The organism is Nocardiopsis sediminis, assembly GCF_042650565.1.
GTDB classification, from domain to species: domain Bacteria; phylum Actinomycetota; class Actinomycetes; order Streptosporangiales; family Streptosporangiaceae; genus Nocardiopsis_B; species Nocardiopsis_B sediminis.
On record NZ_JBHSBH010000004.1, the window covers coordinates 433756 to 490224 of the forward strand.

The window sequence follows — 56469 nt, forward strand, 5'->3', positions numbered from 1 at the left end:
TCCGGGCGAACCCGTGTGCGGGGGTGGTCAGCCGCGGCGGCTCCGGGCGGTCGCGATCTCGATCACGGCCCGCTCCAGGGCGTAGGCGGGGTCGCGACCCGCGCCCTTGATCAGCGCGTCCGTCTCGGCGATCACCGACATCGCCCGCGCCAGCCCCTGCGGGCTCCAGCCCCGGGCCTGCTGGCGCAGGGTCTTCAGCTTCCACGGCGGGACCTTGGCGCGCTTGGCGAGGTCGGCCTCGCTGCCGCCGCGCGGCGGCTGGGCGACCACCGCCAGGCCGCGGACGGCCGAGGCCAGGGCGCTGTTGATGAGCACCGGTGCGGTGCCCACCGACAGCGACCAGCGCAGCTGCTCCAGCGCCTCGGGCAGCCGCCCCTCGACGGCGCGGTCGGCGACGGTGAACCCGGAGGCCTCGGCCTTGCCCGTGTGGTAACGGGCCACCGCGGCGGTGTCGATACGGCCGTCGGTATCGGCGATGAGCTGGGTGCAGGCCGCGGCGATCTCGCGCAGGTCGGTGCCGACGGCGTCGAGCAGCGACTGTGCGGCGTCGGGCGCGATCTGCCGGCCCGCGCGCGAGAACTCGCCCTTGACGAAGTTCAGGCGCTCCGGGCCCTTGGTGAGCTTGGCGCAGGAGACGCGGGTGGCCCCCGCCTTCACCGCGGTGTCGAGCAGCGCCTTCCCCTTGGCGCCGCCCGCGTGCACCAGCACCAGGACCACGTCGTCGGCGGGGTCCTTGATGTGGCCGGTGACCACGGCGGCGATGTCCTTCGTGAGGTCCTGGGCCGACCGCAGCACCACCACCCGGCGCTCCCCGAACAGCGAGGGGGAGGTGACCTCCACCAGCTTGGCGGCGGTGACCTGGCCGGGGACGAGGTCGTGCACGTCGACATCGGGATCGCCGGCGCGCACGGCGGCGACCAGCTCGGCCACGGCGCGGTCGACCAGCAGTTCCTCATCGCCGACGACGGCCGTGAGCGGGGTGACGGAGGTGGTGGAGCCCATGCATGCAGCATGCCACGTCCCACGGACGCACTCGCGCCGTTCCGGGGGGCCAGGGGCGTGACGGGTCTGAGGGGACCTGCCTCTGGCGGAGGTACGGCAGGGGGGATACGGTCACCCGGTGACCCCCACGATGATCCCGATCCTCGCCCTGCTGCTCGGCGGCACTTTCGTCTACATCGGTGTCCGTGAACTGCGCACCGTAACCTGGCTGCGCCGCAACGGGATCCGCGTGCCGGGCACCGTCACCGGTCGGCGGAGCGGGGGCAACACGGGCTCGACGACGGCTGCGGTGTTCGAGTTCGACACCGCCGACGGCCGGCATGTGCGGACCAGCCAGCGGGTCTCGACCAACTTCGGCATGCTCCGCGCTGGGCAGGCCGTGACCGTGGCCTACGACCCCGACAAGCCGGAGCGCGCCGAGATCATCGAGGCCAAGACGACCACTGCGGGCGCGGTCGTCGCCCTCCTCGTCGGTTCGATCTTCAGCTTGGCCGGAATCGTGGCCGGCGTCATCGTCTTCTGGGTACTGTAGGCAGAAATAGGAACGATCTGTTCCGCATTGCCTTCTGCCTTCGTCCCGCAACACCGGAGAGGCCGGTGAGCGGGAACGAAGAAGGTCGCATGCTGAGGGGGATGGCCACCGTCGGTTTCTGGGCGGATGATGTCGAGGCGGCGAAGGCGTGGTAGGCGGAGCTGCTGGGCGTCGGTCCGTATTTCGAGCGCTCCGGGCCGGACGGGCGCCCCGCCTACGCCGAGTTCCGCCTGGGGGACTTCCAAGATGAGCTCGGCCTGATCGACCGTTGCTACGCACCCGGCGGGACACCCGGTCGGGGCGGCGCGGTCGTCTACTGGCACGTCGACGACGCGCCGGCGGCCCTGGAGCGCCTGAGCCGGAAGCCCTCTCCCATGCCTGGTCAGCGGTCTTGAGGGCCGCGGCGGACCGCGGAGGGGCCGTCGGGGGTCGGGATCACGGCGATGTCGCCGTGGTGGTCGGTGCGGTGGTTGGCCGGTGTCAGGCCCGTCAGGATCTCCCACGTGCGCGGGGCGGGGTGGCCGAACGGGTTGTCGGCGCCCACCGAGGTCAGGGTCATGCGTGGGCGGGTGGCCTCGAGGAACGCCGGTTCCTGGCCCTGCGCGCCGTGGTGCGGGGTCTTGAGGACGTCGACGTCGCGGATCGCGGGGGAGCCCAGGAGCGCCCGCTGCGGCGATTCCTCGATGTCCCCTGTGAGGAGCACGCGCATCGGGGCCGCCGCGGAGCCTTCGGGCGGGGACCAGGCAGCGAGGAGCACCACGCTGGCGTCGTTGCCCTCGGCTCCCGATCGCGCGTGGGGCCACAGGACGTCGAAGGTCCACGGCGAGGTCCGGAGGCGTTGGCCTGAGGCGGCGACGTGCATGGCGGTGCCGGCGCTCTCCAGAACGCGCAGGCGCTCATGCGACCCCACCCCCGGCGGCGCCAGCGCCGCCGCGACGGCGCGCTCGGGGGCGACCCCTGGGGCGCCGCCGACATGGTCCATGTCGCCGTGCGTGAGAACCAGCAGGGAGATCTCCTCGACCCCCAGGTCGTCCAGGCAGCGGTCGACGGCGCCGGGGTCGGCGCCGGTGTCGACCAGCACGGCCCGGCCGTCGCCGGCCGACAGCGCCAGCGCGTCGCCCTGCCCGACGTCGCACGCCACCAGCGCCCATCCCGCGGGCGGCCACGCGGGGGCGACGCAGCGCACCGCCACCGCCGCGACCAGCACCGTGCCGCCGACGGCCGACAGCACGCGCCGGGCGCGGCCCCGCAGCACCAGCGCCGCCACCACGACCACCGCCAGGCCCATGGCGCCCCACACGTCGCCGCGCCACGGCAGCGCACCGTTGGGCAGCTCCGCCCCGAACCGGGCCACGGCACCGACCCAGATGACGACCGCGCCGGGAACCCACACGAGCAGGGCCGCCGCCGCGGGCCAGACCAGGGCCAGTCCCGCGACCGCGAAGCCGCCGACCCTGGCTATGGGGATCAGCGGGCCGACCGCCACGTTCGCCGGCACCGAAACCCAGCTCACCTCCTGTGACAGCAGCACCAGGACGGGGGCGCAGGCCACGTGCGCGGCCGCGGCCACGGCGACCGCTTCGGCCAGCCACCGCGGCATGCGCTCGGACCAGCGGTCGCGCCACCCGGGGGCGAGGACCATGATCCCGCCCGTCGCGAGGACCGACAGGGCGAAGCCGTAGGAGCGTGCGAGTTCGGGGTCGAACAGCAGCAGCCCGATCACCGCGGCGGCCAGAGCGGACAGGCCGGCCCTGCGCCGCCCGAGGGCGAGGGCGAGGAGCGCGATGGCGCCCATGAACGCGGCCCGGAGCACGCTCGGCTCCGCCCGTGCCACGAGGACGAACACCGCGATCATGGCGGCCCCCGCGAGCGCGGTCGCCCAAGGGGCCCATCCCGCCCAGCGCCCCAGCCCGAGCGCCACGGCACTCAGAACAGCCAAGTTAGAGCCGGAGACGGTGAGCAGGTGGGTCATGCCGGTGGCGGCGAAGTCCTCCCGGGTGGTGGCGTCCAGCCCGGAGGTGTCGCCGACCACCATGGCCGGCAGCAGGCCGCGGGCGGGAGCGGGCAGGACGGCGGCGGCCTCGCGCAGCCGGGCGCGGACGTGGCCGGCCCACGCCTGGTGCGCGGGTGGCGGGTCGATCCGCTCCGGCGGGCCGCGCGCCAGGACCAGCCCGCCGACCAGGCCACCGCCGTCTCCCGCGGGCACGAGCTTGGCCGCGACGGTGACGCCCTGGCCGGGGAGCAGACGGGCCCATTCCTCGCCGGAGGCCAGGACCACGACCGGGACCCGTGACGCCTCGCGTGCGCCGCCGGCCTCGACCCAGCTGGTGCGGGCGTCGATGACGAGTTCGGCCTGGCCCGGTGCCAGCGGCCCGGCGCGCGGCCGGGGATCGCCGGTGAGGACCGCGTGCAGAGAGACCCTGCTCCCCGTGGAGGCGAGTCCGGTGACGGGGCTGTCCTCCACCCCGGCGAGCCGCCCGCCGGTGGCGAGCGCCGCCCCGGCCCCGCAGACCAGCACCGCGACCACCGGGGCGGCCCAGGCTTCGGCGGACGGCAGGCGCAGGGCGGGAAGGAGCAGCACGGCGGCCCCGCCGACCACAGCGGCGACGAGCAGCGCGGAACGGGACTGCCCACCGAGCAGCAGACCGGCACATAGCCAGGCCGCAGCGGCCGGCCCCACCAGCCGGAGGTCGGGAACCCGGCCGGGCTCGGGATCGACGGCGTCGGTGCCGAGCTGGTTCAGCACGGCCGCCTCCATCTCGGATTCTCGCCGCGGCCGGCGGGGTGCGCCGGAGGTGCGTGAAGGACAGGCGGATAGGGGGTCATGCGGCTCAACCGACGCCGTTGACGTGGACGAGGGGGCGGAGGTCGGTGAAGCGCCTTTCGCCGATGCCGCTGACGTCGTGGAGCTGTTCGACGGTGGTGAAGCCGCCGTTGGCCGTGCGGTAGTCGATGATGCGCCCGGCCAGTGCCGGGCCGATGCCGGGGAGTTCTTCGAGCTGTTCGGGGGTGGCGGTGTTGAGGTCGATCGGGGATTCCGGGGAGCCAGCCGGTGGTGCCGCCGTGTCGGCCGGTGGGGCGGCGGTGGCGGTTTCGGCGCCGACCAGGACCTGTTCTCCGTCGGTCAGCGGACGCGCGAGGTTGAGGGTGCCGGTGTCGGCGTCGTCGCTGAGGCCGCCTGCGGCCTCGATCGCATCGGCCACGCGGGAGCCGGCGGCGAGGGTGAAGACCCCGGGACTGTCGACGTCGCCACCGACGTGCACCGTGACCTCGCCGGTTGGGGAAGAGGCCGCGCTCGAAGGGGCGGGGAGGGCGGCGGTGGGGGTCGGTTCGCCGGGGGAGTCGGCCTGGGCGGATCCGGCGCGGAGTTCGGGAGGGGGCTGGGGGTCGGGACGGGCCTGGAGGGAGAACCACACGGTGGCGATGGCGGCGACCACGCAGACCGCCACGAGCCCGTGGACGCCCGCCCGGCCGAACAGGGGCTGGTCGCGCAGGGCGGGTGGCAGCCGCTCCATGATCGCCGACAGCCGGGCGCGCGGCCCGGGGCCGGAGCCGGCCCGAGCCGGGGGATGGGGTTCGGGGGCGACCTCGATGTAGCCGCGCGGGGGAGCGTCGAGCGGGAGAGGCGGCGGCCGGTGCCTGCGACGATCGGTGGGCGGACGGTCGATTGGGGCCCGGGGCGGGCCGGACGGCTCAGGCCGCCGGTGCCGCCCCTGGCCGCCCGTCCCGGCACGTTCCCGCGGGCCATCCCGAGTGGTCCTCGGAGCCTCCAGGGCTCCGCCGCCGCGGGCTCTGCCACCGGTTCCGCCACTGGCCCCGGCTCCATCGCCGGCCTGGATACCGGCGTGTGCGCGGACGGCGTGGTCCCTCCGGCGATCGGCCGTTGCGCGGGGGCCGGGTTCTTCGGTGCCGTCGGATCGGTGTTCGGAAGGCCGGGACCGGGGCTTTCCGAAGCCCACCGGTGGCGCGCCGGGGGCGCCGGAGCCGGGAAGGGGGGAGACCGGTGAAGACCCGGAGGCGGGATCGACCAGGGGAGGTGGAGTGGGTGACGTTTCCGCCAGAGGGTTCAGCCGGGGTGGGCGGGATGGTGCGCTGGGGGCTCGGGGCGGGCGGCGGTCGGGGGAGAGGGCGTAGGGCGGGACGGGGATGTGCCCGATGAGCGGGGAGGCGGGCACAGGCCCCGTCCCGCCGTTCTCCGGGGCGGGTACAGGGTGGGGTTCGGACGTGGTGGGCCGTGGTGCCGCCCCGGCGGTGAGGGCGCGCAGTCTCCGCAAGGACGAGGGGTCGAGGGGGCGGCGATTCCGTGGCGTGGGCGACATGTGACCCACCGTAGGAACCGCGGCCGGAGGCTGCCAGTAGGGGTTTCTTCTCTGTGGATAACTTGATGCCCCACCGTCCCGCCGGAGACTCCGGCACCGCCCGCCCCGCATGCATCGGGAGGCACCTGGACGCCCGAAGAGGCCGAACGGGGTCAGAGCTCGGTTCCGTCGCCCTTGCCGATGAGGGTGCGCAGCCAGCGGGCGATGTGGTCGTGCTGTGCCGGGGCGACCGCGTGGGCGAGTTCCGGGAAGGCGCGGTTCCATGCCAGGGCGCGGTTGAGGGCCGCGAGGTCGGTGGCGAGCCGGGCCGCCGCTCGCAGGTCGCTGAGGGAATGGGCGGCGGTCCACGGTTCCAGGTAGGCGTCGCGCAGCCGGCCCAAGACCCGCGCGTCCGCGTTGAGCTCCCGGGCGGCGAACAGCAGGGGCGCGAGCAGGCTGCAAAATGCATGCGCGACGGTGGCGTCGCCCCAGTCGGCGAAGCGGTACCCGCCCTCCAGCATGAAGACGTTGCCCACGTGCAGGTCGCCGTGGTCGAGCGAGACCCCGACCGCGTTCTCGTCCAGCGCCCGGCAGCGCCGGTCGAACTCGCCGCGCCGGCGGATGAGGATGTCATGGTCGTCGCCGAGAACCCCGGCGATCCCGGGAGAGGCGAGGAAGGTGTCCAGGCGGCGCCCCAGCGTCGAGGGGCGGAGATCCGGGACGCCCAGGGCGAGCAGGTCGCGCACGTGGGCGCCGAGCACGCGCTGTGTCTCGGCGTAGGTCCCGAGCATCGCCTCCCACACGGCGAAGTCGTCCAGCGCCGCCATCTGGTCGCGCAGTGTCGCGCCCGCGTCGGGGAACAGCGACCAGCCGCGCTTGGCGTCGACGCCCAGCGGGGTCAGCACCCGCCCGGGGATCCACGAGTACAGCGCCCCGGCGAGGGCGGCCTCGAACTCCGCTCCGGGGGCGCCGGCCTTGAACCACAGGGGCCCGATGGTGGTGGCCAGCCGTGCGGTCGTCGACCACGGCCGCACCCGGACCTGGGGCGGCTCGGGCAGCAGGTAGGCGTCGTGCTCGGCGAGACGGCCGTCGATCCAGGCGATGAGTTCGTTGCGGAGGGCGGGATCGTCCCAGAGGTTCAGGCGCAGCTGCGTGAAGTTCACGGGACTACGCTAATGCGCGCCACCGAAGGCGCCACAGCGCTTTTGCGCCGTTTCACCGCTCGCGGCGGCGGCACGCCGAAGGCCGCCCCCTGCCGGGGACGGCCTTGGCCGGAGCCGGAACGCTTAGGCGGCCTGCCGCACCTTGTCGAGGCGCTTGGCGATCGCGCTCTTGCGGTTGGCGGCCTGGTTCTGGTGGATGACGCCCTTGCTCACGGCCTTGTCGAGCTGGCGCGCGGCGGCGCGCTGAAGCTGCGTGGCCTGCTCGACGTCCCCGGTCTCGGCGGCCGCGCGGAACTTGCGGATGGCCGTCTTCAGCGACGAGCGCACCGACTGGTTGCGCACGCGGGCCTTCTCGTTCTGCCGGTTGCGCTTCTTCTGCGACTTGATGTTCGCCATGCGAAAACGTGCTCCAGTTTGCTGTGATCAGTGCGTCGGTGACACGGGTCCTGCCGTCCTCCGGGGGCAGCCGTTCCGCCGGAGGGCCGGGCGCGTGCCGACGCCGGGTGTGTGAGACCGAGGGGCTCAACCGAACAACCGAACAAAGAACGCGGATGCCCGAGACACGGACTTCCATTATGCAGTCGCACGGCGACTGCTTCGACCACCCCACCGGCAGCCCTGCCGACCGCCCCTGTCCGGGACCGGCCCGCCGCCCGCTTACCGGTGCCCGGTTCACCCCTCCTGCGGCGGGCTGACCCAGCCGTCCCGGTAGGCCGCCCACTGCTCATCGGTCGCGGTGAAGTCGACGTACAGCGCGGTCCCGAAGCGCTCCCGCCGCTCGGCGGCGTCGGAGAGGCCGATCCGGATGGCCTGGGTCGCGGTCTCCGGCGTCTCGGCGTCCGGGTCGCGGGTGGCATGCTCATCGGGGTAGGCTGGCACCCCCATGAACAGCTGGACCTCCTCGGGGACCGCGTCCAGCGCCAATCGGGTCTGGCGGGCGACGAACCCGCCGTAGAGCCCCTCCATCGGCATGGCGGTGTCGTAGGACATGACCGCGACCTGGTCGACCGACTCGGCGACGCGCTTCAGGTACAGCGGGGACCAGTACTTGTCCTTGCCCGCGAACAGGCGGACCCCGAAGGAGATCCCGGCCAGCGGCTCGATCTGGGGGACGGCGGTGGACAGCAGCGCGTCCTCGCCGAGGGCATCGCGGGTCTCGCCGAGCAGGGAGACGAAGTCCTCCCCGTTGTCCGGCAGCGGCTCGAAGTTGTAGTGGATCCCGTCGAACCCGGCGTCCATCAGGTCGGCCGCGCCGTCCAGGATGCGCGCCCGGCTGTCCTCATCGGAGAGGTCCAGCTCGTCGGCCTCCACCCGCTGCCCCACCCAGGCCGACACCCGGACATCGGGCAGCTCGGCGCGGAACAGGTCGAGGAACGCGCCCGCCTCGGGGTAGAGACCGGGGTCCAGGGTGCCGTCGTAGTCCAGCGGCCCCACGTGCACGTAGACGTCGCTGATCTCGCCCGTCGTGATGCGCGGCGCCAGATCGGCCAGCTCGGCGGCCCCGTTGCGCCCGTCGACCCACCCGTGGCCCATCCACAGCGCGTTGGTCCCGTTGGACACCGCCCATTCCGCCGGCTCACCGGAGTACTGATACTGGATCAGGGCGGCGGCGCCGCCGAGCACGACGACGATCGCGGCGATGGCGGCGAACAGACGCTGGAGGAACCACTTCATCCGAAAGCCTTCCGGGGTCGCATAGCCTGAGGGGTGCCGCGCCCCCATTGTGCACGGTGGCGGCGGCGCCACGGCGACCATGGGATCATGGGGTCCACCCCTCCGCGACCGACCGCCTCCCGCCGCGGTCCGCGCGGCCCCGCCCCCGAGACGAACGTGAACGGAGCACGGTGCCACAGCCGAACCGGACCGATCCCGCGCTGATCCGGAACTTCTGCATCATCGCGCACATCGACCATGGCAAGTCGACTCTGGCCGACCGCATGCTCCAGTTGACCGGCGTCGTCGAGGACCGCCAGATGCGCGCGCAGTACCTCGACCGCATGGACATCGAGCGCGAGCGCGGCATCACCATCAAGTCGCAGGCGGTGCGGCTGCCCTTCACCGCGGTCGACGACACCGTCTATGTCCTCAACCTCATCGACACCCCCGGCCACGTCGACTTCAGCTACGAGGTGTCGCGCTCCCTCGCCGCCTGCGAGGGCGCGATCCTGCTGGTCGACGCCGCCCAGGGCATCGAGGCGCAGACGCTCGCCAACCTGTACATGGCGCTGGAGAACGACCTCACCATCATCCCGGTGCTGAACAAGATCGACCTGCCCGCGGCCCAGCCCGAGAAGTACGCCGCCGAGCTCGCGGGCATCATCGGCTGCGAGCCCTCCGATGTCCTCAAGGTCAGCGCCAAGACCGGCCAGGGCGTCGAGGAGCTGCTGAACGAGGTCGTCCGCCAGGTGCCCGCTCCGGTGGGCGACGCCGACGCCCCCGCGCGCGCCATGATCTTCGACTCCGTCTACGACACCTACCGCGGCGTGGTCACCTACGTCCGGGTGGTCGACGGCGCGCTGTCCACGCGCGAGCGCATCTCGATGATGTCCAGCGGCGCCACGCACGAGATGCTGGAGGTCGGCGTCATCTCGCCCGAGCCCACCAAGGTCGAGGGCCTGGGCGTCGGCGAGGTCGGCTACCTGATCACCGGCGTGAAGGACGTCCGCCAGTCGCGGGTCGGCGACACCATCACCTCGGCGTCCCGGGGCGCCACCGAGATGCTGTCGGGCTACCAGGACCCCAAGCCCATGGTGTTCTCCGGCCTGTACCCGATCGAGGGCACCGACTACCCGGTGCTGCGCGACGCCTTGGAGAAGCTCCAGCTCAACGACGCCGCGCTGGTCTTCGAGCCCGAAACCTCGGCCGCTCTGGGGTTCGGGTTCCGCTGCGGGTTCCTGGGCCTGCTGCACCTGGAGATCACCCGCGCCCGCCTGGAGCGCGAGTTCAACCTCGACCTGATCTCCACCGCGCCCAACGTGGTCTACCGGGTGGTCATGGAGGACCGCACCGAGCACGTGGTGACCAACCCCAGTGAGTTCCCCGAAGGCAAGATCGACGAGGTGCACGAGCCGGTCGTCAAGGCCACACTGCTGGCGCCGGCCGACTTCGTGGGGCCGATCATGGAGCTGTGCCAGGCGCGGCGCGGCTCGCTGCTGGGCATGGACTACCTGTCCGAGGACCGGGTGGAGATGCGCTACACGCTCCCGCTCGCCGAGATCGTGTTCGACTTCTTCGACCAGCTGAAGTCGCGGACCAAGGGCTATGCCTCGCTCGACTACGAGCCCACGGGCGACCAGGTGTCCGAACTGGTGAAGGTCGACATCCTGCTCCAGGGCGAGACCGTCGACGCGTTCTCGGCGATCGTGCACAAGGACAAGGCGTACGCCTATGGCGTCGAGATGACCAAGAAGCTGCGCGAGCTGATCCCGCGCCAGCAGTTCGAGGTCCCCATCCAGGCGGCCATCGGCTCGCGCGTCATCGCCCGCGAGAACATCCGCGCCATCCGCAAGGACGTGCTCTCCAAGTGCTACGGCGGCGACATCAGCCGCAAGCGCAAGCTGCTGGAGAAGCAGAAGGAGGGCAAGAAGCGGATGAAGATGGTGGGCCGGGTCGAGGTCCCCCAGGAGGCGTTCATCGCCGCGCTGTCCACCGAGGACGGCGGCGAGAAGGACGCCAAGAAGAAGTAGCGGCGGGCCGGGGCGACCCCGGCCCGCGCCGCCTCCGGTGCGTCAGCCCTTGACCGAGCCGCTGGTCAGGCCCTCCACGATGTACCTCTGGAGGAACCAGAACACCGACAGCACCGGGATCGACAGCAGCAGGGTGCCCATGGCGAACATCCCGAAGTTGGTGTTGCGCTGGTCGGCCACGAGTTGGTACAGGCCCAGCGCGACCGTCTTGGCCTCCGGATCGCGCAGGAACACGCTGGCCAGCAGGAACTCGTTGATGGTCGAGATGAACACCAGCAGCCCCACGATCGCCAGTACCGGTGTCACCAGCGGCAGCATGATCCGGAAGAACACCTGGGCGTGGGTGGCGCCGTCGACCCGGGCGGCCTCGTCGAGTTCGGCGGGCACGGTGTCGAAGAACCCCTTCATCAGCCAGGTGTTGATGCTCAGCGCACCGCCCAGGTAGACGAGCATGAGGCCCCACGGGGTGTCGAACCCGATCCGCGGCCACAGCTCGGTGACCCGGCTGAACATCAGGTAGATCGCCACGACCGCCAGGAACTGCGGGAACATCTGGATGAGCAGCAGCCCGTACAGCCCCACCCGCCGGCCGGCGAACCGGAACCGGCTGAACACGTAGGCGGCCAGGGCCGACAGGAACACGGTCGCCGCGGCGTTGGACAGCGAGATCAGCAGCGAGTTCAGGTACCACGCGGCGAACGGGGTGTCGGTGAACAGCCGGACCAGGTTGTCGGGGCCCACCGCTGCGGGTACCAGCCGGGAGCTGCTGAGCGTCCCCAGCGGGTTGAGCGCGGCCGAGACCACGAAGAGGATCGGGAACAGCGCGAAGGCGAGCACGAGCCACATGACGGCGTGGCGCCAGCCGTCCCGGCGCGCCCGCGCGAGCGCGCGGCGGGCCGGCGGGGTGGGGGTCATCGGGCGTCCACCTCTTCCAGGGACCGGCTCCGGCGCAGGCTCACCACGGAGATCAGGGTGACGATCAGGAAGATGAACACCGAGACCGCCGCCGCGAACCCGTACTGCGCCCCCGCCTTTCCGAACGCCAGCCGGTAGGTGTAGGTGATCAGCAGGTCCGTGGCGCCCGCTGTGGGGTCGTTGGGCGGGAACGGGCCCCCTTGGGTGGTGAGCCAGACCGCGTTGAAGTTGTTGAAGTTGTAGGCGAACGTCGAGATGAGGATGGGCGACATCGCCACCATCAGCAGCGGCAGGGTGACGGTGCGGAACGCCTGCCAGGCGCCGGCGCCGTCGATGCTCGCCGCGTGCACCAGCTCGCGGGGGATGGCCTGGAGCGCCCCGGTGGCCACGAGGAACATGTAGGGAAAGCCCAGCCACACGTTGACCAGCAGCACCACCGCGCGCGCCGTCCACGGGTCGCCGAACCAGTCGACGTCGGCCCCGAAGAGGCGGTTGACCAGACCGAAGTCGGCGTTGAACATGTCGCGCCACAGCAGCAGCATCGCCAGCGAGGGCATCGCGTAGGGCAGTACCACCAGCACCCGGTACAGGGTGCGGCCGCGCATCGGATGGCGGGTGTGCAGGGTGAGCGCCACCCCGAGGCCGATCGCGAAGACGAGGCCGGTGGTGCCGGCGGCGAAGCCGATGTTCCACCCCAGGATGGAGAAGAACGCCCCGCTGACCGACGGGTCGGTGAGGAAGCGCAGGAAGTTGCCGGCCCCCACGTCGACCCGCCAGCCCTGGGACAGCCGGGTGCCGTCCTCGGCGACGAAGGCGCCCCGCTCGTCGTCGGCCGTGAACACCTCGCCCGTGGCGGTGTCGGTGATGCAGTCGCAGGCGGGGTCGTGGACGCGGGTGGCCCGGCCCTCGTAGGCGGCGGACAGCCCGCCGGCCCGGATGCCCGACCCGCTGCCGCTGGGGACGGCCAGCTCCTCGACCTCCGCGCCGCGCCCGTTGACCTCGGCGGGGGTCAGGATCGTGTAGCCGGGCGCCTCGGTGATCTTGCCGGCGGCGTCGGGGGTGACCCCGTTCAGCGGCCGGAGCCCTTCGGCGGTGCCCGCGTAGGCCCGCCCCTGCGGGTCGGTGAGCAGGAAGACCAGTTCGCCGCTGCCGGCATCTCCCCGGGCGGCGACGGTCAGCGTGTACTCGGTGCCCTCCTCCGCCCGGGTGACCGAGGCCGCCTCGATGGCCGCGATCGCCTGCTCTTTGTCGCCGCGGTGGCCGTCGCCGTAGTTGGTCACCGACGTGCTCAGGGTGAACAGCACGGGCAGGATCTGGAAGGCGATGAGGAACAGGGTGCCGGGGAGCAGGTACTTCGCCGGGATCGCGCGCTTGGACAGGTAGACGCCGAAGATGAGGGCGGTGACCGCGACGACCACCGCCAGGCCGGCCCACGCGCCCTGTGCGTAGAGGGGCAGAGCGGCCCACACGCCGAGGGCCGCGGTGAGGCCGAGCAGGCCGGTCTTGGCGACCTGCCCGGCCAGGGAGCCGCCGGGCGCGAGCGAACCGCCGGGCAGGGGCGGCCGGGAGCGGGTCCCCGCGGGGGCGCCCGCGGGGCCGTGACGCTGAGGAGCCACGGTCAGCCGATCTCGCTCTGGATGTTCTCGGCGGCGGCGGTGAGGACCTCCTCGGGGTCCGCACCGCCGATGACGGCCGCCTGCGCCTTGCCGAAGGGGTCGAAGACCGCGGCCATCTCGGGCATGGCGGGCATCGGCTCGCCGTTGGCGCCGGCCTCGACGATCTTGGCGATGTCGGGGTTGTCCGCGCTCGCCTGCTCGTAGGCGGCGGTCAGCGCCGGGGGCCGGGGGTCGGCGTCGTAGAGGGCGGCGGCGAGTTCGGGGTCGGCCACGTAGCCGGCAACGAACTCCTGCGCCAGCACCGAGTTGGCGCCGCCCGAGGCGACGAAGAACGCCTGGACGCCGATGAACGGGCGCGGGTCAGCGCCGCCCTCGAACCCGGGGACGGCGGAGATGTCGTAGTCGACCCCGGAGGCCCGGACGTCGGCGAGCGACCAGGGGCCGGTGACGAAGTAGGGGGTGCGGCCCTCCTCGAAGAGGCCCGCGACGTTGTCGGCGTCGATCGAGCGCTTCAGCACGCCCGCGCCGTCCTCGCCCAGTTCCGCGATGCGCTCGAAGGCCTCGATGGATTCGGGGGTGCCGATGCCAAGGTCCGAGGGGTCGTAGCCGCCCTCGCCGTCGGCGCCGAACAGGTAGCCGCCGGCGGAGGTGAAGAACGGTTGCAAGTGGTAGGGGTCGCCGGTCTGGCTGACCTGGAGGCCCAGGACCTCGTCGGCCTCGCCGTCCTCCACCAGGGCGGTGCCGGTCTCCACGAGTTCCTCGACGGTCCCGGGGGCGTCGGGGGCGAGTTCGGTGTTGCGCAGCAGGATGAGGTTCTCCTGCGCGTAGGGGACTCCGTAGAGCCGGCCCTCGTAGGTGGCGGCCTGGAGCGAGGTCTCGCTGAAGCCGTCCGCGGTGTCCTGGGGGAGTTCGACCGGGTCGATGGCGTTGTTCTGCACCAGGTTGCCGATCCAGTCGTGGGCGCCGACGAGGATGTCGGGGCCGGACCCGGCCTCGTGGGCGGTCACGAAGTCGGACTGGAGGGTGTCGACCGGGAAGGTCTGCACGTCGACCCGGATGCCGTTGGACTCGCCGAACTCCTCGGCGAAGGGGGTCAGGGCCTCGCTTCGCTCGGTGTCGGACCAGATCACCAGGGTCCCCCCGGCCTCCGGGGCGGACTCGCCGCCGCCACCGCCGCAGGCGCTCGCGGCGAGGGTGAGGGCGGCGGTGCCGGCGACGACGCCGGCGCGGTGGATTCTCATGCATTCCCCTTCGGGCACGGGGCCGTGGGACGCCCCCCGCACGTCACGGCCCGTCGCGAATGTGCGGTGATGTGACGTTAGCAACAGAATGAAAGATTTGAAAGATTTTGCAGGAGATTCGGCGCGATTTTCGGAACCGCGGTGAAACGCGGTGGAAACGGGGGATCCGCGGCGGTGGGACGCGACGTCGCCGGCCCGTCCCGCCCGGTGAGGGGGCTGCGAACTGCGGGTACGCGAACGGCCCGGCCGCCACCGGTGGGTGGTGACCGGGCCGCCGGAGCGCCCTCAGGGCGCGGGAGCGGGGATCAGCCGCGCAGCCAGACCGCCGTGTCGGCGGGCAGCACGACCCCGTCGCCGTCGGCGGTGACCGGGCCGCTGGCGACCACCACCTCGCCGCTCAGCGGCAGCGCCACCTCGGCGCCGGACAGGTTCACCGCGCACGCGAACGCCGCCCCCCGGCGGAACGCCAGCACGCCCTCGCCCGCGTCGATCCAGGTGAGCGCCCCCTCGCCCAGCGCCGACAGCGCCCGGCGCGCCCGCAGGGCCTCCGTGTAGAGGGACAGCGGCGACCCCGGGTCGCCCTTCTGCCGCTCGCGGGTCAGCCCGGCCCACGCCCCCGGAACGGGCAGCCAGGGCACCGTGCCCTCCGGTCCGAACCCGAACGGCGGCCGCGCCCCCTCCCACGGCAGCGGGACCCGGCAGCCGTCGCGGCCCCGCTCGGTGTGCCCCGACCGCCCCCACGTGGGGTCCTGGAGCGCGTCCTCCGGCAGGTCGGTGACCTCGGGCAGGCCCAGCTCCTCGCCCTGGTACAGGTAGGCCGAGCCGGGCAGCGCCAGCATGAGCAGGGTGGCCGCCAGCCCGCGCCGCAGCCCCTCCTCGCCGCCGCCGAAGCGCGTGACGTGCCGGACGACGTCATGGTTGGACAGCACCCAGGTCGTCGGCGCGCCGACCTTCTCATTGGTGGCCAGCGACCGGTCGATGACCCGGCGCAGCTGCCCCGCGTCCCAGCCGGTCTGGAGGTACTCGAAGTTGAACGCCTGGTGGAGCTCGTCGGCGCGCAGGTAGCGCGCCACCCGGTCGGCGTCCTGCACCCACGCCTCGGCCACCAGCGCCCGCTGCCCCGGGTAGGAGTCGGCGATCCGCCGCCACCGGCGGTAGATCTCGTGCACCCCGTCCTGGTCGAAGTAGGGCAGCTGGAACTGGCCGTCGATCAGGTCGGCCTTGCGGCCCTCGGCGATGTCGGGCAGCGCGGGGTCCTTGACCATGCCGTGGGCGACGTCGATCCGGAAGCCGTCCACGCCCCGGTCCAGCCAGAAGCGCAGCACGTCGTCGAACTCGTCGTGGACCTCCTGGAGGGTCCAGTCCAGATCGGGCTGCCCGGGGTCGAACAGGTGCAGGTACCACTGGTCGGGGGTGCCGTCGGGCCGGGTCAGCCGGGTCCACGCCGGCCCGCCGAACACCGACTTCCAGTTGTTGGGCGGCAGCTCGCCATCGGGCCCGTTGCCGGGGCGGAAGATGTAGCGGGCCCGCTCGGGGGCGCCCGGCTCGGCCGCCACCGCCTCGCGGAACCACGGGTGCTCCGACGACGTGTGGTTGGGGACGATGTCGATGATGACCCGCAGGCCCAGCTCGTGGGCGGCGGCGGTGAGCGCGTCGAAGTCGGCGAGCGTGCCGAAGCGCGGATCCACGTCGCGGTAGTCGGCGACGTCGTAGCCGCCGTCGGCCAGCGGGGAGACGTAGAACGGGGTCAGCCAGACCGCGTCGACCCCCAATTGCGCGAGTTCGGGCAGCCGGGAGCGGATGCCGGGCAGATCGCCCTCGCCGTCGCCGTCGGAGTCCGCGAAGCTGCGCACGTAGACCTGGTAGATGACGGCGTCGCGCCACCATTCCCGCTGCGTGTCACCGGCCTGCGTCCCGGACTCGGGGGGAATCGGCATGGGTGTCCCTCCATATCGCCAGAGCGGTACGTGTGCTGAAACCACTTGCGAAAGATTACCTAGTTCTTACAGAGAAATAACAGGCGAATTCCACTAGAGTGCTCACATGGGTCCACGATTGGCCGACATCGCGCGGCACGCCGGTGTCAGCGAGGCGACCGTCTCCCGCGTCCTCAACTCCAAGCCCGGTGTCGGCGCCGCCACGCGCACCGCCGTGCTCACCGCGCTCGACGTCCTGGGCTACGAGCGCCCCGCGCGCCTGCGCCAGCGCTCCGCCGGGCTGGTGGGCATGGTCGTCCCCGAGCTCGACAACCCGGTGTTCCCGATGTTCGCCCAAGCCGCGGAAGGTGCACTGGCACAGCACGGCTATACCCCGGTGCTGTGCACCCAGACACCCGGCGGCATCGCCGAGGACGAGTACGTCGAACTTCTCCTGGAGCGCAACGTCTCCGGCATCATCTTCGTCTCGGGCCTGCACGCCGACACCACCGCCGACCACGACCGCTACCGCCGGCTGATCACCCGCCGCCTGCCCATCGTCCTGGTCAACGGCTTCGCCGACCGCGTCTCCGCGCCGTTCATCTCAGCCGACGACCGCGAGGCCGGGCGGCTGGCCGTCGACCACCTCGCCGCGCTGGGCCATACCCGCATCGGCTTCGCCAGCGGCCCCGACCGCTTCGTCCCGGTCCGGCGCAAGCTCGACGGCTTCCACGGCGCCATGGCCCGCCACGGGCTCCCGAGCGAGGACCTGGTGGAGCTGTCGCTGTTCGGGGTCGAAGGCGGGCACGCGGCGGCCACGCGGCTGCTCGACCGCGGCGTCACCGCCATGGTCTGCGGCTCCGACCTCATGGCCCTCGGCGCCATCCGCGCGGCACGCCAGCGCGGGCTGTCGGTGCCGCGGGACTTCTCCGTGGTCGGCTACGACGACTCCCACCTCATCGCCTTCACCGATCCCCCGCTCACCACGGTCCGCCAGCCCATCCAGGCCATGGCCCTGGCCGCGGCGCGCACCCTGTGCGACGAGATCGCCGGGCACAGCGTCTCCCACGCCGAGTACCTGTTCGACCCGGAGCTGGTGGTCCGCGGTTCCACCGGCGCGGTCCCGGTGCAGAGCGCCGGGCCGGGGCCCGTGCGCACGGTGTGAGGGAGTCGCGCTTCCGGCCGCCGGGCCGGGTGTTCTACGGTTCTGCCATGGGGGAGACCAGCGGCACCGTTCAATCGGTCAACACCGGCCGGGCCGGCGACGCGTCCTGGGCGGGGGGCAAGCGGCGCACGGCCATCGACAAGCGGCCCGCCGAAGGCCCCGTGCGCGTGGCCGCGCTCGGGCTGGCAGGCGACGAACAGGCCGACCGCGCCAACCACGGTGGACCCGACCAGGCCGTCTACGCCTTCGCCCGCGAAGACCTCGACTCCTGGTCACAGCGGCTGGGCCGCCCGCTGCGCGACGGCGCCTTCGGCGAGAACCTGACCACCGCCGGGACCGACGTCAACGGCGCGCTGATCGGCGAGATGTGGCGGATCGGATCGGCCCTGTTCGAGGCGGTCCTGCCCCGCACCCCCTGCGCGGTGTTCCAGGCGTGGCTGGCCGAGCAGGGCTGGGTCGCGCGCTTCACCCAGGAGGCCCGCACCGGTGTCTACCTGCGGGTCCTCGAGGAGGGCGAGGTCCGCGCCGGCGACCCGGTCGAGATCGTGCACCGCCCCGGCCACGGGATCACCGTCATGGCGGGGTTCCGCGCGGGCCTGGACCGCGACATCGGGCTGCTGCACCGCATCCTCGCCGTCCCGGGCCGCTCCGAGAAGTGGGCGGAGCTGGCGGCCAAGGTGGAACGCAACCTGGAACGCGAACGGGAGCCCGCAGCACGGCGCCCGTGAGCCCGCTCACCTGGGCCCCGCCTCGGGCTCACCGGGCGGGCGGCGGCCACGCGGGCGGATAGTCTCGGCACATGCCCTCAGTCGTACTCGACGGCGACCCCGTCCCCGCCGACGGCTCCCTGCCCGCCGGATCCCTCGCGGGCGCCGGGAGCCGGCCGTTCGGGTTCTACGTCCACGTGCCGTTCTGCACCACGCGCTGCGGCTACTGCGACTTCAACACCTACACCGCCGCCGAGCTGCGCTCCCGCGACGGCGGGGCGGTCGCCTCGCCCGCCACCTACGCCGACCAGGCCGCCGCCGAGGTCCGCTTCGCGCGCCGCGTGATGGGCGCCGCCGCAGCTACCGTGGGCACCGTGTTCTTCGGCGGCGGCACGCCCACCCTCCTGCCGCCCGAGGACCTCGGCCGGGTGCTCGCCGCGATCGGCGCCGAATTCGGCCTGGCGCCGGGGGCCGAGGTCACCACCGAGGCCAACCCCGAGACCGTCGACCGCGACTACCTGCTGCGGCTGCGCGACGCCGGGTTCACCCGGGTCTCCTTCGGGATGCAGAGCGCCCGCCCCGAGGTGCTGCACATCCTCGACCGCACCCACACCCCCGGCCGGCCGCAGCAGTGCGTGGCCTGGGCGCGTGAGGCCGGGTTCGACCACGTCAACCTCGACCTCATCTACGGCACGCCCGGCGAGACCGACACCGACTGGAAGGACTCGCTCGACGCCGCGATCGGCGCGGACCCCGACCACGTCTCGGCGTACTCGCTGATCGTCGAGGACGGCACCCGCCTGGCGGCGCGCGTGCGGCGCGGCGAACTCGCCGCCCCCGACGACGACGCCATGGCCGACCGCTACCTCATGGCCGACGACGCCCTCGCCGCCGCCGGGTACACGGCCTACGAGGTCTCCAACTGGGCGCGCGGCACAGCGGCCCGCAGCCGGCACAACCTGCTCTACTGGACCGGCGGCGACTGGTGGGGGGTGGGCCCCGGGGCGCACAGCCACGTGGGCGGGGTCCGGTGGTGGAACGTGAAGCACCCCGCCGCCTACGCCGCGCGCATCGCCGGCGGTGTCTCGCCCGGGCACGCACGCGAGGTCCTCGGCGACGCCGACCGCCGGTTCGAGCGGATCCTGCTGGAACTGCGCATCGCCGAGGGATGCCCGCTGGACCTGCTCGACGGCGCGGGGCGGGCCGCGGCCGAACGGGCGGTGGCCGACGGCCTGCTCGACCCCTCGGCCCACGCCCGCGGCCGGGCGGTGCTCACCCGGCGGGGCCGCCTGCTGGCCGACGCCGTGGTGCGCGACCTCACCTGAGCCGCCCTCGCTCCGCCGCCGGGGGCTCCTACTTCACGAGCGACAGGTTGAACGGGTACTTGTTCCACTCGCCCCGGTTGGCCGCCATGGCGGCCATGATGCCGAGCACCAGGCCGCCGATCCAGGCGGCGAGGAACGTCAGGTAGCCGATGATCAGGATCATCAGGACGCCCGAGACGAAGTAGGCGATCGCCAGCATGATCTGGAAGTTGAGCGCCTGCACCGCGTGGTGCCGCAGGAACGGCGACTCGTCCTTCTTGATCATGTAGAACACCAGCGGCACGAGGAAGCCGACGATCGCCCCGCCGAGGTGGATGAACAGGGCCATCTGGCGGTCGTCGGCCGACACCGGGCCGCCCTGCTGCTGGTGGGGCTGCTGGTACTGGCCGTACTGCGCCGGGGGGTAGGGCTGCTGCTGCGCGCCCTGGCCCGGGTAGCCCTGCTGCTGCTCCTGGTAGCCGGGGTAGCCCTGCTGGCCGTACTGGCCCGGCTGCGGCCCCGTGCCGTAGCCGTGGTCGCCTCCGGGCGGCGGGCCGTAGCCGCCCGGGTACTGCTGCTGGTATCCGCCCTGGCCCTCGCCGTAGGAGGGGTTCGGCGGGTGTGGGTAACTCATGGTCTCCTCGGTCTCTGGCGCCCGGGTCCGGGGCTGGGGACGCAGGCCGCACGGTAGCTGTTGGGGGGTACTCGGGGGTGAAGCGCGGGCACCGGCCCCGCCCCTGATGGGACGGACCGGCCGGCGCCCGGGTTCCGTGGAACGGTGACCGGTGCGGTCACTTCACCAGTCGGATCGACACCGGGTAGCGGTACCAGGCGCCCTTGTTCGCGCCCAGGGCGGCGAGCACCCCGAACACGATCGACAGCACCCAGATCACCGCGATGAACACGGAGCCGATCCACGACGACGTCGGGGCGAAGACGCCGAGCGCGATGTAGGCCGCCCAGGTGAGCAGGTAGGGGATCAACAGGGTGAGCTGGAAGTTCAGCGCCTCGCCCGCGTGGTGGCGGACGAACGGCGAGTGGTTCTTCTTCACCGAGTACACCACGAGCGCGGGCAGCCAGCCGAAGCAGGAGAGGATGACCCCGGACAGGTGGGCGATCATCGCCCAGGTGGGGTCGTCGGCCGCGGCCTGCCCCTGCTGGGGGAACGCCTGCGGGCCGCCGTAGGCCGGGGCGGCCGACTGCTGGGGCTGGCCGGCGTACCCGGGCTGCTGCGGTGGCGCCTGCGGCGCCCCGTACCCCGGCTGCTGCGGCGCCGGAGGGGCCTGCTGCTCCTGGCCCTGCGGGCCGTAGCCCTGGGGCGCATAGGACGGCGGGGCCTGCTGTGCGGGCGGGCCCGGCTGCGGCGGGTAGGGCTGCTGCCCGTACCCGGGCTGTTCGCCCGTGGGGTGGGCGTACCCGGGCTGACCGCCGGTCGGCTGGCCGTAGGCCGGGGGCGGCGCGGCCGGCTGCTGAGGCGGGGCGGCGTACCCCGGGTGCTGGGGCGGCCCCTGCGGGGCGCCGTAGCCCGGCTGCGGCCCGGACTGCGGGCCCTGCGGCGCGGGGCCCGGCGGCTGCTGGACCTGCCCGTAGCCCTGCTGGCCGTACTGGGCAGGGTCGTAGCCCGGCTGGGGGTACCCCTGCTGCTCGTAGCCCTGCCCCGGCTGCGCATAGGGCTGCTGCTGCGGTGCCTGCGGCGGGTAGGGCTGCTGGGCGTACCCCGGCTGCCCACCCGTGGCGGCCCCCTGCTGCCCCTGGCCGGGCTGTCCACCGCTGGGGGCGGCGTGGCCGGGCGCGGGCTGCCCTCCCGAGGGGTCCTGCGGCTGTGGTCGGTGGGGCGGGGTCTCGCTCATCATGTCCCTTGGCTGTGCCGATTGCGTGGAGCAGATTATGCCGTGCGGCGTGTCGTGCCGCCGAACGCCGTCACCGCGGGGTCAGCGCGGACGTGTCCTAGTCTCGCACCACGTAGGGCGCGGTAACGAAGTCGATCAATTCTTCGACGCGGCCCAGCAGATCCGGTTCCAGGTCGGCGAATGTCCGGACCCGGCCGAGGATCCGCTGCCACGCCTCACCCGGCTCCTCCCGCCGGCCGAGGGCGGCCAGCACCCCTTCCTTCCAGGGGGTTCCGCGCGGCACATCGGGCCAGGCGGCGATGCCGAGCACGGAGGGCTTCACCGCCTGCCAGATGTCGATGAACGGGTGGCCGGTGACCAGCACGTGCGGCGACGATACCTGCTCGGCGATCCGCGACTCCTTGGACCCCGGCACCAGGTGGTCCACCAGCACCCCCAGCCGCCGTTGCGGCCCCGGACCGAACGCGTCGACGATCTCGGGCAGGCGGTCCACCCCTTCGAGGAACTCCACGGCCACGCCCTCGACGCGCAGGTCGTGGCCCCAGATCTTCTCGACCAGCTCCGCGTCGTGGGCGCCCTCGACGTAGATGCGGCCCTCCTTGGCGACCCTGGCCCGCGCGCCGCGGACCGCGACCGACCCCGACGCGCTGCGCAGCGGCCCGGAAGGGGCCGCCGCTGCCGGGCGCACCACCGTGACCGGCCGGCCGTCGATCAGGAACGCCGCCGGCGCGAGGTCGAACACCCGGCGCCGGCCCGCGCGGTCCTCCAGGGTCACCGTGGCCTTGTCCCAGGCCACGGCCGCGCCGCAGAACCCTTCGTCGGCGGATTCCACCACCAGGCCGTGCTCCAGGGGGACCTCGGGGACCGCGCCTTTGCGTGGCCGCCGCCAGTCGCCCGCCAGGACGTCGTCGCCGTACCGTCCGCCGCGCCGCTTGCCAGATTCAGTGCCCACGGGCCGCGATGATAGTGGTGAGGCGGGGCGGGACGGGTCAGGACGAGGGCGGGGACGCCCCGCCGGCGACGATGCGGCGCCGGTTCCGGCGCCGCAGGACCGCGGTGAGAATGAGCACCGCGGCGCCGATGAGCACCCCCGCGAGCGCCGGGACGAGGGCGGTGGCGATGGTCCACAGCACGCCCGTGGAAACGCCGGTCAGGTCGTTGCCGTAACCGACCGCGTAGTGCAGGCCGGCGCCGCTGTGGCAGCGGAAGGTGTGGTCGCCCGTCGCGGTCGTGTCGACCCGGCCGGCCAGGAACCAGCCGTCGGAGTGGTGGTCGTGGGCCGGGGTGACCGTGACCGGCCCCGTGGGGCCGTCGATCGTGCAGAACGCGGCGATCTCGTCGTCGGTCGTGTAGTGGTCGGCGTAGATGAGCCAGGCGTGGGAGCCCTGGTCCGCGCGGTCGAGGTCGACGATCGCGGTCTCGTCGTCGCCGAACTGCGCGCGGAAGTGCGGCAGGGAGACCGAGTTCAGCAGCCCGATCACGAACCCCATGGCCCCGGCGACCAGCCCGAAGACCACGATCGCCGCCCCGATCCCGTACCAGGCCCGCGCCGGGCGCAGCAGCGCCGGGTCGACGGAGGGCGGTGCGGGATCGACGGCCATGGCGATCATTCTCGCACCGCACCCCGTGGACGCCCCGGAACGCGGCGCGCGGCGCGCCGGGGCGGCCGCGGACCCGAACCGCGGTCCCTGGTTCCGGCCCGCCCTTGCGCGACGGCATAGAATTAGCACTTACGACCACGGAGTGCCAGGGAGGTGAACGCGTGCTCGACGGCCGCAAACTCGCGGTCCTGCGTGCCATCGTCGAGGACTACGTGTCCACGAACGAGCCCGTGGGGTCCAAGGCCCTCGCCGACCGCCACACCCTCGGGGTGTCGCCGGCGACGATCCGCAACGACATGGTGGCGCTGGAGGAAGAGGGCTACATCACCCAGCCCCACACCAGCGCGGGCCGGGTGCCCACCGACAAGGGCTACCGGCTGTTCGTGGACCGGCTGTCCACGGTCAAGCCGCTGTCCTCGGCCGAGCGCCGCGCCATCGAGACCTTCCTCGGCGGCGCCGTGGACCTCGACGAGATCGTGGCCCGCACCGTGCGGCTGCTCGCGCAGCTCACCCGGCAGGTCGCGATCGTGCAGTACCCCTCGCTCATCCGCTCCTCCGTGCAGCACGTCGAACTCGTCCCCCTGGGCAACCGGCGCGTGATGATGGTGCTGATCACCAACACCGGGCGGGTCGAGCAGCGCGTCATCGACGGCCTCGGCGACGTCACCGAGGACTCCGTCGACAACCTGCGGCAGATGCTCAACCGCGCCCTGGGGGGCAAGTGGCTGACCGACGTCCCCACTGCCGTGGAGGACCTGCCGGCTCAGGTGCCGGCCGGCGACCGACGCATGGCGGTCTCGGTGCTGTCGGTGCTCCTGGAGAGCCTGGTGGAGCGGCACGAGGAGAAGATCGTCCTCGGCGGGACCGCGAATCTCGCGGCGGTGGATTTCTCCGCTAGCCTTCGTGACGTACTCGAAGCGCTGGAAGAAAACGTGGTCCTCATCCGTTTGCTCGGAGAGGTGGGCGACCCGTCCATGCTCACGGTACGCATCGGCGCGGAGAACTCTCACGAGGGCCTCAGATCCACCTCGATCGTGTCCGCCGGGTACGGCTTCGGCGACCAGTCGCTGGCCAAGCTCGGCGTCGTCGGTCCGACTCGAATGGATTACCCGGGAACGATGGGAGCGGTGCGCGCTGTGGCCAGGTACGTCGGAACGATTTTGGCGGGACAGTAAGTGGCGAGGGACTATTACGCGATCCTCGGGGTTCGTCGCGAGGCGACGAAGGACGAGATCAAGAAGGCCTACCGGCGGCTGGCCCGCGAACTCCACCCCGACGTCAACCCGGACCCCACCACCCAGGAGCGCTTCAAGGAAGTGACCCAGGCCTACGAGGTCCTCTCCGACGAGAACAAGCGGCGCATGTTCGACATGGGCCACGACCCCTTCGCCCCCGGTGGCGGCGGTGCGGGGGCCGGCGGCTTCGGCGGCGGCGCCGCGGGGTTCCCCTTCGACGACATCATGAACGCCTTCTTCGGGGGCGGCCAGCCGGGGGCCGGGCGCAGCCCGCGCGACCGCGTGCGCCGGGGGCGCAGCATCAAGGTGCGCATCGAGCTCGACCTCTCCGAGACCGCGTTCGGCGTGACCAAGGACGTCACCTTCCCCACGGCGGTCCTGTGCACCACCTGTCAGGGTGAGGGCACGGCCAAGGGCACCCACCGCCACACCTGCGAGATGTGCCAGGGGCGCGGCGAGGTCTCCCAGGTCACCCGCTCGTTCCTTGGGCAGGTCATGACCTCGCGCCCGTGCCCGCAGTGCGCGGGCCAGGGGAGCATCATCACCGACCCCTGCCCCGACTGCGCGGGCGAGGGCCGGGTGCGCGAGAAGGTCACCCGCAAGGTCCAGATCCCTGCGGGCGTCGAGGACGGCACGCAGATCCAGCTGGCGGGCGAGGGCGAGGTCGGCCCCAACGGCGGCCCGCGCGGCGACATCTTCCTGGAGATCGTCCAGCGCCCGCACCCGATCTTCGAGCGGCGCGGCGACGACCTCCACTGCACCATCACGGTGCCCATGACCGCGGCGGCTCTGGGCGCCTCGTTCACCTTCGAGACCCTCGACGGCACCGAGGAGATCGACCTGCGCCCCGGCACCAGCTCGGGCCATGTGATCACCCTCGGGGGGCGCGGCACCAAGCACCTCGACGGCGGCGGCCGCGGCGACCTCATGATCCAGGTCGACGTCGAGACCCCGGCCAAGCTCGACGAAGAGCAGGAGGCGCTGCTGCGCAAGTTCGCCGAGCTGCGAGGCGAGGACCACCCGCCGGGCAAGTTCAGCCCCGGCCACGGCGGCCTCTTCTCGCGCCTGCGCGACGCGTTCGGGGCCCGCTAGCCGCGGCCTGAGAGGGCGCAGCAGGCCGCGCCGGCACGGCGCACTTCAGCAGGGCCCCCGGCCGCGCGCCGCGGGGCCCCTCGCTGTCGTGGGGCCGCACCCCGCGCCGCGTGCCCGCCGCCCATCCGAGAAAGGGAACCCGTGACGCCTCCCGTCTTCCTCGCCGACGCCGGGCAGCTCGACCGCGACCGCGTGGTGCTCTCCGGCCCCGAGGGCCGGCACGCCGCCGCGGCCCGCCGCATCACGGTGGGCGAGACCGTGCACCTCGTCGACGGAGCAGGAACGCGCGCCCGGTGCGTGGTGGCCGACGTCGGCAAGGACAGCGTGGTCTGCACCGTCGAGGAGCGGTCGGCCGACCCCGAGCCCTCCCCCCGCATCACGGTCGTCCAGGCGCTGCCCAAGGGCGACCGGGGCGAGCTCTCCGTCGAGGTCATGACCGAAGCGGGGGTCGACGCCATCGTGCCGTGGGCGGCCGAGCGGTGCGTGACCCGCTGGAAGCCCGATCGCGCGGCGAAGTCGGTGGCCAAGTGGCGCGCGACCGCGCGGGAGTCCGCCAAACAGGCCCGGCGCAGCCGGATCCCCGAGGTCGCCGACCTTGCCACCACACGTGATGTGGTGGCGCTCGTGGCAGCGGCCGACCTGGGGATCGTCCTGCACGAGGGCGCTCAGGAGGAACGGCTGTCGTCGCTCCCCCTGCCCGGCGCAGGCGGCCCCGGTTTCGTCGTCGTAGTGGGGCCCGAAGGCGGGCTGTCCGACACCGAGCTGGCCGCGCTCGACGAGGCAGGCGCCGTCCGGGCGCTCCTGGGGCCGACCGTGCTGCGCACCTCCACGGCAGGGGTCGCCGCGCTCGCCGTCCTCCAGGCACGCTGCGGACGCTGGTAGCCGCCCTCGGCCGGACAGAGCGGAAGGCCTTCATCGAGCGTGCCCGGAGGGCGCCCCGCAGGCTGAGCGGGAAACACCGCCCCTACTGGACCTGCGAGGCCCCTTCCGGGACGTCGCCGGGGAGGGTGTCGGGCGGGCTCGGGGTGCCGTCGACGTCGCCGTCGTCCTCGTTGTCGCCGCCGTCGGCGGGGACCTCGGGCTCGGCGGGGTCCTCGGGGTCGCCCGCGCCGGAGTCGCCGGGCTCGGAGGGCCGGGGGCTGGGGACGCAGTCGTCGTCGGCCTCGGGTTCCTCGGGCTCGGGGGAGGGGTCCTCGGACTCGGCGGCGCTGGGGCCGGTGGCGCTGGGTTCGGGTGAGGGCGGGGGCGAACACAGCGCGGTGATGCCGGTCCCGTCCTCGTCGGACTCGGAGCCGGGCTCGGACGTGCCGCCGGGGGACGGCGGGACGGCCGTGGCGCCGCCGCCGTCGGCGCCCGCGGCGCCGGGGCCGCCGACACCGTCCTGGGCGTGGCCGTCGGCGCCACCGCCACCCCCGGCGCCGCCATCGCCCGCAGGGCTGTTCATGGACGACGGCAGCAGCTGGTCACGCACCTGCGGGGTGCCCAGCAGGACGGATCCGGCGATCAGCGCCGCCGCGCCCGCGGCCAGCGCGGGACGCAGCCACGGCAGGCCGAACCAGGCGGAGACCCGGCTGCGCCCGGTGCGGGCGCGGATCCTGCCGAGCGCCTCGGGCGACGGGTCCACGGAGTCGGCCTCGGCTTTCAGGGCCGCGCGCAGCCGCTCCTCGAAGGATGCGTCGAACGGGTCGGTCATGTCGTCTGCTCCAGAACCGAGCGAAGGGCGGCGATGCCACGCGCCGTGTGGCTCTTGACGGCGCCGCGGCTGATCCCCATCGAGTCGGCGATCTGGGCCTCGGAGAGGTCCCCGTAGTACCGGAGCACGATGGCCTCACGCTGACGGGTGGGGAGCCTGCGGATGGCTTCGATGACCGCGGCGCGCTCCAGCTCGCCCAGCGCGCCGTGCTCGGCGCTGGGGGCATCGGGCAGCGCCTTGGGGGCGTGCTTCTCGACCACCGCCCGGTGGCGCAGGACCGAACGGGCACGGTTGACCACCGACTGGCGCAGGTAGGACAGCGCCTTGTTGGGGTCGCGGAGACGGCGCCACGCGCCGTGCATGGCGACGAATGCGTCCTGGACGACCTCCTCGGCGGTGGCGTAGTCGCGGACGAGCAGGGTGGCGAGCCGGACCAGCGGCCGGTAGTGCGCGCTGTACAGCTGCGTCACGGCCTGGTCGGCGTCCCACTCGGCCGCCGCCGGTGCCGCTGCGGCGCCGGCGACCATTGTTTCAGTCACGTCCGTAGGACGCGCGCCCTTGTCGCCGGGTTTACGAAAGGGCATACCTGTTCTTCTCGCTCCAGCTCGGGGGTCCGACGCCTGACCTGATCATTCGGGGGACGGCTCTTCCGAACGCCGCCGCAAAAGGGACGGCTCGGATGATGCCACGCGAAGGAACAGAATAGCCCGCGCCGCAAGGGCTGGGCGGTCCGTTCGGGTGACGCGGCCCCCTCTGGGGGGACGGGGCATCATCACGGCGGCGCCATACGCGCCCCGCCGATCACCGTGCCGTGGCCACCGTAGAAGATCGGCGCCCGCGGCGATACCCGTACGGCCGAATCCGCGGACGAATCGGAACAGGGTCCCCGCGTTCCCCGGCAGCCGCCGGGTTCCCCGCGGTGCCTTTTCCGGCGCCCCCGGCGGAACCGCGCCCGCGGCCCGCCGACTGCGGCATCATGGGGGCGGACCGGCGGGCGACGCCCGCGTACCGCGACAGAGGAGGGGACCAGCAGGTGGCCGCCACCGATTGCCTGTTCTGCAAGATCGTCACGGGCGAGGTGCCCGCCGAGATCGTGCGCAAGGGCGAGCGCACCGTCGCCTTCCGCGACATCAACCCCCAGGCCCCGACCCACATCCTCGTCATCCCGCGCGAGCACTACGCCGACGCGGGGGAGGCCGCCCGGGCGGGTACCGGGGTCGTCGACGACATCGCCCGCGACGCCGCCGAGGTCGCCGCCGCCGAGGGGATCGCCGGCACCGGCTACCGGCTGGTGTTCAACACCGGCTCCGGCGCCGGCCAGACCGTCTTCCACGTGCACGCCCACCTGCTCGGCGGCCGCGGGCTGGAGTGGCCGCCCGGGTAGAAAACGCTTCGGGCCGCGGCAGGGGGCGTTGGTAGAATTCGAGGGAACCACAACGGTTCACCGAGATCACTGCGACCACGGTGATCACAACCGGCGCACCGCCGATCCGCGGTGCGCGCCGCGCACGACGCACGAGAGGCAGGGGCGAGACGGCCGCGAGGCCACACCATGGTCGAGTCAACACATTCCAGCACCCAGGTGAAGATCGTGGTGCCCGAAGAGCACACGATGGTCAACCTGCTCGGATCCGGCGACGAACTCCTGCGGACCGTGGAACGCTCCTTCGACAGCGACATCCACGTGCGCGGCAACGAGATCACCATCAGCGGCAGCCCCGATGAGACCGCGCTGGTCGTCCGGCTGATCGAGGAGCTGCTCGAACTCGTTCGCAGTGGCGCCGAGATCACCCCCGACGCCATCGAGCGCACCCTGGGCATGCTGCGCAACGACGCCCCCGGCGCCGAGCGCCCCGCCGACGTGCTGACGATGAACATCCTCTCGGCGCGCGGGCGCACCATCCGGCCCAAGACGCTCAACCAGAAGCGCTACGTCGACGCCATCGACAAGCACACGGTCGTGTTCGGCATCGGCCCCGCCGGAACCGGCAAGACCTACCTGGCCATGGCCAAGGCGGTCAAGGCGCTCCAGAACAAGCAGGTCAACCGGATCATCCTGACCCGTCCGGCGGTCGAGGCGGGGGAGCGCCTGGGCTTCCTGCCCGGCACCCTCTACGAGAAGATCGACCCCTACCTGCGCCCGCTCTACGACGCGCTGCACGACATGCTCGACCCCGATTCCATCCCCAAGCTGATGGCGGCCGGGACCATCGAGGTCGCGCCGCTGGCCTACATGCGCGGCCGCACCCTGAACGACTCCTTCATCATCCTCGACGAAGCGCAGAACACCTCCCCCGAGCAGATGAAGATGTTCTTGACGCGGCTGGGCTTCGGCTCCAAGATCGTGGTCACGGGCGACGTCACCCAGGTCGACCTGCCCAGCGGGCAGTCCAGCGGGCTCCGGACCATCGAGAACATCCTCCAGGGGATCGACGACATCGGGTTCTGCCGGCTGAACAGCAAGGACGTCGTCCGGCACAAGCTGGTCAGCGCCATCGTCGACGCCTACGGCCGGTACGACGACCTGACCCGGCCCAACGGCCAGGCGCACGGGCCGGGCACCCGCGGGCGCCCGTCGCACGTGCAGTCCAACGGCGCCTCCGGCGCCTGAGCCGACGCGACACACCCCGTGCGGGGCCCGGCCGCCCCGCACGGGAGCCCACAGGGCGGCCCCGCCACCGCGGGGCGCCCGGCGGGGACCGCCGCCCGAGGCGGCCCCGGCCACCATGAACAGCAGATAGGCGTCCAGAGCAATGAGTATTGACGTCGCGAACGAGTCCGGCGTCCCCGCGGACGAGACGCGCTTGTCGCGATTGGCCCGCTTCGTCCTCGACGCCATGCGGGTCCACCCCTTGGCGGAGCTGTCGGTCGTCCTGGTCGACGAAGAGCCCATGGCCGAGCTGCACGTCCGCTGGATGGACGAGCCCGGCCCCACCGACGTGCTGTCGTTCCCCATGGACGAGCTGCGGCCCGGCGGCCAGGACCGGCCCTCCGAGCCCGGCGTCCTGGGCGACGTCATCATCTGCCCGCAGGTGGCCGAGCGCCAGGCCGAGAAGGCCGGGCACAGCGCCCAGGACGAGATCGACCTGCTGTGCACGCACGGCATCCTGCACCTGCTGGGCTACGACCACGCCGAGCCCGACGAGCACAAGGAGATGTTCGGGCTACAGGGCGAGCTGCTGGCCGGGTGGCGCGCGTCGCTCGGCGAGGACGAGGCACGCCAGGCGCCCTCGGGCGAGGACGCCACCCGATGATCCCCGGCCATACCGGCCTGCCGGCCGGCGTCGCCGTCATGTCCACCGGCCCGCTGCTCGGCGCGGGGCAGGGCGGCCTGCTCCCGCTGTACTTCTGCGCGGCCGCCGTGGTCTTCGCGGCGCTCGCCGCGTTCTTCGTCGCGGCCGAGGTGGCGGTCACCCGCGCCATGGGGATGGGCGGGGAGTCCGTCCCCGACACCGAGCAGCGGGGCGCCCGCCGGCTGGCGGAGGTGGCCGTCGACCCCGCCCCGCACCTGAACCTCGTCTTCCTGCTCCGGGTGGTCTGCGAGGCCGTCGCGGCGCTGTCGCTGGCGGCCGGCGTGATCTGCTGGTTCGGCTTCGGGTGGGTGGCGCTGGCCGTCGCCGCCCTGGTGATGATCACGGTCGACTTCGTGCTCATCGGGGTCACCCCGCGCATCATCGGCCGCCAGTTCGCGCAGGGCATCGCGGTGGCCAGCGTCACCGTCCTGGCCCCGGTCACACCGGTGCTGGGCCCGGTGGCCGAGCTTCTGGTGCGGCTGGGCCGGGCGCTCACCCCCAGCGGCAAGGGCGAGCGCGAGGGCCCGTTCAGCAGCGAGGGCGAACTGCGCCGGCTGGTCGACCTCGCCGAGCGCGGGCACGTGATCGACGCCGAGGAACGCGAGATGATCCACTCGGTGTTCAAGCTCGACGACACCATGGTGCGCGAGGTGATGGTGCCGCGCACCGACATCGTGTTCGTCGACTCCGGCGCCGACATCGAGGAGTGCCTGTCGCTGGCGCTGCGCAGCGGGTTCTCCCGCATCCCGGTGACCGGTGAGGACGTCGACGACGTCGTGGGGATCCTCTACCTCAAGGACGTCATCGCCCGCATGCGCGACGAGTGGGCCGACCGCAGCGGCGGCGCCGAGGTGCGGCACGTCCCCGCACACGACATCATGCGCGCCGCCACCTACGTGCCCGACTCCAAGCCGATCGACGGCCTGCTGCGCGAGATGCAGCGGGAGCGGATCCACGTGGCGGTCGTGATCGACGAGTACGGCGGCACGGCCGGGCTGGTGACCATCGAGGACATCGTGGAGGAGATCGTCGGCGAGATCACCGACGAGTACGACGACGAGATCCCGCCGATCGAGCGCCTGGGCGAGGGCCGGGCCCGTGTCACCGCGCGGCTGCCGCTGGGCGAGCTGGCGGCGCTGTTCGAGGCCGAGCTGGACGTCGCCGACGTCGAGACCGTCGGCGGCCTGCTCGCCTACGCCCTGGGCCGCGTGCCGATCACCGGTTCCCAGGCCGTCTACGCTGGGTTGCGGCTGACCGCCGAGGACCCGGCGGGCCGCCGCAACCGGACCGCGACCGTGCTGGTCGAGAAGGTCTGATCCTCCGGCGGGGCGCCGTGCCCCGCCCGGCCCGCCGAGCGCGGTGCCGCCCCAGACCGCCAAGGAGTACCGACCCGTGACCGAGACGGCCACCGGGGGCCTCGGCCCCGAAGACGAGAAGCTGATCACGCTGGCGCGGGCCTCGCGCGCCCGCAACGGCGCGGCCGAGGGCGCCGCCGTGCGCGACGAGACCGGCCGCACCTACGTCGCCACCACGGTGTCGCTGTCCTCGCTCGCGCTCACCGCGCTCCAGGCCGCCGTCGCGGCGGCGGTCTCCAGCGGGGCGGAGGAGCTGGAGGCGGCCGCGGTCGTCACCGCCGCGGACGCGCCCGCAGTGCCCGACCTCGCGGTCGCCGCCGACCTGAAGGCGCCCCTGCTGGTGCTCGCGGGCCACGACGGCGCGCCGAAGAGCATGACCCGCCCCTGAACCGGGCGGAGCCGACGCCTCGCACACCGGGGCGTTCCCGCAAAGGGGAGCGCCCCGCCCACCCCGGAGTGGTCGCGACCACCCCGGGAGCACACGAAACTGGAACGTATGGACGACCTCGACCTGGACAAGCTGCGGGTGCCGCTGCCGCCCCTGCCCTCTGCACCGGAGGGCTTCCGCAGCGGGTTCGCCTGTTTCGTCGGCCGGCCCAACGTGGGCAAGTCGACCCTGATGAACGCCCTGGTGGGCCAGAAGGTGGCGATCACCAGCAACCGCCCCCAGACCACCCGGCGCACGGTGCGCGGCATCGTGCACCGCGAGGACGCGCAGCTGATCATCGTCGACACGCCCGGGCTGCACAAGCCGCGCACCCTGCTGGGGGAGCGGCTGGACAGCCTGGTGCGGTCGACCCTGGTCGAGGTGGACGTGATCGGGTTCTGCATCCCCGCCGACGAGCCGATCGGCCGGGGCGACACCTACATCGCCCGTGAACTGGCGGCGCAGCGCGACACCCCGGTGGTGGCACTGGTCACCAAGACCGACCTCGTCGACCGCGCGGCGGTCGGCGAGCAGCTAATGGCGGTCGACCGGCTGGGCGAGTGGGCCGACATCGTGCCGGTGTCGGCCGAGAGCGGGTTCCAGCTGGAGACGGCCACCGGCGTCCTGTGCTCGCACCTGCCCGAGGGCCCGCCGCTCTACCCCGACGGCGACCTCACCGACGAGCCCGAGGAGATGCTGGTGGCGGAGCTGATCCGCGAGGCGTCCCTCGAGGGCGTCCGCGACGAGCTGCCGCACTCCATCGCGGTCGTGGTCGAGGAGATGAAGGAGCGCGAGAACACCCGGCCCGGCCGCGAGCTGGTCGACATCTACGCCTCGCTCTACGTGGAGCGCCCCAGCCAGAAGGCCATCGTGATCGGCAGCAAGGGCGCCCGCCTGCGCGACGTCGGAACGGCGGCCCGCAAGCAGATCGAGGGCCTGCTCGGCACCCGGGTCTACCTCGACCTGCGCGTCCGCGTGGCCAAGGACTGGCAGCGCGACCCCAAGCAGCTGCGCCGCCTGGGGTTCGACCAGCAGACGTGAGCCATGAGGGCGGGCCCGGCGCCGGGTCAGCTCTGGTGGTTGAGGTCGCCGGCCAGGCTGATAGCGGCGTGCCGGACGATCGGGGCGGCCCGCTCGACGAACTCCCAGCCGACCCGGGCCTCGGGGCCGGAGATCGAGACCGCCATCATCGCGGGCCCGCCCTGCACGGGGACCGCCAGGCAGCGCACCCCGATCTCCTGCTCGCCGTCGTCGATCGCATAGCCCTGCTCGCGGATCCGCGCCATCTCCTTGGCGAAGTCCTCGGGGGAGGTGATGGTGCGGTCGGTGGCCGCGGGCATGCCGGTGCGGCGCACCATCGACAGCGCCTCCTGCTCGGGCAGCTGGGCGAGCAGCGCCTTGCCCACGCCGGCCGAGTGCGGCAGCACGCGCCGGCCGACCTCGGTGAACATGCGCATCGCGTGCGGCGAGGGCACCTGGGCGACGTAGACCACCTTGTCGCCGTCGAGCATGGCCAGGTTGGCGGTCTCGCCCAGGTCCTCGACGAGCTGGGCCAGGTGCGGGCGCGCCCACGTGCCGAGCATCCGCGACGCGCTCTCGCCCAGCCCGATCAGCCGCGGGCCCAGGGCGTAGCGCCGCGAGGGCAGCTGGCGGACGTAGCCGTTGCCCAGCAGCGTGCGGATGATGCGGTGGATCGTGGGCAGCGGCAGGCCGGAGGACTCGGCGAGCTGGCTCAGTGAGATCTCCCCGCCGGCCTCGGCCATGATCTCCAGCAGCGCGAAGGCGCGGTCGAGCGACTGCACGCCGCCGGAGCGGGGCCGGGCGCCGGGCCCGGCGTGGATGTCGCCGGTGCCTCCACCGGCCGCCGACTGTGACGATGCCAAAGGTCTCAAGCTCCCATCGCGCGGCCGGCCCGCTGGGTGTCGCGGGGGAGGCCACTGTCTCCGACCTATTCATTCTGCGATACGAAAAGCGTGCGTGGTCCCCACTTCCGCCGATCGCCGTGGACGGGGTCGCCGTCCGCCGGCGCTGCGCCCGGCGGACCGGTTGCGGGGGTGGCGCTGGTGGGTGGAGCGTCGGGGCTGGCTATTGTTGTTCCGGATTGCAGAAGTCAGTGTTCGGTATACAGAATACAGTGCCATTTCAGTCCAGTGGCGTTTTTCGGTCTTCCGGATCCCCCTTGCGTTCGCCCGGTCCGGTCGGCCGAGGAGAGGACGTGAGCAGTGGATGAGCACGACGTGACCGGCGGCACCGCGGACGTGGCCGGAACCGGCCTCGACGACCTCCATGCGGCCCTTGACAGCAGGCTCGCCGACGCCGACGCTCGGCTGCTGCGGCAGTACCCGGGCGAGCAGCCGCGCCGCCAGCCGGTGCACACGGTCTACATCCCCGCCGACCGGGTCGGCCGCGGCACCGCCGCCCAATGGGGCGAACAGGCCCTGGAGGCGCTGCGCGACGCCGCCCCCGACCCAGCGGCACTGGTCGCCGGGAGCGGCCTGGACGAGGCCGCCGTCGCGGCGTCCCTGCCGCGCGTCCTCGCCAAACTCGCCCGCGAACCGATCGAGGACCTGCGGATCGACCTGGAGGACGGCTACGGGACCCGGCCCGACACCGAGGAGGACGCCGACGTCGCCGCCGCGGCCCGCGCGGTCGCGGCCGACCTGGCCGAAGGCGGTGCCCCGCCCTACTTCGGCATCCGGATGAAGGGAATGGAGGCCGCCGGGCGCCGCCGCGGCCTGCGCAGCCTGGACCTGTTCCTGCGGACCCTGCTGGAGGCCGCCGGCGACCTGCCCGACGGCCTGCTGCTGACCCTGCCCAAGATCACCTCGGTCGACCAGGTCGAGGCCATGGCCTGGACCGCGGAGCGGCTGGAGCACCGGCTCGGGCTGGCCGAGGGGCGCCTGGGCTTCGAATTGCAGATCGAGACCCCGCAGTCGATCCTCGGCCCCGACGGCACCGCCGCCGTCGCGCGCATGATCCACGCCGGGCAGGGCCGGGTCACCGCCCTGCACTACGGCACCTACGACTACAGCGCCGCCTGCGGGGTCACCGCCGCCTACCAGAGCATGGCCCACCCGGTGGCCGACCACGCCAAGGCGGTCATGCAGCTCGCCGCCGCCGGAACGGGCGTGTGGCTCTCCGACGGCTCCACCAACGTGCTGCCCGTGGGCACACCGGAGGAGATGCACGCCGCCTGGCGGCTGCACGCCGGGCTGGTGCGCCGCTCCCTCGAACGCGCCTTCTACCAGGGCTGGGACCTGCACCCCCACCAGCTCGTCACCCGCTACCTGGCCACCTACGCCTTCTACCGCGAGGCGTTCCCGCCGGCCGCGGCCCGGCTGCGCGCCTACCTCGGCGACGGCGACGGCGGCGTGCTGGACGAGCCCGCCACCGCCCAGGCCCTCTCCGCTGCGCTGGTACGGGGGGTGCGGTGTGGCGCGCTCACCGAGGACGAGGTCGCCGACGCCATCGGCGTGCCCGCCGACGTCCTCACCGGGTTCGCCGGCCGGCGCGTCGGCTAGAGACGCCGCTCACGCCCGGGCGGGGTGGCGCGCCGGGGCCGCCCCGGCCCGTCCTTGGCGGGCGGTGCCGGACGGACACCACCGGGCACGGACGACCAGCACGAGAGGGGACCGAGGAGACCATGCCGGAACACGACTTCGACCTCGTCATCCGCGCGCACCGCGCCATACTGCCGGACGGGGAGCGGCCCGCCGTGATCGGCGTGCGCGACGGGCGGATCGCCGCGGTCGCCGGGCCGGGGGCCGCGATGAGCGCCCCGCGCACGCTGGAGGCGGCCGCCGACGAGGTGCTGCTCCCCGGCCTCGTCGACAGCCACGTGCACGTCAACGAGCCCGGCCGCACCGAGTGGGAGGGGTTCGCCACCGCCACCCGGGCGGCCGCGGCGGGCGGGGTCACCACCATCGTGGACATGCCGCTCAACAGCATCCCACCCACGACCACGGCCGCGGGGCTGGCGGCCAAGCGCGCGGCGGCGCAGGGCAGGGTCGCGGTCGACGTCGGCTTCTGGGGCGGGGCCGTCCCCGAGAACAGCGCACCGGGCGCGGACGCGGAGCTGCGGGCACTGCACGAGCAGGGCGTGTTCGGGTTCAAGTGCTTCCTGTCGCCCTCGGGGGTGGCGGAGTTCGGCCACCTCGACCCCGGAGGCCTCCGCGCCGCCGCTGCCGCGATAAGCGCGTTCGGCGGGCTGCTCATCGTGCACGCCGAGGACCCCTCGGTGCTGGACGCGGCCACGCCGGCCGGCGGGCGAGACTACGCCGCGTTCCTCGCTTCGCGCCCCGACGCGGCCGAGCACGCCGCGATCCGGCTCGTCATCGAGACCGCACGGGCGACAGGGGTGCGCGCCCACATCCTGCACCTGTCGTCGGCCACCGCCCTGCCGCTCATCGCGCAGGCCAAGGCCGACGGTGTCGCGCTGACGGCCGAGACCTGCCCCCACTACCTCACCATCGCCGCCGAGGAGGTCCCGGCCGGGGCCACGCAGTTCAAGTGCTGCCCCCCGATCCGCGGTACGGCCAACCGCGACCTGCTGTGGCGGGCACTGGCCGACGGGCTGGTCGACTGCGTCGTCAGCGACCACTCGCCCAGCACGCCCGATCTCAAGGACCTCGACACCGGCGACTTCGGCACGGCGTGGGGCGGGATCTCCGGGCTCCAGGTGGGCTTCTCCGCCGTGTGGACCGAGGCGGCGGCGCGCGGCCACGGCCTGTCCGATGTCGTGCGCTGGATGGCCCGGCGCCCGGCGGAGATCGCGGGGGTCGCCGGGAAGGGGGCGATCGCGGCCGGCAACGACGCCGACTTCGCGTTCGTGGCGCCCGACGCCGTGGTGCGCGTCGACGCCGCCGAGCTGCGGCACCGCAACCCGGTGAGCGCCTACCACGGCCGCGAGCTGCGCGGTGCCGTGCGCCGCACCCTGCTGCGGGGGGAGCCGGCCGGCACCGGCACGGCGCACGGCCGCCTGCTGGCCCGCAGCTGAGCGCGTCCCCGGGGCCGTGCGCGCGGGCGCCCCGCCGCCCCCTGCGGATCGCGCGGGGCGACGGGGCGCGGGACCGGCCCGGGGCCGGTCAGGAGCAGTACTGCTGCTCTTCGCCGATGATGCGGTAGGGGCAGTCGGCGTAGTCGATCAGGTCGAGCACGGAGTCGTGGTTGCGCTCGGTCTCGCGCCCGATGACGTCGTCGGGCGGGTAGAAGCCGCCCTCGCTCTCGCTGCCCGGGTACATCTCGTAGGTGTAGGAGAAGATGCCCTGGTCGGCCCAGAGCCAGTCGTTGATCGACCCGTCGGTGATGTAGAGGTCGCTGGACTGCTGGGGGGTGTAGCCGTTGCCGTCGGCCATGAGCCGGCCCAGTTCGGCGTGGGTGTCGTAGTCGTCCTGGGTCATGCCGGGGGCGACGTCGCCGTAGGTGTAGCCGTAGGGCCACAGGATGAGCTCGCTGTAGGTGTGGAAGTCGATCGCGGCCGTGATCTGCTGCTCGCCGTCGACCACCCGCCCGCGCACGAAGTCGGCGACCTGGTTGACCTCGGTGGCCGATTCCCCGGCCGAGCCCCGGTAGGTGATGCTCGACGGGTCGCCCGAGGAGCCGCCGCAGCAGCCCCAGTTGTAGGCCCAGTTGCGGTTGAGGTCGGTGCCGATCGCGCTGCTGCCCTCGTTGGGCTGGCGGTTCTTGCGCCAGCTGCGGTAGGAGCCGGTCTCGATGTCGTACTCGCTGCCGTCGGGGTTGACGTTGGGCAGGATCCAGATCTCGCGGCCGTCGAGCAGTTCGGTGATGCGGGCGTCGCTACCGTAGCCGTCGGTGAGGGTTTCGAGCAGGTAGACCGCCATCTCGACGGTCAGGTGCTCGCGGGCGTGCTGTGAGTGGGTGAACAGCACCTCGGGCTCGGCCTCGTCGGTCTCGACGTTGGCGCTGAGCTTGACCGCGATCAGGTCGCGGCCCTCGTGTGACGTGCCGGCGCTGGTCTTCAGGGCGAGGTCGGGGTGGTCGGCGACGACCTGGTCGACCACATCGGTGAGCTCGTCGTAGTTGTGGTAATCGGAGTCCTCGGGCGGGAAGTCCCGGACACCGGGGGTGCCCGGGGAGCCCGGGCCGGGCAGCGGGGTGACCTCGTAGCCGAGGTCCTCGACCGCGGCGGCCTGGCCGGGGTCGGCGGTGATGACGACCGTCCCGTCACCGGCCTCGTCGATGGCGGCCCCGGTCTCGGCGACCTCCGTCCGTTCCTGCGGCGTGCCGGGGCCGTCGACCTCGTACTGCTGCGGCGCTGAATCCGCGGCCGTGTCGGCTGAGGCGGCACCGGTCAGGGTGGAGGCGAGCAGCAGAGGCACTAAGGGGAGGGTGATGAACAGCCTGCGTCGGTGCACGGTGGCTCCTGTGGGGGGAGTGCGGGGTAGGGGCGCCGAACTACTGGTGTTCCAATTGGAGTGATTCACGGCGAGTGATGTCAATATGACGTTTTGACGCAGATATCTCCATGTGACTCGCCGGTAGCCCGAACCGGGCGGTGAGCGGGCCTCGGGCACACCGCTGCCACCCCCTGTCCGCATGTGGCCATAGCGGCGCCGGTCAGACGAATCCGGGGACGGATTCCCACGCGCGGCCCGCGGGCGGGGCGTCGTCGCGCTCCACGGCGGCCTCGATCTTGCCGTAGGGGCGGTCGGCGGCGAAGAACACCTCGTTGGGGTTGTCGAGGCCGAAGGGGGAGAGGTCGACCAGGAAGTGGTGCTTGTTGGGCATGGAGAACCGGATCTCGGCGATCTCCGGGCGGGCCTCCAGCACCGCGGTGCCCATGCGGTAGAGGGTCTGCTGGAGGGCGAGGCTGTGGGTCGTGGCGAAGGCCTCCAGCATGAGGGCCTTCACGGCGGCGTAGGAGGCGTCCCAGTCGGCGCCGGTGCCGATGTAGCGCCACCGGGCCTTCACGTCGGTGGCCAGGATCCGGTCGGCGGTCTCGGGCAGGGTCGTGTAGGCGGTCTTGGGGTAGCCGTGGAACTCCGACCCCGTGGACTTCAGGACGGTCAGCCCTTCGAGCCCCGAGACCACCCACTCGCGGTCGCCGTCCTTGGTGACGACGGTCGTGCGGGTCTCCGCCCCCGAACGGACGAAGGAGTGGTCGTGCGGGCCGTCGGAGGTGGCGATCCGCTCCCAGGCGTACTCGTGGATCTCCTGGCGGGCCCCGTGGATGTAGTCGTGGGCGCCGACGAAGTGGCGGGCGAGCAGCAGCGCGAAGTCCTCGATGGCGCCGATCCCGCCGTTCTCCTTGGCGAACGCATAGACCGTGTTCTTCTGGGTGTCGGTGGCCAGGCAATGGCTGTTGTCGCCGGCGGTGTGCACGGCCTCGAGGTCGCCGCGCAGCTGCGAGGTCACGCTGACGTCCTTGATCCGGTGCACCGCTGTGTCGCGGGCGACGTGGACGAGGCGCACCTCGGCCTTGCCGTACTGGTTGTCCCCGAGTCTGATGCCCACGGCGGGTCGGCTCCTTGCTGGTGTCGGGAGGGAACGCGCCGGCCCGCGGCGGCGCGGGCCGGGAAAGAAGGGAGGGGCGCGGGCCGCTAGCTGCCGCGGTAGGTGGAGTAGCCGAACGGGCTCAGCAGCAGCGGGACGTGGTGGTGCGCGTCCTCGTCGGTGAGGTCGAAGGCCACGGTGACCTCGGGGTAGAACCCGGTGCGTCCGGTGTCGGCGAAGTAGCGCCCGGTGTCGAAGACGAGCCGGTGCACGCCCGCGGAGAGCCGGTCGGGGCCGAGATCGGTGATCCTGCCGTCGGCGTCGGTGATCCCCGACGCGATGGGCGACCAGCGGGTGCGCGTCGCGTCGGCGGCCTCCAGCACCACCTGGACCCCTGCCGCGGGGCGGCCCAGGGCGGTGTCGAGGACGTGCGTGGTCACGTGGCTCATGGGGTGCCCAGGACCTTCCCGATGCGCAGCAGGGCGATCTTGCGGAGCTCGTCGGCGACCACGCGCGCCTCCTCGGCGGGGTCGTTGCCCATCCGCGCGCGCAGGCCGTCGAGGAGTTCGGTGCCGGAGAGCCCGCTGGCGCAGACGAGGTAGATGCGGCCGAACCGGCGCTCGTAGGCCGCCTGGCCGGCGGCGAACGCCTCGCGGACGGCCGCCTCGCCGTCGGCGAACCCGGACTGCTCGCTGCGCGACCAGGCGGCTTCGGCGTCCTTGCCCGGTGCCCGCTCGCCGATGCGCGGGTGGCGGGCCAGCGCGGCGTCGGCCTCGTCATCGGTGATCGTGCGGGCGTGGGCGTCGGCGGCGGCGACCAGGGCGGCACGGTCGGCGAAGGGGCGCGCGCTCAGCAGCGCCTCCACCCACCGGCCGATGTCCAGGCACTGGGCCAGCTCCGCCCGGAAGCGGTCGTCCGGGAGCTCGTTGACGCGCCGCACACCGGGGTCCGCGACCTCCGCCGGGGCGGTGCTGTCGGCCATGATCGGGCTCCCGTCCGTCCGGCGGCGGCCCGGGGCCGCCCGCGGCGGGGCCGCCGGTGCCGCGTCCTGCGGTACCGCACCGGGTCCCCGTATGTCCGTCATGTTTCGTATCGCAGAAATATCGTTCTGCATATCGGACTCTAATCCTGGCCGAGGTGCCGTTGTCAACCGTCCCCGCGGGTGATCGCGGAGACGTCTGCGATCAGGGGTGACTTCGGGGTGGCCGAGGGGGCAGGGGGGAGCGGGCGGCGGAGGGGAGGTTGACAGGGCGGCGCGGGGGACGCAAACTCAGCATATTCCTTAAAGTGAAAAGTATATTCCAACATACGAAATAGTAACTCGGAGGCGAGAGATGAGCCACGCGCTGCGCCCCACGGTCAACTGCTCCCTGTTGTTCACCGAACTCCCCCTGCACGCGCGCCCCGCCGCCGCACGCGCCGCCGGGTTCGAGGCCGTCGAGTTCTGGTGGCCCTTCGCCGACCCCGTCCCCGGCGACGCCGAGACCGAGGCCTTCATCACCGCCATCGACGACGCCGGGGTCCGCCTCACCGGCCTCAACTTCTTCGCCGGCGAGCTCCCCGGCCCCGACCGGGGCGTCCTCTCCCACCCCGCCCGCGTCCAAGAGTTCCGCGACAACATCGACGCCGTCGCCGGCATCGCCCGGCGCACCGGCTGCACCGGGTTCAACGCCCTCTACGGCCGGCGCCAGGACGGCACCGACCCCGCCGAGCAGGACCGGGTCGCACTGGAGAACACCGTGGCCGCCGCCCGCGCCCTCGCCCCGCTGGGCGGAACCGTCCTCATCGAGCCCATCAGCGGCGCCGACGACTACCCCCTGAAGACCGCCGCCGACGCGCTCGCCTTCGTCGCGCGCGCCCGCGCCGCCGGCGCCGCCAACGTGGCCCTCCTCGCCGACCTCTACCACCTCGCCGTCAACGGCGACGACGTCGCCGCCGTGGTGCGCGACCACGCCGCCCAATTCGGCCACATCCAGATCGCCGACGCACCCGGCCGCGGCGAACCCGGGACCGGCGCCCTGCCCATCGGCGCCCTGCTCGCCGCCGCCCGCGACGGCGGCTACACCGGCCACATCGGCCTGGAGTACGCGCCGACCGTGCCCAGCGCCGACAGCTTCGGCTGGCTCAAGACCACCTGAATCACCGAAGGGAAGAAGGGAAACCACATGTCCCAGGCGCGCACCATCGCCTTCATCGGGCTCGGCATCATGGGCCTGCCCATGGCCGCCAACCTGGTCACCGCCGGCCACCGGGTCACCGGCTACGACCTCAACCCCCAGTCCGCCGAGAAGCTCGCCGCCAACGGCGGCCGGGCCGCCGGCTCCATCGCCGAAGCCGTCGACGGCGCCGACACCGTCATCACGATGGTCCCCGACTCCCCCGACGTCGAAGCGGCACTCCTCGGCCCCGACGGCGTGTTCGCCCACGCCGCGCCCGGCGCCCTCGTCATCGACATGAGCACCATCCGGCCCGACGTCGCCCGGGCGGTGGCCGCCGACGGCACCCGGCAGGGCTTCCGGGTCCTCGACGCCCCGGTCAGCGGCGGCGAGGCCGGCGCCATCGAGGCCAAGCTGTCCATCATGGTCGGCGGCGACGCCGAGGTGTTCGCCGACGCCAAGCCCGTGTTCGACGTCCTGGGCACCACCCCGGTCCACGTCGGGCCCTCGGGCGCCGGGCAGACGGTCAAGGCCGCCAACCAGCTCATCGTCGCCGGCAACATCCAGCTCGTCGCCGAGGCCCTGGTCTTCCTGGAGGCGCACGGGGTCGACACCGAGGCGGGGCTGAAGGTCCTCAACGGCGGCCTCGCCGGCAGCACCGTGCTCACCCGCAAGGGCGACTCCATGCGCGCCCGCGACTTCGCGCCCGGGTTCCGCATCGCCCTGCACGACAAGGACATGAAGATCGTGACCACCGCCGCCCGCGAGGCCGGGGTCGCGATCCCGCTCGGCGCCCTGGTGGCGCAGTTCGTGGGGGCGCTCAAGGCCCAGGGCCACGGCGGCCTGGACCACTCGGCGCTGCTGAAGATCGTCCTGGAGCTCTCGGAGTCCGCGGACTGACCGCCGCGATCCACCGAAGACGGGAACCCGCCGGCGGGAGTGGCCGGCCGGCCTCGCGGCTGGCGTGTGCTCCGCGCGAGGTCCGGTGGCCCGGGTGTTGGCCGCACCCAGGTTCCCGCTGGCGGACCCGCAACCCCCCTAGCACTGAAGGGTTCATTCGAATGGTACAGATGCCCGCGATGAACGCCGTCGTCGAGGTCCTCAAGTCCGAAGGCGTCGACACCGCCTTCGGCTGCCCCGGCGCCGCCATCCTGCCCCTCTACAAGGCCCTCGAACAGGTCGGGGGGATCGAGCACCTCACCGTGCGCCACGAGGAGGGCGCCACCCACATGGCCGACGGCTGGGCCCGCACCACCGGCAACGTCGGCGTCGCCATCGGCACCTCGGGCCCGGCCGGCACCAACATGATCACCGGCCTCTACACCGCGCTCGCCGACTCCGTCCCCATCGTGTGCATCACCGGCCAGGCGGTGTCCACCCGGCTGCACCAGGAGGCGTTCCAGGCGATCGACATCGTCGAGATCGCCAAGCCCGTCACCAAGTGGGCCGTGCAGCTCAAGGAGGCCGGGCAGGCCCCGTGGATCTTCCGCGAGGCGTTCCGGATCGCCCGCGAAGGGCGGCCCGGGCCGGTCCTGGTCGACCTGCCGCTCGACATCTCCCAGCAGATCATCGAGTACGACCCCGCGATCGACGCCCCGCTGCCCGTCGCCGCCGTCGAGCCGCACCTCCCGCGCGTCGACCGCGCCCTCGATCTGCTGCTGGCCGCCGAGCGGCCGCTGATCCTGGCCGGCGGCGGGGTCATCATCGCCGATGCGGCCGAGGAGCTGAAGGAGGTCGCCGAGTACCTCAGCGTCCCCGTTCAGGTCACCCTCATGGGCAAGGGGGGCTTCGACGAGGACTCCCCGCTGTACTCCGGAATGACCGGGGTGCAGACCTCCCAGCGCTACGGCAACGCCTCCTTCCTGGAGTCCGATCTCGTGCTGGCCGTCGGCGCCCGCTTCGGCGACCGCCACACCGGCGTCCTCGACGTCTACCGCGGCGAGCGCGCGTTCATCCACGTCGACATCGAACCCACCCAGATCGGCAAGGTCTTCGAACCCGACCTCGGCGTGGTCTCCGACGCCCGCCTGTTCCTGCGCGCCCTCGCCGAGCGGGCCCGCGCGCGCGGGGCGCGGCGCACCCCCGGAGCCTGGGTCGACCGTGTCAACGAGCTCAAGGCCACCCTGGGCCGCCGCGAGGACTTCGACACCGTCCCCATCAAGGCGCCCCGCGTCTACAAGGAGATCAACGAGGTCTTCGGCCCCGACACCTACTTCGTCACCGCCATCGGCCTCTACCAGATCTGGGGCGGCCAGCACCAGAAGGCCCACAAGCCCCGCCACTACCAGATCTGCGGCCAGGCCGGCCCGCTGGGCTGGGAGATCCCCGCCGCCATCGGCGTCAAAAAGGCCCTCAAGCACAGCGAGCCCGACGCCGAGGTGGTCGGCGTCGTCGGCGACTACGGCTTCCAGTACATGGTCGAGGAGCTCGCAGTGGGCGCCCAGTACGACGTGCCCATCGTCCTCATCATGATCAACAATGAGTACCTCGGCCTGATCCGCCAGGCCGAGATCCCCTTCGACATGAACTTCCAGGTCGACATCCACTACGACGAAGTCGGCACCGACAACGTCAAGATCATGGAGGCCTACGGCTGCTCCGGCCGGCGCATCGCCGATCCCGGCGAGATCCGCGACGCCCTGCACTGGGCGCGCAAGCAGGCCGTGAGCACATCGCGCCCGGTCCTGGTGGAGATCATGATCGAGCGCGAGGCCAACACGCCGCACGGCCCCGCCATCGACGCCGTCAAGGAGTTCGAGCCACTGCCCGAACCCGACCCCGTAGCCTGACCTGCGGTCCTGCCCGCCGGGCGGCGCCCGCCGCCCGGCACACCACCCACCCCGTCCGACGAGGAGATGATCCAGCACGTGAGCGGCCAGGAATTCCTGCGGTACCCCGACCTCGCCCTCCGCAGCCACGGCGGCGCCGTCGTCCACGCCAACGACGAGTCCTTCGCCGAGCGGGAGAACCTCATCAAACCCGGGCCCGCCGGCTTCGACCCGGCGGCCTTCGGGCACAAGGGCAAGGTCTACGACGGCTGGGAGACCCGGCGCCGGCGCACCCCCGGGCACGACCACGCGATCGTCCGGCTCGGCGTGCCCGGGATCGTGCGCGGCGTCGTCGTCGACACCGCCTGGTTCACCGGCAACTACCCGCCCGAGGTGTCGGTGGAGGCCACGGGGCTCGACGGCCACCCCGCGCCCGCCGACCTCGACGCCGCCGAGTGGACCGTCCTCGTCCCCCGCTCACCCGTCGCCGGCGACACCGCCAACGCCTTCGCGGTCAACGACGGCCACCGCTACACCCACCTGCGGCTGACCATGTACCCCGACGGCGGGATCGCGCGCTTCCGGGTGCACGGTGAGGCCGTCGCCGACCCGCGCCTGCTGGTCACGGGCGGCCTGGACCTGGCGGCGCTGGAGAACGGGGGCCGGGTGGCCTCGTGCAGCAACGAGTTCTACTCCTCGCCCACCAACGTCATCGCGCCCGGGCTTACCCGCTCCATGGGCGAGGGCTGGGAGAACGCCCGCCGCCGCGACGACGGCAACGACCACGTCGAGATCGCCCTCGCCGCCTCGGGCGAGGTGCGGCTGCTGGAGATCGACACCTCCTACTTCCTGTTCAACGCCCCCGGCGCCGTGCGGGTCAGCGGATGCGACACCGCCGCGGCCGACCCCGCCGACCCCGGCTCCTGGTTCACCGTGCTCGACCGCACCGATGTCCGGCCCGACACCCGGCACCGGTTCGTCGTCGACCGGCCCCGCGCGGCCACCCGGCTGCGGCTGGACGTCTACCCCGACGGCGGCATCGCCCGCTTCCGCGCCCACGGCACACTGTCGGCCGCAGGGCACACGGACCTCTGGCTGCGCTGGATCAACACCCTGCCCGAGCCCCAGGCAGTGGCCGCGCTCTCCGGCTTGGGCGCCACCGCCGACCAGGTGAAATCGCTGCTCGCCGCCCGGCCCCTGGACACCCCCGACGCCCTGCCCGCCGCCCTCGCGGCGCGGGCCCGCGCGTAGGCGCCCCCGCGGTGAACGCCGTGCGGCGGCGCCCCGGCGCCGCCGCACCCGGCTCCCGCCCAGGTCGCAGGCGGGGCCGCCGGAGGGCCGGTTTGGCGGGACAAGGCCGCCATCTGCTAACGTAACTGGCGTCATGCTGCGTGAGCTGCTCCTCCTTAGTGGCCGCGGCGGGGGTCGTTAAACGGTCGGCTCCCTCGCCGCGGGAATTCGGCGTGTACTTCGTCGGCCACACCAGTGCGAGCAACCCTCCAGAGGAGCTTCTTCCACCATGGTCCCGCAGCAGCAGCCCAGCGGCATGCCTTTCCAGCGCTACCGCCCCTTCCCGGCCATCGACCTGCCGGACCGCACCTGGCCGTCGAAGACCATCACCGCGGCGCCCCGCTGGCTCTCCACCGACCTGCGCGACGGCAACCAGGCGCTGATCGAGCCGATGGACCACGAGCGCAAGCGCGAGATGTTCGACCTGCTGGTCCGCATGGGCTACAAGGAGATCGAGGTCGGGTTCCCGGCCGCCAGCCAGACCGACTTCGACTTCGTCCGCAGCCTGATCGAGACCGGCCGCATCCCCGCCGACGTCCAGATCTCGGTCCTGACCCAGGCGCGCGAGGACCTGATCGAGCGCACCGTGCAGAGCCTGGTCGGCGCCGAGCGCGCGACCGTGCACCTGTACAACGCCACCGCCCCGGAGTTCCGCCGGGTCGTGTTCGGTGTCGACCGCGACGCCTGCAAGTCGATCGCGGTCGAGGGCACCCGCCACGTCATGCGCTTCGCCGAGAAGTACCTCGGCGACACCGCCTACTTCGGCTACGAGTACTCGCCCGAGATCTTCATCGACACCGAGCCCGACTTCGCCCTGGAGGTCTGCGAGGCAGTCATGGACGAGTGGGGGCCCGGCCCCGGCCGCGAGATCATCCTCAACCTGCCGGCCACCGTCGAGCGCGCCACCCCCAACGTCTACGCCGACCAGATCGAGTGGATGAGCCGCAACCTGACCCGGCGCGAGTTCGTCTGCGTGTCGGTCCACCCGCACAACGACCGCGGCAGCGGCATCGCGGCCGCCGAGCTGGGCGTGCTGGCCGGCGCCGACCGGGTCGAGGGGTGCCTGTTCGGCCACGGCGAGCGCACCGGCAACGTCGACCTGGTCACCCTGGGCATGAACCTCTACAGCCAGGGCGTCGACCCGCAGATCGACTTCTCCGACATCGACGAGATCCGCCGCGTGGTCGAGCACTGCACCCAGCTGCCCGTGGCCCCGCGCCACCCCTACGGCGGCGACCTCGTCTACACCGCGTTCTCCGGCTCCCACCAGGACGCCGTCAAGAAGGGGCTGGCCGCCCTGGAGCGCGACGCCGCCGAGGCCGGCGTGCCCGTCGCCGAGTACCCGTGGCGGGTGCCCTACCTGCCGATCGACCCCAAGGACGTCGGCCGCGACTACGAGGCCGTCATCCGGGTCAACAGCCAGTCCGGCAAGGGCGGGGTCTCCTACATCCTCCAGCGCGACCACGCGCTGGACCTGCCCCGGCGGCTCCAGATCGACTTCTCCCACAAGGTGCAGGCCTACACCGACGCCGAGGGCGGCGAGTTCGACGGCGAGCGCATCTGGGAGATCTTCACCGAGGCCTACCTGACCGACAACGGGCCGGTGGGCTTCCTGGCGCACCGTTCGCAGACCGACCCCGACGGCACCTACAGCATCGCCGCCGACGTGCGGGTCCACGGGGAGATCCGGGAGATCACCGGCACCGGGCAGGGGCCGCTGTCGGCGTTCTGCGACGCGCTGGCCGGCATCGACATCAAGGTCCGCGTGGTCGACTACGTCGAGCACGCGCTCAGTGAGGGCAGCGACGCCCGCGCCGCCGCCTACGTCGAAGCCGACATCGACGGCCGCACCGTGTGGGGCGTGGGCCTCAACCACAACATCACCGCGGCCTCCCTGAAGGCCGTGTGCAGCGCCGTCGACCAGGCCCACCGCGCCAAGGCCTGACCCCTTCCCGCACACCGGCGGCCGCGCGGCCGCACCGGTCCCGGCGACCCCGGGCCGTGGCCGCCGCGCGCCCCGCCGCCCGTGCCCTCAGCCCGCCGCCCCGGGAGACCCCCGGACGCGGCGCCCCCGGCGGCCGGCGCCCGGAGCATCCTCCCGGACGCCGGCCACCGGAATCGGCACGCACGGCACGATCGGGGAGCAGAGGAGAGTAGGGCGGGAACCGGGGCCGCCCAGGGCGTGGTGACCTTCTCAGGGGCCGTCAGTGGCGACCGGTGTCGATCACACAGAAGCGGTTGCCCTCGGGGTCGGCCAGCACGACGAAGTCGGCGTCGTCCGGGTAGAGATCCCAGTCGACGCGCCGGGCTCCCAGGGACACCAGCCGCTCGACCTCGGCGGCCTGGTCGGCCGCGTCCCCGGCATACAGGTCCAGATGGATTCGCGGACGGTCCTGGACCGGTGTCTCACTGAGACCGAGCGCCAGCTGCACCCCGGCCCCATCCGCCGGCACCAGCACCACCCAGTCGTCCTCCATCTCCTCGCGTGGGACATATCCCAGGGCCTGCATCCAGAACGCCGCCGCACGCGGCACGTCCGAGACACCCAGGACAACGGAACCGACTCTCAGCATGCGTCGATTCTGGCCGACCCCGGCACACCGGCACACCGGCGACACCCGCCTACGCCCCTGGCAACACCGCGGACATCGCCCGACACGTCACCAGCGGCCGCCGGGATGTCCGATCCACGCCTTTTCGTGGGGTGAGCGGCCGGATCCCGGCGTCGGGCCGAGTGCCCATCATTCACGACCGAAGTTCTGCGCCCATCGGGCGTCGGACTCGCCCACGCCGATGGCGGTGTTGTCGCAGTTGAGGATGTTGGCGCGGTGGCCGGGGCTGTTCATCCAGCCCTCCATCACGGCCTCGGCGGAGGTGTAGCCTGCGGCCACGTTCTCGCCGGACCAGGCGGTGTAGCCGGCCTCCAGGGCGCGTTCGGCCGGGCCGATGCCCTCGGGGGTGTCGTGCGCCATGTAGTCGCGCTCGGCCATGTCCTCGCTGTGCAGCTGCGATGCCTGCGTGAGGTCGTCGTCGACGCGCATGGGGCCGCAGCCGGCCGCTTCGCGTTCGGCGTTGGTGAGGGTGACGACCTCCTGGGCCAGTGCCGATGCGCCGGAACCGCCGCCGGGGGCGGGGTCGGCGGGCCGGTCGGGGGTGTCGGGGGAGGCGTCGGGGGATTCCCCGGATTCGGGGGAGGCGGGGGCGGTGATGGTGCCGTCGGCCTGTGCCGGGGCTCCGGCCTGTGGGGGGCGCTCGGGGCTCGGCTCGTCGTCGGGGGCGGGGGAGGCGTCGTCCCGGTCGTCTTGGGGGAAGAAGTCGTCGCCGGAGGCTGCGGGGGGCAGCTGGTCGTCGGATAACGCGCCGGACGCCGCGGTCCCCGACTGGCCTTGGCCCTGCGGGGCGGCGGCGGCCAGGACGAGCGAGGCCGCCAGGCCGAGGCCCACGGGCACGGCGGCCAGCGCGGCGATCAGCGGGCTGCTCCAGCGGCGGCGCGGGCGCCGGTCGGCCGCCGCGGACCGGCGGCGGTGTGCGCGGGGCTCGCCTCGCTGTCGCCGGTGTCTTCGTCGTCCTCGTGCCATGGCGTCGGCCTCCATTCCGGTCGGGCCTACGGATGTGTTGCTGGGCGTGTCGTTACCCGCGCGAGATCGTAGAGCAAAATGCGGCGGAAGGGGAGATTGAGGGCAGATGTCCCAGTTCAGGGCGGTGTGCGGTACTGGGCGGTGTAAACGAGAGGGGCGGACCGGAGCGCGGGGCGCTCACGGCGGGTGACGGCGGAGGCCTTGCGCGGCGCGGCGCAGGGCCCGGAAAACGCCCGGCCTGCACGGCTTTGCGCCGGGACCGCGGGCCGTTGTGCACGCCGGGGGCCGCGCATCCGCGACAATGGAGGGGTGAGCCTTTACCGTGACGAGGCGGTCGTCCTCCGGACCCAGAAGCTGGGCGAGGCCGACCGTATCGTCACGCTGCTGACCCGCCGGACCGGGCTGGTCCGCGCGGTCGGCAAGGGCGTGCGGCGCACCAAGTCGCGCTTCGGCGCCCGGCTGGAGCCGTTCAGCCACGTCGATCTCCAGCTGTACACCGGGCGCACGCTCGACGTCGTCACCCAGGCCGAGACCCTGCGCGCCTACGGCGAGTCGATCGTCACCGACTACCCCCGCTACACCGCGGCCACGGCCATGCTGGAGACCGCCGAGAAGATCGTCGTGGTCGAGAAGGACCCGGCCCTGCGCCAGTTCCTGCTGCTGATCGGGGCCCTGCGCACCCTCGGCGAGGGCGGCCACGACCCCCGGCTGGTCCTCGACGCCTACCTGCTGCGGTCGCTGGCCGTCGCCGGGTACGCCCCGGCGCTGGCGGAGTGCGCGCGCTGCGGCTCGCGCGGGGAGCACCGCGCCTTCGCCGTCCACGCCGGGGGCACGGTGTGCACGGTGTGCCGGCCGCACGGCTCCACCGCGCCGGCGCCGGAGTCCACCCGGCTGATGTCGGCGCTGCTGGGCGGCGACTGGGCGGCGGCCGACGCCAGCGAGGGCCGGCACCGCGCCGAGTGCAGCGGCCTGGTGGCCGCCTACCTTCAGTGGCACCTGGAAAACGGAATCCGATCTCTGCGCCTTGTGGAGCGTTCTTGAGCCTGTTCACCTCTTCGTCCAACCCCTCGCGGGGATACCGGCCGCCCACACCGCACCCCAGCGGGGCGCGCCCCCCGGAGCTGCCCGCCGAGCTCATCCCGCGGCACGTGGCCATCGTCATGGACGGCAACGGCCGCTGGGCCAAGGAGCGGGGGCTGCCGCGCACCGAGGGCCATAAGGCGGGGGAGAGCTCCCTGTTCGACGTCATCGAGGGCGCGCTGGAGCTGGGCATCCGCAACGTGTCGGCCTATGCGTTCTCCACCGAGAACTGGAAGCGCTCGCCCGATGAGGTGCGGTTCCTCATGGGCTTCAACCGCGAGGTGATCCGCCGCCGCCGCGACGAAATGCACGCCATGGGGGTCCGGGTCCGCTGGGCGGGACGCCGCGGGCGGCTGTGGAAGAGCGTCATCTCCGAGCTGGAGTCGGCCGAGGAGATGACCAAGGACAACACCGCGCTCACCCTCCAGTTCTGCGTCAACTACGGGGGCCGCGCCGAGATCACCGACGCCGCCGCGGCCCTCGCCCGCGCCGCCGCGGAGGGCCGCATCAACCCCGACCGCATCAACGAGGCCACCCTCGCCAAGTACCTCGACGAGCCGGACATCCCCGACGTCGACCTGTTCCTGCGCTCCTCGGGCGAGCAGCGGTTCTCCAACTTCCTGCTCTGGCAGTCGGCCTACGCGGAGTTCGTGTTCCTCGACACCCTCTGGCCCGACTTCGACCGCCGCCACCTCTGGCACGCCTGCGAAATCTACGCCAGCCGCGACCGCCGCTACGGCGGAGCCATCCCCAACCCGGTCGAGCCGTCACCTGCGAACCCGGCGGAGTGACACCGGCTACACCCGTGCCGGAACGGCAAACCTACTGTCGCGTAACCACGGGGCCGGGGTGCATAGTCGTGTTCCATGAGCGGCTTCGACATTGGGCAGGACATCATCTCCTATGTGGCCCTCGGTGACAGCTTCACGGAGGGTATGGACGACCCCTATCCCGGTGATTCCGCTGTGCCGCAGGGCGGCCGGTACCGTGGGTGGGCGGATCGGCTGGCCGAGCATGTGGCCGACACCGGGACCGAGGTCCGCTATGCCAACCTCGCGGTGCGCGGCAAGCTGATCCGGCAGATCATCGACGACCAGCTCCCGCGCGCCGTCGAGCTGCGTCCCGACCTCGTCACCTTCTGTGCGGGCGGCAACGACATCATCCGCCCCGGCGGCGACCCCGACCTGGTCGCGCGGGTGTTCGAGGGAGCGGTGCGGCGGCTCACGGACACGGGTGCGACCGTGGTGCTCTTCACCGGCGCCGACACCGCGTCCCAGCCGGTGATGCGGCACCTGCGCGGCAGGATCGCCACCTACAACATGCACGTGCGCGCGATCGCCGACCGCTACGGCTGCCCGGTGGTCGACCTGTGGGGGATGGCCGCGCTGCACGACCGCCGCGCCTGGAGCGAGGACCGGCTGCACATGTCGGCCGAAGGCCACCGGCGGCTCGCGCTGCGGGTCTGCGAGGTCCTGGGGGTGCCCGCCGAGGGCGACTGGGACGCGCCCTGGCCCGATCTGCCGGCCCCCGACTGGCGGCTGGCCCGCCAGGCCGACCTGCACTGGGCGCGGGAGTTCCTGGTGCCCTGGATCGGCCGCCGCCTGACCGGCCGGTCATCGGGTGACGGGCGCACCGCCAAGCGGCCCAACCTGGAGCCCCTGCGCTGAGTGTGTCCCGGAGAACACTGAGGCGGCCGCGCCCGGACCACTCCGGGACGGCCGCCCATGGCGGAAGAGCAGCGGTCAGCCGGCCGACGACAGGGTCGCGCGGCAGGTGGCGCAGGTGCCGAACACCTCGACGGTGTGGGAGATGTCGCTGAAGCCGTGCTGTGCGCCGACCGCCTCGGCCCACTTCTCCACGGTCGGCCCCTCGACCTCGATCGCCTTGCCGCAGCCGCGGCACACCAGGTGGTGGTGGTGGGAGTCGGTCAGGCAGGCGCGGTAGACGGCCTCGCCGTCGTCGGTGCGCAGCACGTCGATCTCACCGGAGTCGCTGAGCGCCTGGAGCGCCCGGTAGACGGTGGTGAGCCCGATCTTGGAGCCTTCGGAGCGCAGGTCCGCATAGAGGTCCTGCGCGCTGCGAAAGCCGGTGCTGTCGTTCAGGGCCTGTCGTACGGCCTCGCGTCGTGTACTCATGTGGACACGCTCCCCCTCTCGGTCTGGGGCATCGTACCGGCCGTGGCGGCCGCGCCGCCGCCGAGGGGGGCGCGGCTCCGGCCGCGTGCGCCGCGCACGAGGTATCCGGCCCCCACGGCGGCGCAGAAGACGGCCAGGGCGATCAGCACGATGGCCGACCCCGGCGCGACATCGACATAGTAGGCGGTGGAGAGCCCTCCGAGGGCGGCCACCACCCCGACCGCCATGGCCAGGGCGATCGTCACCCGGAAGCTCCGGGTGAGCTGCTGGGCGGCCGCGACCGGCACCACCATGAGCGCGCTCACCAGCAGCACGCCCACCACCCGCATGGCCAGCACGACGGTCAGCGCCGCGGTGATGGCGATGACCAGGCTCAGGAACCGCACCGGCAGCCCGTGGGCGCGGGCGACGTCCTCGTCCTGGCACAGGACGAACAGCTCGCGGCCGAAGTAGCCGATCACACCGAGCACCAGGACCGCCAGCGCGGTGACGGTGTAGACGTCCTCGGTGCTCACCGTGGACACCGACCCGAAGAGGTAGGAGGTCAGGGTGGCCGTGGAGGCGCCCGGCGCCAGCCCGATGAGCAGGACGCCGCCGGCGATGCCGCCGTAGAACAGCAGGGCAAGGGCGACGTCGCCGCTGGTGCGGGTGCGCACCCGAACGAGCTCGATGAGGGCCGCGCCGAGGGCGGCGACCACGGCGGCGGTGAGCACCGGCGCGGTCCCGGTGAGGAAGCCCAGCGCCACCCCGGTCAGCGCCACGTGCCCGATGCCGTCGCCCAGCAGGGCGAGCCGGCGCTGCACCAGGAAGGTGCCGATGACCGGGGCGACCAGCCCGACCAGCGCCGCGGCGATCAGCGCCCGGCGCATGAAGTCCGGCTGGAGCATCTCGATCACTGTGGGGCCTCGGTCATTCGTAGCGGGGGACGTCGATGGCGGGGACGGCGGGCGGGTGCGGCGCGCCGTCGGTGTGCGGGTGCTGGTGCTCGTGGCCGGGCCGGGCGCAGGCGCCGGTGGGGCTCGGCGGCGGGCCGTCGTGGACGACGGAGCCGGTGGAGAGCACCACGCTGCGCCCGATGAGCGGTTCGAGCGGGCCGAGCTCGTGCAGCACGAGCACGACGGTCGCGCCCTCGCCGGAGAGCCGGGTGATGGTGTCGGCGAGCGCCTGCTGGCTGCCGGAGTCGACGCCGGCCATGGGTTCGTCCATGACGAAGGTGTCGGGGCGCCCGGCCAGGGCGCGGGCGATGAGCACTCGCTGCTGCTGGCCGCCCGACAGCTCGTGGACCGAGTGGTGCGCGCGGTCGGCGAGCCCGACCGCGGCGAGCGCGTCGGCGACGGCGGCGCGGTCCTCGCGCGTGCCAAGGCGCAGCCGCCGGCGCCGTGCGACCTGCCCGGAGGCCACGATCTCGGCCACGGTGGCGGGTACGCCCCCGCCCGCGGACAGCCGCTGGGGGACGTAGCCGATCCGGCCCCAGTCGCGGAAGCGGTTCAGGGCGGTGCCGTGAAGTTCGATGCGCCCGGCGGCCAGCGGGGTGATGCCCAGCATGGCGCGCATGAGCGTGGACTTGCCCGAGCCGTTGGGCCCGAGGATGGCGACGACCTCGCCCGCCCGGATATCGAGGGACACCCCGTGCAGCACCGGCGTGCGGTCGTAGGCCACCACGGCGCCGGACACGCTGAAGGCGGGCGGTGCATCCGGATCGCGGGGTTCCACCGCGGAAGCGGGCGAGTTCCGGATTCCGGTCAGTTGTGCGGACACGTGTCAAGTGTGCCGAAAACGAAAATGATTGTCAAAATGGCCACTAGAGTAACGGATGTCCGGGATCACCGGCAATGGCCGCTATCAGGGGAATCCCGGCGGCCCCCGGGCCCCCTAGAACAGGCCGCTTTGCAGGAGCCCGAGCGCCAGCAGCGTGGCCACGACCACCACGCGCATGGCGCGCTCGCCGCCCCGCAGCCCCGGCCAGGCCAGGAAGGCCAGCCACCCGAAGAACCCGGCCAGCAGCGCCAGCAGCAGCGCCCCCGCGACCCCCGCCAGCAGCAGCCCCGACACGAACACCGCGGCCATGGCCAGCGGCAGGACCCAGCGCGGGGCGTTGTGGAGCCACACCAGCGGTACCGCGCTGCGCCGCTCGATCTCGGCGCGCAGCGGGCCCGCGCCGGGGGTGTAGAAGCTGTCCCCGCGCGGCAGCGGCCGGCCGGCCCCGCCGGTGCCGCCCCCGGTCTGCCCGCCTCCGGCGGGGCGGTTCGGACGGTTCTTGCGCGGCTTCCTGCCCTTGGCTGACACGCGGCTCCTCCGGCCTGCTGGTGCGCGGTGGTGCGGGGCACCCGCCCGGCGGCGGCCCCCGCACGAAGCCTATGGCCAACGCCCCCGCGCGCACGACCGCTCCCGCCGGCCTCGCCGCACGGCGCGGCGTGCGGCGGCCCGTCTCGCCGCGGGCGCATTTCGGTCAAGATCGGGGGGAGAATGCACGTCCACAGTGGTGGCGGGCGCCCCGGCACTCGCGGCTGCGGCTATTTTTGTAGCGGCGGTCGGTTCCGGTCCGGGACCCCGGGTTCTCGACAGGGGTTTACCGGTCACTTACTCACGGTGACCTAGGTTGGCCCTCCACTGCCACCGGGCCCACTGCGCCCGGTCTCTGTGATCCCCGCTCCGCAGAAGAGACATCGGGAGACTGTTTTCCGTGGCCAAGCTCAGCGTCATCGTCACCTTCGACGTCACCGAGCCGCACCTGCACGACTGCCTGGACTCCCTGGGCCGGCAGGACCGCGCGCCCGGCGGCACCGAGGTCGTCCTCGTGCCCGTCGCCCACGCACCTGCGGCGCCGGCGCAGGACGGCGCGTCCCCGGCCGAAGGTGCCAATACCGGTGAGCCCGATACCGCCGACGGCGCCGACGATCCCGACTCCGCCGCCCCGGCCGCCGCCGAGGACGAGCAGGACAAGGCCGGCGAGGACGAGGACAGCGAGGCGGTCGAGAGCGCCCGCAGCGAAGGCCTCGACACCGCGCGCCGCTTCGCGGCCGACCCGCCCGCGGGCTTCACCGCGACCCTGCACGACACCGCCGCCGCCGGCCACGCCGAGGCACGCCGCATCGGGGCCGCCGCCTCGGCCGGCGAGTACCTGATGTTCGTCGAGGGCGGCGACACGCTGACCGGCTACGCGCTGGGCTACCTCACCGACTCCCTCGACGCCTCCGGATCCGACCTCGCCACCGGCAACGTCTACCGGTTCAACGACCTCGGCGCGCGCCCCTCCGGCGCCCACCGCAAGATCTTCGCCAAGGCCCGCACCGGCGTCGACGTCCACGCCACCGCCTCGCTCCTCTCCGACCGGCTGTACGGCAACAAGCTCTGGCGCCGCACCTTCTGGGACCGCATCCCCGAGAGCGCGATCCCCGCCACCGACGCCGACAGCGACCTCGCCGTCGTCCGCCTGCTGTTCGCCGCCGGCACCATCGACGTCCTGCCCGCCCCGGTCCACCTCGTCCGCGACCGGCCCTCCGGGGAGAACCTGAGCGAGGCCGCCGCCCTGACCCGCCGCCTCACCGCCATCACCGAGCTGTCGGCCTCGCTCAGCGGCGCCGACCGCGACCTGTGGGACGGCCGCGCCCTGCGCACCGACGTCCGCTCGGTGCTGGTGCGCCTCGACGACGCCGAGCCCGACGCGCGCGAACGCTTCTTCGACCTGGTCAACGCCTATCTCGACACCGTCGGCCGCAAGGTGCTCGACTCCCTGCCGCCGCTGCACCGCCTCAACTACGTCCTCGTGCGCAAGCGCCAGGCCGACCGCCTGCTCGAGGCCATCACCTTCCAGAAGAGCGTGGAGCTGAAGAAGGCCCCGGTGGTGCGGCGCGGCCTGCACTACTTCGTCCGCTACCCGTTCTTCGAGGACCCCGAGGCGCAGATCCCGCGCGAGGTC

At 72.9% G+C, this 56469-nt stretch carries 52 protein-coding genes (1 of these 52 only partly in view); 25 read left to right on the top strand and 27 right to left on the bottom strand.

The window, feature by feature from the left end:
* Positions 1–27: 27 nt before the first annotated feature.
* A complete protein-coding gene (holA, locus tag ACFOVU_RS06025) occupies positions 28–1002 on the bottom strand; it encodes a DNA polymerase III subunit delta (RefSeq protein WP_378530593.1) in 975 nt (324 codons plus the stop codon).
* Between the two features lie 118 nt (positions 1003–1120).
* On the opposite strand from holA, the gene ACFOVU_RS06030 reads away from it, so the two are divergent.
* Complete coding sequence (locus ACFOVU_RS06030) at positions 1121–1534, top strand: DUF3592 domain-containing protein (RefSeq protein WP_378530595.1); 414 nt, start codon at positions 1121–1123, stop codon at positions 1532–1534.
* Positions 1535–1916: 382 nt separating this feature from the next.
* Here the strand turns inward: ACFOVU_RS06030 and ACFOVU_RS06035 are convergent, their stop codons facing one another.
* The 5 genes from ACFOVU_RS06035 to ACFOVU_RS06055 all read right to left on the bottom strand — a co-directional run bounded on the left by ACFOVU_RS06035 (position 1917) and on the right by ACFOVU_RS06055 (position 8669).
* The gene (locus ACFOVU_RS06035; RefSeq protein WP_378530597.1) at positions 1917–4280 is read right to left on the bottom strand and encodes a ComEC/Rec2 family competence protein; all 2364 of its coding nucleotides are present in this window, start codon (positions 4278–4280) and stop codon (positions 1917–1919) included.
* An 85-nt stretch (positions 4281–4365) separates the two neighbouring features.
* Positions 4366–5049: a helix-hairpin-helix domain-containing protein gene (locus ACFOVU_RS06040; RefSeq protein ID WP_378530599.1), complete on the bottom strand. Its 684-nt coding sequence runs from the start codon at positions 5047–5049 to the stop codon at positions 4366–4368.
* Between the two features lie 956 nt (positions 5050–6005).
* The gene (locus ACFOVU_RS06045; RefSeq protein WP_378530601.1) at positions 6006–6995 is read right to left on the bottom strand and encodes a hypothetical protein; all 990 of its coding nucleotides are present in this window, start codon (positions 6993–6995) and stop codon (positions 6006–6008) included.
* 123 nt (positions 6996–7118) lie between these two features.
* A complete protein-coding gene (gene rpsT, locus ACFOVU_RS06050; protein ID WP_378530603.1) occupies positions 7119–7391 on the bottom strand; it encodes a 30S ribosomal protein S20 in 273 nt (90 codons plus the stop codon).
* Positions 7392–7667: 276 nt separating this feature from the next.
* Positions 7668–8669 carry a glycosyl hydrolase family 18 protein gene (locus ACFOVU_RS06055; RefSeq protein ID WP_378530605.1) on the bottom strand — a complete coding sequence of 334 codons (1002 nt, stop codon included), beginning with the start codon at positions 8667–8669 and terminating at the stop codon, positions 7668–7670.
* 170 nt (positions 8670–8839) lie between these two features.
* On the opposite strand from ACFOVU_RS06055, the gene lepA reads away from it, so the two are divergent.
* Entirely contained in the window at positions 8840–10681 is a 1842-nt protein-coding gene (gene lepA, locus ACFOVU_RS06060; protein ID WP_378530607.1) for a translation elongation factor 4, read from the top strand.
* Between the two features lie 42 nt (positions 10682–10723).
* Here the strand turns inward: lepA and ACFOVU_RS06065 are convergent, their stop codons facing one another.
* The 4 genes from ACFOVU_RS06065 to ACFOVU_RS06080 form a co-directional block, all read right to left on the bottom strand.
* A complete protein-coding gene (locus ACFOVU_RS06065) occupies positions 10724–11596 on the bottom strand; it encodes a sugar ABC transporter permease (protein WP_378530609.1) in 873 nt (290 codons plus the stop codon).
* On the bottom strand, positions 11593–13212 hold the full coding sequence (locus ACFOVU_RS06070; protein WP_378530611.1) for an ABC transporter permease subunit: 1620 nt from the start codon (positions 13210–13212) through the stop codon (positions 11593–11595). The genes ACFOVU_RS06065 and ACFOVU_RS06070 overlap by 4 nt, the downstream gene beginning before the upstream one ends.
* Before the next feature lie 2 nt (positions 13213–13214).
* Complete coding sequence (locus tag ACFOVU_RS06075) at positions 13215–14453, bottom strand: sugar ABC transporter substrate-binding protein (RefSeq protein WP_378530613.1); 1239 nt, start codon at positions 14451–14453, stop codon at positions 13215–13217.
* Between the two features lie 305 nt (positions 14454–14758).
* On the bottom strand, positions 14759–16390 hold the full coding sequence (locus tag ACFOVU_RS06080) for a glycoside hydrolase family 13 protein (protein WP_378530615.1): 1632 nt from the start codon (positions 16388–16390) through the stop codon (positions 14759–14761).
* Between the two features lie 106 nt (positions 16391–16496).
* Between ACFOVU_RS06080 and ACFOVU_RS06085 the strand changes: the two genes are divergently transcribed.
* The 3 genes from ACFOVU_RS06085 (at position 16497) to hemW (ending at position 19566) form a co-directional block, all read left to right on the top strand.
* Entirely contained in the window at positions 16497–17534 is a 1038-nt protein-coding gene (locus tag ACFOVU_RS06085; protein WP_378530617.1) for a LacI family DNA-binding transcriptional regulator, read from the top strand.
* 47 nt (positions 17535–17581) lie between these two features.
* Positions 17582–18262 (top strand): MOSC domain-containing protein, encoded by a 681-nt coding sequence (locus ACFOVU_RS06090; protein ID WP_378530619.1) that lies wholly within the window; start codon positions 17582–17584, stop codon positions 18260–18262.
* A 71-nt stretch (positions 18263–18333) separates the two neighbouring features.
* Positions 18334–19566 (top strand): radical SAM family heme chaperone HemW, encoded by a 1233-nt coding sequence (gene hemW, locus ACFOVU_RS06095; RefSeq protein ID WP_378530621.1) that lies wholly within the window; start codon positions 18334–18336, stop codon positions 19564–19566.
* Positions 19567–19594: 28 nt separating this feature from the next.
* On the opposite strand, the gene ACFOVU_RS06100 is transcribed toward hemW, so the two are convergent.
* From ACFOVU_RS06100 to ACFOVU_RS06115, 4 genes are all read right to left on the bottom strand, one after another.
* Positions 19595–20179: a DUF4870 domain-containing protein gene (locus ACFOVU_RS06100; protein ID WP_378530623.1), complete on the bottom strand. Its 585-nt coding sequence runs from the start codon at positions 20177–20179 to the stop codon at positions 19595–19597.
* A 157-nt stretch (positions 20180–20336) separates the two neighbouring features.
* Positions 20337–21395, bottom strand: a complete 1059-nt coding sequence (locus ACFOVU_RS06105; protein ID WP_378530625.1) for a DUF4870 domain-containing protein — start codon at positions 21393–21395, stop codon at positions 20337–20339.
* A 97-nt stretch (positions 21396–21492) separates the two neighbouring features.
* A complete protein-coding gene (locus tag ACFOVU_RS06110; protein ID WP_378530627.1) occupies positions 21493–22347 on the bottom strand; it encodes a DUF3097 domain-containing protein in 855 nt (284 codons plus the stop codon).
* Positions 22348–22384: 37 nt separating this feature from the next.
* A complete protein-coding gene (locus ACFOVU_RS06115; RefSeq protein WP_378530629.1) occupies positions 22385–22996 on the bottom strand; it encodes a hypothetical protein in 612 nt (203 codons plus the stop codon).
* 161 nt (positions 22997–23157) lie between these two features.
* On the opposite strand from ACFOVU_RS06115, the gene hrcA reads away from it, so the two are divergent.
* The 3 genes from hrcA (at position 23158) to ACFOVU_RS06130 (ending at position 26205) form a co-directional block, all read left to right on the top strand.
* Positions 23158–24171, top strand: coding sequence for a heat-inducible transcriptional repressor HrcA (gene hrcA, locus ACFOVU_RS06120; RefSeq protein ID WP_378530631.1), 1014 nt, complete (start codon positions 23158–23160; stop codon positions 24169–24171).
* Positions 24172–25323, top strand: a complete 1152-nt coding sequence (dnaJ, locus tag ACFOVU_RS06125; RefSeq protein WP_378530633.1) for a molecular chaperone DnaJ — start codon at positions 24172–24174, stop codon at positions 25321–25323.
* Positions 25324–25464: 141 nt separating this feature from the next.
* On the top strand, positions 25465–26205 hold the full coding sequence (locus tag ACFOVU_RS06130; protein ID WP_378530635.1) for a 16S rRNA (uracil(1498)-N(3))-methyltransferase: 741 nt from the start codon (positions 25465–25467) through the stop codon (positions 26203–26205).
* 82 nt (positions 26206–26287) lie between these two features.
* On the opposite strand, the gene ACFOVU_RS06135 is transcribed toward ACFOVU_RS06130, so the two are convergent.
* Both ACFOVU_RS06135 and ACFOVU_RS06140 read right to left on the bottom strand, forming a co-directional pair.
* Complete coding sequence (locus tag ACFOVU_RS06135) at positions 26288–27016, bottom strand: hypothetical protein (protein WP_378530637.1); 729 nt, start codon at positions 27014–27016, stop codon at positions 26288–26290.
* Entirely contained in the window at positions 27013–27543 is a 531-nt protein-coding gene (locus ACFOVU_RS06140) for a SigE family RNA polymerase sigma factor (protein ID WP_378531192.1), read from the bottom strand. The genes ACFOVU_RS06135 and ACFOVU_RS06140 overlap by 4 nt, the downstream gene beginning before the upstream one ends.
* 506 nt (positions 27544–28049) lie before the next feature.
* On the opposite strand from ACFOVU_RS06140, the gene ACFOVU_RS06145 reads away from it, so the two are divergent.
* The 6 genes from ACFOVU_RS06145 (at position 28050) to era (ending at position 33132) form a co-directional block, all read left to right on the top strand.
* On the top strand, positions 28050–28400 hold the full coding sequence (locus tag ACFOVU_RS06145; protein WP_378530639.1) for a histidine triad nucleotide-binding protein: 351 nt from the start codon (positions 28050–28052) through the stop codon (positions 28398–28400).
* A 168-nt stretch (positions 28401–28568) separates the two neighbouring features.
* Positions 28569–29627 carry a PhoH family protein gene (locus tag ACFOVU_RS06150; protein WP_378530641.1) on the top strand — a complete coding sequence of 353 codons (1059 nt, stop codon included), beginning with the start codon at positions 28569–28571 and terminating at the stop codon, positions 29625–29627.
* 142 nt (positions 29628–29769) lie between these two features.
* Positions 29770–30270: an rRNA maturation RNase YbeY gene (gene ybeY, locus ACFOVU_RS06155; protein WP_378530644.1), complete on the top strand. Its 501-nt coding sequence runs from the start codon at positions 29770–29772 to the stop codon at positions 30268–30270.
* A 38-nt stretch (positions 30271–30308) separates the two neighbouring features.
* The gene (locus tag ACFOVU_RS06160; protein ID WP_378531194.1) at positions 30309–31625 is read left to right on the top strand and encodes a hemolysin family protein; all 1317 of its coding nucleotides are present in this window, start codon (positions 30309–30311) and stop codon (positions 31623–31625) included.
* Between the two features lie 76 nt (positions 31626–31701).
* Positions 31702–32052 (top strand): cytidine deaminase, encoded by a 351-nt coding sequence (locus tag ACFOVU_RS06165; RefSeq protein WP_378530646.1) that lies wholly within the window; start codon positions 31702–31704, stop codon positions 32050–32052.
* 108 nt (positions 32053–32160) lie between these two features.
* On the top strand, positions 32161–33132 hold the full coding sequence (gene era, locus ACFOVU_RS06170) for a GTPase Era (RefSeq protein WP_378530648.1): 972 nt from the start codon (positions 32161–32163) through the stop codon (positions 33130–33132).
* 26 nt (positions 33133–33158) lie between these two features.
* On the opposite strand, the gene ACFOVU_RS06175 is transcribed toward era, so the two are convergent.
* Positions 33159–33893 (bottom strand): IclR family transcriptional regulator, encoded by a 735-nt coding sequence (locus ACFOVU_RS06175; RefSeq protein WP_378531196.1) that lies wholly within the window; start codon positions 33891–33893, stop codon positions 33159–33161.
* Between the two features lie 420 nt (positions 33894–34313).
* Here ACFOVU_RS06175 and ACFOVU_RS06180 point away from each other — a divergent pair, with 420 nt between their 5' ends.
* Positions 34314–35612, top strand: a complete 1299-nt coding sequence (locus ACFOVU_RS06180; protein ID WP_378530650.1) for a DUF6986 family protein — start codon at positions 34314–34316, stop codon at positions 35610–35612.
* Positions 35613–35734: 122 nt separating this feature from the next.
* Entirely contained in the window at positions 35735–37087 is a 1353-nt protein-coding gene (gene allB / locus ACFOVU_RS06185; RefSeq protein WP_378530653.1) for an allantoinase AllB, read from the top strand.
* Between the two features lie 88 nt (positions 37088–37175).
* Here the strand turns inward: allB and ACFOVU_RS06190 are convergent, their stop codons facing one another.
* The 4 genes from ACFOVU_RS06190 to uraD form a co-directional block, all read right to left on the bottom strand.
* Positions 37176–38465: a M14 family metallopeptidase gene (locus ACFOVU_RS06190; RefSeq protein WP_378530655.1), complete on the bottom strand. Its 1290-nt coding sequence runs from the start codon at positions 38463–38465 to the stop codon at positions 37176–37178.
* A 202-nt stretch (positions 38466–38667) separates the two neighbouring features.
* Positions 38668–39564, bottom strand: a complete 897-nt coding sequence (gene pucL, locus ACFOVU_RS06195) for a factor-independent urate hydroxylase (RefSeq protein ID WP_378530657.1) — start codon at positions 39562–39564, stop codon at positions 38668–38670.
* An 86-nt stretch (positions 39565–39650) separates the two neighbouring features.
* Entirely contained in the window at positions 39651–39992 is a 342-nt protein-coding gene (gene uraH, locus ACFOVU_RS06200) for a hydroxyisourate hydrolase (RefSeq protein WP_378530659.1), read from the bottom strand.
* Positions 39989–40525: a 2-oxo-4-hydroxy-4-carboxy-5-ureidoimidazoline decarboxylase gene (gene uraD / locus ACFOVU_RS06205; RefSeq protein WP_378530661.1), complete on the bottom strand. Its 537-nt coding sequence runs from the start codon at positions 40523–40525 to the stop codon at positions 39989–39991. The genes uraH and uraD overlap by 4 nt, the downstream gene beginning before the upstream one ends.
* 352 nt (positions 40526–40877) lie before the next feature.
* On the opposite strand from uraD, the gene ACFOVU_RS06210 reads away from it, so the two are divergent.
* From ACFOVU_RS06210 to leuA, 5 genes are all read left to right on the top strand, one after another.
* On the top strand, positions 40878–41681 hold the full coding sequence (locus ACFOVU_RS06210) for a hydroxypyruvate isomerase family protein (protein WP_378530663.1): 804 nt from the start codon (positions 40878–40880) through the stop codon (positions 41679–41681).
* 27 nt (positions 41682–41708) lie between these two features.
* On the top strand, positions 41709–42599 hold the full coding sequence (locus ACFOVU_RS06215) for a 2-hydroxy-3-oxopropionate reductase (protein ID WP_378530664.1): 891 nt from the start codon (positions 41709–41711) through the stop codon (positions 42597–42599).
* Positions 42600–42760: 161 nt separating this feature from the next.
* Positions 42761–44488, top strand: a complete 1728-nt coding sequence (gene gcl, locus ACFOVU_RS06220) for a glyoxylate carboligase (protein ID WP_378530666.1) — start codon at positions 42761–42763, stop codon at positions 44486–44488.
* A gap of 78 nt (positions 44489–44566) precedes the next feature.
* Positions 44567–45718: an allantoicase gene (gene alc, locus ACFOVU_RS06225; protein WP_378530668.1), complete on the top strand. Its 1152-nt coding sequence runs from the start codon at positions 44567–44569 to the stop codon at positions 45716–45718.
* A 268-nt stretch (positions 45719–45986) separates the two neighbouring features.
* A complete protein-coding gene (gene leuA, locus ACFOVU_RS06230; RefSeq protein ID WP_378530670.1) occupies positions 45987–47702 on the top strand; it encodes a 2-isopropylmalate synthase in 1716 nt (571 codons plus the stop codon).
* 259 nt (positions 47703–47961) lie between these two features.
* Here leuA and ACFOVU_RS06235 read toward each other — a convergent pair whose 3' ends face one another.
* Together ACFOVU_RS06235 and ACFOVU_RS06240 are read right to left on the bottom strand one after the other, a co-directional pair.
* Positions 47962–48330 carry a VOC family protein gene (locus tag ACFOVU_RS06235; protein WP_378530672.1) on the bottom strand — a complete coding sequence of 123 codons (369 nt, stop codon included), beginning with the start codon at positions 48328–48330 and terminating at the stop codon, positions 47962–47964.
* Positions 48331–48498: 168 nt separating this feature from the next.
* Positions 48499–49335, bottom strand: coding sequence for a CAP domain-containing protein (locus ACFOVU_RS06240; protein WP_378530674.1), 837 nt, complete (start codon positions 49333–49335; stop codon positions 48499–48501).
* 309 nt (positions 49336–49644) lie between these two features.
* Here ACFOVU_RS06240 and recO point away from each other — a divergent pair, with 309 nt between their 5' ends.
* The 3 genes from recO (at position 49645) to ACFOVU_RS06255 (ending at position 52082) form a co-directional block, all read left to right on the top strand.
* Entirely contained in the window at positions 49645–50376 is a 732-nt protein-coding gene (gene recO, locus ACFOVU_RS06245) for a DNA repair protein RecO (RefSeq protein WP_378530676.1), read from the top strand.
* Positions 50373–51206: an isoprenyl transferase gene (locus ACFOVU_RS06250; RefSeq protein WP_378530678.1), complete on the top strand. Its 834-nt coding sequence runs from the start codon at positions 50373–50375 to the stop codon at positions 51204–51206. Before recO ends, ACFOVU_RS06250 begins: the two co-directional genes overlap by 4 nt.
* A gap of 75 nt (positions 51207–51281) precedes the next feature.
* Positions 51282–52082: an SGNH/GDSL hydrolase family protein gene (locus ACFOVU_RS06255; RefSeq protein ID WP_378530680.1), complete on the top strand. Its 801-nt coding sequence runs from the start codon at positions 51282–51284 to the stop codon at positions 52080–52082.
* Positions 52083–52157: 75 nt separating this feature from the next.
* On the opposite strand, the gene ACFOVU_RS06260 is transcribed toward ACFOVU_RS06255, so the two are convergent.
* The 4 genes from ACFOVU_RS06260 to ACFOVU_RS06275 form a co-directional block, all read right to left on the bottom strand.
* On the bottom strand, positions 52158–52550 hold the full coding sequence (locus ACFOVU_RS06260; RefSeq protein ID WP_378530682.1) for a Fur family transcriptional regulator: 393 nt from the start codon (positions 52548–52550) through the stop codon (positions 52158–52160).
* Entirely contained in the window at positions 52547–53446 is a 900-nt protein-coding gene (locus ACFOVU_RS06265) for a metal ABC transporter permease (protein ID WP_378530684.1), read from the bottom strand. Before ACFOVU_RS06265 ends, ACFOVU_RS06260 begins: the two co-directional genes overlap by 4 nt.
* A gap of 13 nt (positions 53447–53459) precedes the next feature.
* Complete coding sequence (locus tag ACFOVU_RS06270) at positions 53460–54308, bottom strand: metal ABC transporter ATP-binding protein (protein ID WP_378530686.1); 849 nt, start codon at positions 54306–54308, stop codon at positions 53460–53462.
* A 114-nt stretch (positions 54309–54422) separates the two neighbouring features.
* Positions 54423–54740, bottom strand: coding sequence for a DUF6703 family protein (locus ACFOVU_RS06275; RefSeq protein ID WP_378531198.1), 318 nt, complete (start codon positions 54738–54740; stop codon positions 54423–54425).
* Between the two features lie 493 nt (positions 54741–55233).
* Between ACFOVU_RS06275 and ACFOVU_RS06280 the strand changes: the two genes are divergently transcribed.
* A protein-coding gene (locus ACFOVU_RS06280; protein ID WP_378530688.1) for a bifunctional glycosyltransferase/CDP-glycerol:glycerophosphate glycerophosphotransferase crosses the window boundary here: on the top strand, positions 55234–56469 show its start. Its footprint extends 2445 nt past the window's final position; 1236 of the gene's 3681 nt are visible here — the first part of the coding sequence; its start codon is at positions 55234–55236; the stop codon falls past the right edge of the window.

Excerpts from the sequence above, each read along its gene's own strand:
- uraH (WP_378530659.1), bottom strand. The coding sequence starts at position 39,992 with ATGAGCCACGTGACCACGCACGTCCTCGACACCGCCCTGGGCCGCCCC.
- ACFOVU_RS06160 (WP_378531194.1), top strand. The coding sequence starts at position 30,309 with ATGTCCACCGGCCCGCTGCTCGGCGCGGGGCAGGGCGGCCTGCTCCCG.
- ACFOVU_RS06150 (WP_378530641.1), top strand. The coding sequence starts at position 28,569 with ATGGTCGAGTCAACACATTCCAGCACCCAGGTGAAGATCGTGGTGCCC.
- ACFOVU_RS06090 (WP_378530619.1), top strand. The coding sequence starts at position 17,582 with ATGGGGGAGACCAGCGGCACCGTTCAATCGGTCAACACCGGCCGGGCC.
- ACFOVU_RS06210 (WP_378530663.1), top strand. The coding sequence starts at position 40,878 with ATGAGCCACGCGCTGCGCCCCACGGTCAACTGCTCCCTGTTGTTCACC.
- holA (WP_378530593.1), bottom strand. The coding sequence starts at position 1,002 with ATGGGCTCCACCACCTCCGTCACCCCGCTCACGGCCGTCGTCGGCGAT.
- ACFOVU_RS06260 (WP_378530682.1), bottom strand. The coding sequence starts at position 52,550 with ATGAGTACACGACGCGAGGCCGTACGACAGGCCCTGAACGACAGCACC.
- ACFOVU_RS06075 (WP_378530613.1), bottom strand. The coding sequence starts at position 14,453 with ATGAGAATCCACCGCGCCGGCGTCGTCGCCGGCACCGCCGCCCTCACC.
- ACFOVU_RS06040 (WP_378530599.1), bottom strand. The coding sequence starts at position 5,049 with ATGGAGCGGCTGCCACCCGCCCTGCGCGACCAGCCCCTGTTCGGCCGG.
- leuA (WP_378530670.1), top strand. The coding sequence starts at position 45,987 with ATGGTCCCGCAGCAGCAGCCCAGCGGCATGCCTTTCCAGCGCTACCGC.
- ACFOVU_RS06135 (WP_378530637.1), bottom strand. The coding sequence starts at position 27,016 with ATGACCGACCCGTTCGACGCATCCTTCGAGGAGCGGCTGCGCGCGGCC.
- ACFOVU_RS06105 (WP_378530625.1), bottom strand. The coding sequence starts at position 21,395 with ATGAGCGAGACCCCGCCCCACCGACCACAGCCGCAGGACCCCTCGGGA.
- hemW (WP_378530621.1), top strand. The coding sequence starts at position 18,334 with ATGCCCTCAGTCGTACTCGACGGCGACCCCGTCCCCGCCGACGGCTCC.
- ybeY (WP_378530644.1), top strand. The coding sequence starts at position 29,770 with ATGAGTATTGACGTCGCGAACGAGTCCGGCGTCCCCGCGGACGAGACG.
- rpsT (WP_378530603.1), bottom strand. The coding sequence starts at position 7,391 with ATGGCGAACATCAAGTCGCAGAAGAAGCGCAACCGGCAGAACGAGAAG.
- ACFOVU_RS06115 (WP_378530629.1), bottom strand. The coding sequence starts at position 22,996 with ATGGCCGTCGATCCCGCACCGCCCTCCGTCGACCCGGCGCTGCTGCGC.
- ACFOVU_RS06100 (WP_378530623.1), bottom strand. The coding sequence starts at position 20,179 with ATGAGTTACCCACACCCGCCGAACCCCTCCTACGGCGAGGGCCAGGGC.
- gcl (WP_378530666.1), top strand. The coding sequence starts at position 42,761 with ATGGTACAGATGCCCGCGATGAACGCCGTCGTCGAGGTCCTCAAGTCC.
- ACFOVU_RS06085 (WP_378530617.1), top strand. The coding sequence starts at position 16,497 with ATGGGTCCACGATTGGCCGACATCGCGCGGCACGCCGGTGTCAGCGAG.
- allB (WP_378530653.1), top strand. The coding sequence starts at position 35,735 with ATGCCGGAACACGACTTCGACCTCGTCATCCGCGCGCACCGCGCCATA.
- ACFOVU_RS06240 (WP_378530674.1), bottom strand. The coding sequence starts at position 49,335 with ATGGCACGAGGACGACGAAGACACCGGCGACAGCGAGGCGAGCCCCGC.
- ACFOVU_RS06235 (WP_378530672.1), bottom strand. The coding sequence starts at position 48,330 with ATGCTGAGAGTCGGTTCCGTTGTCCTGGGTGTCTCGGACGTGCCGCGT.
- ACFOVU_RS06065 (WP_378530609.1), bottom strand. The coding sequence starts at position 11,596 with ATGACCCCCACCCCGCCGGCCCGCCGCGCGCTCGCGCGGGCGCGCCGG.
- ACFOVU_RS06255 (WP_378530680.1), top strand. The coding sequence starts at position 51,282 with ATGAGCGGCTTCGACATTGGGCAGGACATCATCTCCTATGTGGCCCTC.
- uraD (WP_378530661.1), bottom strand. The coding sequence starts at position 40,525 with ATGGCCGACAGCACCGCCCCGGCGGAGGTCGCGGACCCCGGTGTGCGG.
- ACFOVU_RS06215 (WP_378530664.1), top strand. The coding sequence starts at position 41,709 with ATGTCCCAGGCGCGCACCATCGCCTTCATCGGGCTCGGCATCATGGGC.
- ACFOVU_RS06055 (WP_378530605.1), bottom strand. The coding sequence starts at position 8,669 with ATGAAGTGGTTCCTCCAGCGTCTGTTCGCCGCCATCGCCGCGATCGTC.
- ACFOVU_RS06140 (WP_378531192.1), bottom strand. The coding sequence starts at position 27,543 with ATGGTCGCCGGCGCCGCAGCGGCACCGGCGGCGGCCGAGTGGGACGCC.
- era (WP_378530648.1), top strand. The coding sequence starts at position 32,161 with ATGGACGACCTCGACCTGGACAAGCTGCGGGTGCCGCTGCCGCCCCTG.
- ACFOVU_RS06080 (WP_378530615.1), bottom strand. The coding sequence starts at position 16,390 with ATGCCGATTCCCCCCGAGTCCGGGACGCAGGCCGGTGACACGCAGCGG.